The following is a 57,671-nucleotide window of genomic DNA, read 5'->3' on the forward strand; positions in this document are numbered from 1 at the left end:
AAGCTCAAGCTCGTGAAGCGGCAAATGTACGGGCGCGCCAAGCTTGATCTTCTTGAGGCCCGCTTGCTAGGCGCCGCCTGATCGTCATCGAAAGTGCGTCAGACCCAAAATTGCACGCCGAATGACATCGAACGCACGACGCGCTTCACAATGCTGCTGCATCTGCCGCGACTCGAAGGGCATGGCAACGGACCGTGAACCAAGAACGGACCGGCGCTTGCGGGGCATGGCGCAGAGGCTGTTCGCGACGCGATCACCCGCACCATCGTGACCTTGCCTCAGGAGCTGCGCCGTTCGTTGACCTGGGACTAGGGCGCCGAAATGGCCCAGCACGCCGCCCTCAAGATCGATACGGGCATCGAGGTCTACTTCCGCGATCCGCAGAGCCCCTGGCAGCGCGGCACCAACGAGAACACCAACGGAATGCTCCGCCAGTACTTCCCAAAAGGCACTGACCTCAGCGCCCATTCCGCGGAGACGATTGCCGCCGTGGCCGCCACCCTCAACGCCAGGCCGCGAAGAACTCTTGGCTGGAAAACCCCGGCCGAAACCCTTGATCAATGGCTGATGAAGCAAGAAATAGCTCGTGTTGCGTCGACCGCTTGAATCTACCCAATTTACGTCAGTGGCCATTGGCCTCAGATGCAAGGAAGCCGGCGTGCGCCCGTCGATGGGCTCGGTGGGCGACGCCTACGACAACGCCATGTGCGAGAGCTTCTTTGCCACGCTGGAATGCGAGTTGCTCGATCAGCGCAAATTCCAGACCATGGCCCAGGCTCGCATGGCCGTCTCTCTGTTCATCGAGGGCTGGTACAACCCCGCCAGGCGCCATTCCGCCCTCGGCTACCAGTCACCCATCAACTACGAAAGGAGCGCCAAAGCCAGCCTCGGTAACGCAAGCCCTTAACTGTCCACGAAACCGGGGGAACGCCAGCTATGAACTGGATTAAGCAGGATCTGCTCTAGATCAAAGCGTCAGTCCATCTGCGTTCCGATATCGCAAGGTCCTACTGTAAGCGTCTCCACTGCAAAGGCTAGGACGCGACCATCTTCATCATTTGGAACGTGTGGATTGGAGAAGCTGAGTACGATTTCTGTCAGTCCTTCTGCCCCGCCCAAGGGTACCATGAGCTTTCCCCGACCATCCAAAGTCCTGTCGGACATAACCTTTCCGCCGACTGAAACTGTGACGGTCTGCAGCCCAAGGGTGAAACCATCGATTTCCAGGCAACGATCAACCGCAGCTGGCGGCAGCTGCAGTTTGAGCCGGCTTTCGGTTCCATCGCTCCAGCGATGTGCCGCTTCGGCGACTGACCAATCGATGTAGCGGACTGCTTCGTCTTTCGTATCGTGCTGGAAGATGGTTCTCGGCGACATCGGCTTCTGGGGAGCAATATCTCCAGGAACTATCTGCAGATAGCTGGGCTGGTTTATTTCAACGGTCTTCGCCGAGACCCACGGCTCGATCTGTGAAGCGGTAAATGCGCAAGCAGCAGGAACTGTTACAAATATTCTGCCCGGATCTTCAGGATAAACAAGTACCTTCTTACAATCAGGGCCGACCGTGGCTCTCACGGGCTGCTCTCCAAGGCCTGAGTATCTCTCCGCAAATATCTCTGGTGGTGGATCGTACAGAGCCGGCACATAGGTCTGCAATAACCGAGACATATACGACGGGGATACGTAGCTCTCGTTGACAATATAAATCATCCTGCCCAACCCTGATGCTGTCATAGCAATCGTTAAAAGCATGACAGGCCAACGAGCGCTGAGGGGGAACCTTGAAGTCGCGTCTATAGCTGTCAAAGCGAACGGATAGATAAGCGGAATGTACCAGAGCGCATAGCGTGATAGGCCAGGCGTTGCGCCCGAGTTTAGATTTTCTGTCGATGCGTGGCTGTAGAGCGCCGCCACGAGAAAGACACCGCAGACAAACCATAAAGAATTTTCGTTCGTGACAAGAGAGGACCGGCCCCGATGCCAGAAGACGATGCCGCCGACGAGAATCACAAGTCCGAAAATCCAGTTGGGGAATAGGCCTACATCGGGGTCGATCAGCCAGATATACGCGATCGATATACCGGCCCCAGGGCTAGCGCCTCCTGACAAAAGTTGAGGAGTTATTACGCCGTGACGAAAGAAATAGTAAGCTGGGTGCAGCGCGAGGATTAGGACCGTCAGACAGGCGGCCATGATCTCCCAACGCGAGTAGGGTGCACTCCAACCCTTAAGCCCTCGAAGCCCAAGCATGGCAGCCGCTACAATCGACAAGCCTGGGTTCTGCGTCGCAGCGAACGCCATCAACAGGGCGCCGACGACTAGCAGATTCCTTGTTGTTAGGATAACTGCAGCCAGGGTGAAGCAGTAGGTGAAGAACTCGGAATGTACCTTGTTTCCATACCAGAAAATCGGAGAACTTGCAGTTAGTACCGTAACTGCCACGAACCCTCTCCAGCCAGCAAAGCAAGAGGCCAAACCCATTACGCTTGCAAATAGAAGGGCGTGCAGGACGAGGAAGCTCATATGCGCGCTGAGATGCAACCCCATCCAAGAGATTGAAGCCTGCACGAGCGCGGCTAGAGAGCTATAGAGCCAGAAATGATTGAAGTCTGCCGTGTCCCCGACCCGAAGCTTTGGGAAAAGATCCCGCAGCCATTCGCTCGGTAGGGTGCCGGTAACTGAACCACTCTCATGAAGATGCTGATACGCAGCGAAGCTTGCATCACTCATCCACGGACGGAGTGTCTCTGCCCACGCGTAGAATAGAGCATAGTACTCCATTCCGTCTCCGACCCTTAGGACGGGAAGGGTGAACGCAACTAGAAATGCCAGCGCCAGCATCAGCGTCGTCGCTGCAAGCCACCAAAATATCGAGAACGGCGGAATCCCCCAGTGCGCTATTCCCCTGAGAAGCGCATAGAGTAAGTTTGTACTGTTGCTCCGTTGCTGCGTATTTGCGGCCGCACTAGCAACGTTGACGTCGGAACTGGTTTTCACTGGTGGGACTGCCTCTGCTTCGCATATCAGGTCGCCTGCTGTCCTCAACAGCGGCATGAGGATTATATCGGACGGCGATGATCGAGGGATATTGTGAAGCCTGCGGCGATCGTGTCGGCGACCTGGTTGCCTTCGCGGATCGCGTAATTGGTGCCGCGATCTTCTGGATAGACCTGAGCCATTGTCGAGATCATGACGTTCTCGAACGGCGTGTCGCGACCCGGAACGTAGGTGGAATAGCCGCGCTCGGTCACCGGCTGGGCATATTCAGACCGCCACATGCGGTATTCCTGCACCCAGGAACGATCGAGTTCCGGGAACATCCGCTTCAGGTGCTCGAGCGCGAAATCGGCGTATTCGTCCTCGCTGTAGTTCCAGATCGGATCCTCAACCGGCAGGTATTTCGACAGGAAGGCGATGTGCGAGCCCTTGTAGTTCTCGGGCGAGTCGAAATTCGTGTGCTCGATGATGCCGACGAAGGGAAAGCCCGGATCGTTGACGTTGAGCCAGTAGGTCTCCGACAGGCTTCGGTTCAGCCGCAGCACCAGGCACATGTTGCCGAGATAGCGGACACGGCGCATGCGCTGCAGCCACTCGTCCTCGCCGGTGCCCTCGAACATATCGGCGATGATCGGGAACGCCGGGGTGAAGAGATAGCGGTCGGCGTACGCCTTGCCGGTCGGCGTGGTCAGCGCTGTGACGCGCTTGCTGTCCCGCTCGACGCCGATCACCGGCGTGCCGAAGCTGACCGTGCCGCCCTTGGCGCGGATCGCCGCGACCATGATGTCGGCGAGTCGGCCGAAGCCGCCCTTGAAATAGGCCAGCTGCTCGCCGCCGGTCTTGTCGCGCGTGCTCCCGCGCAGCACCAGCTTCTTCCAGAACCACACCGCGCTGATCTTCTCGGCGTGCACGGAGAATTTCGACTGGATCAGCGGCTCCCACACGACCTTGTAGACGTTGCGCCCGACGATCGGCTCCAGCCATTCGCGCACCGACAGGTTTTCGATCTCCTTCCAGTCCTTGATGCGGCGGACCTGGAAAACCATCAGGCCGAGCCGGATGCGGTCCCAGAAGGGCAGGGCGGTGAACTTCAAGAGGTCGAGCGGCGTCGTCAGGTTCCACAGCCGACCGTTGAAATACATGCCGTTGCGCGACGGCATCACCATGATGTCGTCCTGGTGGCCGAGCTCGGCGACCAGTTCCGGCACGTAGACGTCGTTGTTGAACCAGTGGTGGTAGAATTTCTCGATGCGGGTACCGTCGGCGAACTCGAACGTTCCGGCAAGGCCGCCCGCGTCGTCGGCGGCTTCCACCACGTGGACCTTCAGCCCCTTCTTGGCGAGGCGATAGGCAGCGGCAAGCCCGGTGAAGCCCGCGCCGACGACGGCGACGTCGTATTCGTTCTGTGTCATGGGATCACTCGTCATCATCAGGTGGCGGTTGCGCCGCTTTGCGCCACGGCGCCACGGAAAATTTCAGGGCTGAGCAGCATGGCGAGGCCGCCGGCTAGTGTCGTCGGCACCCATACCATCAAATGGGCGAGCACGGCGTAGCTCGTGGCGATCTCTTCCGTCCCGCCGAGCAGTGTGATCGCCGCGAAGGCCGCTAGATGGAACGGCCCGACATAGCCCGGCGAGGACGGAACCAGCGTCGAAAGCGTGACGAAGGCCATCACCATGACGGCAGCTAGCAGAGGCGCCTCGAGCCCGAAGCCCACCAACAGCGCCCAGTAGACGCCGGCCTCGCCGAGCCAGGCCAGCATTGACAGGCCGAAGACCAGCACCAGGATCCGGGCACCCGACATCTGCCGGAACCCAACCAGCAACTGGGCGAGGGCAACGAGGACGCGGGTCGCGAGAGCCGTCCGCGGTCGCGTTGCGGCGATGCGCGCCAGCAGCTGCGCCAGCGTGCCGCTGAACAGGAGGATCGCGAACATCACACCGATGCCGCCGACGGCGAGGAGGATCGCCCCGTTCGCCAGCCAGTCGGGCAGGCGGTCTGCACCGAGCCAGACGGCGCCGATCGCCAGGCACAGGAGCAGCGTCAGGAGGTCGACGAGCCGTTCTATCACGATGGAGCCGATGGCGGCCGCGCGCGGTACTCCGATGGCGCCGGGAAAGATCGTCGCCCGCACTATGTCGCCGGCCCGAAGGGGGAGGACGTTGTTGAGCGCGATCGAGCCGAGGAAGGGCGCCGCGCACTGGCGGACCGTCACCGGCGTTCCCGTGGCCCGGAGCATGATCGCCCAGCGGGCGATGCGCATCGTATAGCCGGCGGCCAGCGAGACCAGGGCGATCAGAAGAAACGGCCATTCGAACGAACCGAGCGCTTCCAGCACGCCGTCGAAGTCGACATTGTAGGCAATGATGGCGATGCAGGCGATCGAGATAATCCAGCCGATAGCCGCCCGCACCCGGGACGTGCGTCGCGTCGGCAAGGGCGGGCCGGCTGTGTCGATCTCGTCATTCACCGTCGTCACGCCCAGACGCGCCATGGGGCGCCGGCGGCCCAGAGCTTCTCAAGCTCGCGCTTATCGCGCAGCGTGTCGCAGGGCTGCCAAAAACCGGTGTGCTCGAAGGCAGAGAGCTGCCCGTCGCTGGCCAAGGTCTTCAGAGGCTCCTGCTCGAAGAAGGTCGCGTCTCCGGCAATATAGTCGAGAACCTTCGGCTCAAGGACGAAGAAGCCGCCATTGATCCAGCCGATCTCGTCGCTGGGCTTCTCCTGGAACGAGGCGACGTGGCCGGAATCGTCGACTGCCAGCACGCCGAACCTGCCGGGCGGCTGGACGGCGGCCACGGTCGCGAGCTTGCCGTGGCTGCGATGGAAGGCGAGCTCAGCCGTGACGTCCAGGTCGGCCAGCCCGTCGCCATAGGTCATGCAGAACGTGCCGTCGCCGACATAGGGCGCGACGCGCTTCAGCCGCCCGCCGGTCATGGTATTCTCGCCGGTATCGATCAGCGTCACCTTCCAGTCCTCGGCCTGGCTCTGCAGGACGCGGTGGCTGCCGTCCTTCAGGTTGATCTCGACATCGGAAAGATGCCGCTGGTAGTTCATGAAGAACTCCTTGATCACGTAGCCCTTGTAGCCAAGGCAGATCACGAATTCGGTGATCCCGTGATGGGCGTAGCTCTTCATGATGTGCCAGAGCAGCGGACGCCCCCCGACTTCCACCATCGGTTTCGGCTTGGTCTCCGATTCCTCGGCGATGCGGGTGCCGAGGCCTCCGGCAAGGATGACAAGCTTCATGGATCGTCCGTCAGAGTTTGAGATCGGGCTCGCCGATGTTGATGGTCTGGTCGATGATCGCCAGCGGCTCGGCCCGCAGCATCACGTAGATGCGCAGGATGTACTCGCCGATCATACCGAGGAGCAGCGACTGCAGGCCGATGCCGAATAGCACGAGGACGTGGATACTCGCCACACCTCGCGGCAGGTCCGACTCGATCAGACGCAGGATAACGAAGTAGATCGCGCCGAGCACGCTCACCCCGATCATCGCGATGCCGAGGATCGTCGCCATCCTGAGCGGCACGGTGGAATGGTTGAACACCGCCGTCACGCCCAGTCTGATCAGCCGCGTCATGCCGAACTTGCTCTCGCCGGCGGCGCGGGCGTCGCGGTTGTAGACGACGCCCGTCTGGCGGAAACCAATGCCGGAAATCATCCCGCGCAGATATGGGTTGTGCGTCCGGAACTTGGCGAGGGCGTTGACGACCTTGCGGTCCAGCAGTCGGAAGTCGCCGACGTTCTGCGGGATCGGATGCTCGCTGATGGCATTGATCGTCCAGTAGCCGAAGCGGCGAAACCAATTGAGCAGCGGCGATTCCTTGCGCTTGCGCCGAAGCCCGTAGACCACCTGATAGCCCTCTCGCCACAGGTCAAAGAACGTCTCCAGCATCTCCGGAGGATCCTGCAGGTCGGCATCGAGCTGCATGACCGCGTCGCCGCGCGCATGCAGATAGTTGGCGAGGATCGAGCGCTGGAAACCGATATTCTTGGAGAATCGGATCGCCCGGATACGATCGTCTCTGGCAGCCAGCTCCTCCAGCTTCTCCCAGGTTCGGTCCGAGGACTGGTTGTCGGAGAAGACGAACTCCAGGTGGCACCGCTCGCGCATCGTCACACCGAGGGCGTAGAGCCGCTCGTAGAGCCGATCGAGATTATCGTACTCGTTGAGAACGGGGATGCAGAGGGAGATCAGCGGCAGGCCACCCTGCCGCGTCGCGGCGTCATCAGGCATCGACATGGTGCGCCCGCTCTAGGTTGAGTTGGTCGATGGCGACGGTCAGCGCGGTTCGCAGGTCGGTCTGCTGGGCGGGGCCGATCGCCGCGTCAAGCAGGTCGGTCGCGCCGACGACGGTCGGGATCTCGTCGGGCCGCATCGGCAGGACGCCATACCGCAGCAGGGCAGGGTCGGCCGCCATGATCTCGGCAAGCGTGGAGACGAAGGCCGCGACCGTCAGCGGAACACCGCTCGCCAGATTGTAGATGCCGGGCCGAGCATCGGCAGCAAGCAGCGCCGCCGCCATGCGGCGGATGGCGGCGCAGGCATCCTCGACAGACAGGAAATCGCGGATCTGCGTCCCCGCGGAAAGATCCACCGGCTCGCCGTGGGCCAGTTTTGCGACGACGGCCGGGAACAGCCGGTGCGGCTTCTCGCCGGCGCCAAACATGTTAAACGCCCGCAGGACCGCGGTCGGCAAGAAGCTGGCTTCGCCGACCGAGTGGGCGAGGAGCGTGCCGGCCGCCTTGGTCGAGCCGTAGAGACGCTCGGATTCGATGGGAGCCGCTTCGTCCAGCCGCTCGCCCTCCGGGCCCGGCGCGTACTCCGCGCTGGAACCGAGATGGACGAATGCCTTTGCGCCGGCTGCGGCTGCGGCACGCGCCAGTCTGGCGGGAAACAGCGCATTGGCGGCGATGAGCCGCTCGGGGTCCCGATCCGCCGGATCGACTCCCGCCGCCAGGAGGTTGACGACGACCTCGGCGCGGAAATCCCGTGCGGCATCGCCGCACGCCGTTGCATCGAGCGGGTCCTCGGCAACCGTGACCGGGCAACCAAGCCCATGGTCGGCACGGCGCACCACCGCATGAACGTCGTCACCAGTGGCTAGCAGGAAGCCAACTAGGCGGCGACCGACGAACCCTGTCGCTCCTGTCACCATCACCCGCATCTCAAGAGCTCTGAGCCCGTATCAGCCCTTGGCGCCAGGTATCTATTTGAGCATGGGTTACGTCGCGCATGGAAACGGGACCGGTCACGGACGTCCCCGCTGCCCGTTCATAATAGGCGCGGTACCACGATGCGGTCTGGCGGATCATTTCTTCGACGCTCCACGGCGCCTGCCAGCCAAGTCGGTCGTGGGCGAGGCGGCTGTCGAGGGCCAGCGCGCCGGCCTCCGGTAGCGGGTCGTCGAGATAGACGAGGTCCGGCCGTTGCCACTGCGTCGCCAGAATTTCCATCACCCGCCGTACCGGATACTGCTGCAGCTCGCGCGGCCCGAGATTCCAGGCGCGGGCATAGCGCTTGGGCTCGTCCGACAGCAGGCCTGCTGCCAGCATGCAATATCCCTGCACAAGAGCCAGAACATGCTGCCAAGGGCGCGTGGCCTCAGGGAAGCGCAGCGTGAGCTGCTCGCCCGATATGACGGCGCGAACGAAGTCCGGCACCAGTCTGTCCTCGGACCAGTCGCCGCCGCCGATTATGTTCCCGCCACGAGCTGTGGCAATCGCCGGGCCAGCATCGCCCGAAAACGAACTGGCATAGCCTTTGATCACCATCTCGGCTGCGGCCTTCGACGCGCTGTAGGGGTCCTTGCCGCCGATCGGGTCGTTCTCGCGATAGGCCCAATCCCATTCACGGTTCTCGTAGACCTTGTCGGTGGTAATGCAGACGACGCCGCGTACGCTTGGCGTGTGGCGTGCTGCTTCAAGCACATGCGCGGTGCCGAGCGCGTTGACCGCGAAGGTACGCAGCGGCTCGCGATAAGACCGCCGGACGAGCGGCTGCGCCGCCAGATGGATGATCACGTCGGGCTGAAACTGCGCGACCGCGGCATCCAGACGGTCGGAGTCCATGATGTCGGCGGTCTCCGACGGCACCATGTCCGCAACGTCCAGCAGATCGGCCAAAGCCGGCGTCTGGTCGGGCGCAAGCGAGTAACCGTACTGCTCGACGCCGATATGATCTAACCAAGTCGACAGCCAGCTTCCCGTGAAGCCGCTATGGCCGGTGACGAAGACCTTCTTCGCCCGAAGCGCGGTTTCAAACGGTAGCATGTCCGTCATGAGCCGATGGAATCCTCTTACCTACATCTATCGTCAATATGCCCGCTCACGATGATCCACAAGCAGGTGAAGTTGGTTGTCTCCTAGATACACAGCCGGACATTGGATAGGGGCTTCTCCCAAAACGCTCACGACTGTTGCATGGCCGCCGCAAATTAGCCGAGGGAAGGGGCATCACGGAGCGCACCCCGTTTTGAGCGGTCAGGTGGCATAGCCGATAAGGCATAGCCATCCGCCTATGAGTACGACTATGTCGAAAGCTCCTGATGGCCCGTTTTCTCGGGTTTGAAGCCATCGCTTCCGTGCAGCGCCGGCGGCGACGGTCGACGGCGAAGAGGGTCCGCCTCGTCCGGGACGCGATGCAGCTGGGAATGAGCGTGTCCTTTGTAGCGCGACAGGCAGGCGTCCCGCTATCGCAGCTCTTTGCCGGGAAGCGCCGGATGCTGGAGGGCGGACATGCCGCCGTTCAGGCCAACGAAGGCGTCGCCGGCACGTCGAGGGTCCGCGGTCTGGAAAAGCGGGTCCGGGACCTCGAGTGCCTGCTCGGTCGCAAGACGATGGAGAACGAGATCCTGAAAGAGACACTCGAGGTCGCTCGTCCCCAGATCAACGAGCCACGCGGCAGGACGGTGAAGCCGAGGGGGCCGTATCGCAAGGCCGATGATGCCAAGTTCCGGGCGCCCATCCGTGCCATCGTTGACGCTCGGCCGGCCTAGGCTACAGGCGTGTGACGGCGCTCTTGAACCGTCGCATGCAGGCGGAATGCCGCCCGGCGGTCAAGGCCAAGCGGGTGCTGAGGACCATGCAGCATCATGGCCTGACGCTGGAGCGCCATACCGCCCGGCGGCCTGGCCGAACGCATGACGGCGTCGTTATTGCCCTGCGCTCGAACGTGCGTTCGCCAGCGGGCTCGAACCGGGGGCGCCTCGCTGGATCACTGCTCAGACCATCTGGAGATCCATGCCAGGAACCGCGAAGTCGTGCGCATACTCTTCGTCCTCGATTCCTGCGACCGCGAGATCATCGCTTGGTCGGCCGTGGCGCAGGCCGGCATCTCCGGCGAGATGGCGCGCGACCTCGTGGTCACCGCCGTCGAGCGCCGCTTCGGCACGACCAAGGTGCAACAACCCGTCGAATGGCTGTCGGACAACGGCGGCGCCTACATTGCCAAGGACACCGCCGACACTTCCGGGCCCTCGGCCTGACGCTGCTCTTCACGCGCGTCCGCAGCCCGGAGTCGAACGGCATGCCGGAAGCCTTCATTGAAACGCTGAAGCGCGACTATGCCAGCATCACCGTCCTGTCCGACGTCGCCGCCGTTCTCGCCTTGCTCCCCAACGGGATCGAGGAATACGCGAGGTCTATCCGCACTCAGGCTTGAAGTTCCAATCGCCGCGAGAGTTCATCAGGCTCAATGCCTAAACCCAACCGCCGCATGTCCGGCGAAACGGGGTGCACTCCACATCAGCCCCATAGATCAAGTCACTCCACCTCACTGCCCAATGACCAAGACGCCTCCACATTAGAAGCGAAACGTGTGCGTCCAGCACGTTTCAATCGCTCGGCGACTGCGATAAGAGTTCACATGGAAGGACGATACGGATGACGCTGTTCCAGGGTAGAGAGACGCTCATGAAATATTTCGATCACGCCTGATGCGCGTCCTACATTTTTTTAAGACTTACTGGCCCGATTCGTTCGGCGGAGTTGAGCGTACAATCGATGCGATTGCTCGTTCGACGGCGAGTATTGGAGTGGAGACGACTGTTCTATCCCTAAGCCGCGAGCCGCGAGAGCGCAGTGTGGTGTTCCACGGCCATCGAGCTCTTAAAGCCCGACTCGATCTAGAGGTCTCCTCGACTGGCATGTCTCTAAGTGCTTTGGGGCAGTTCGCCCAAGAGGCTGCAAAGACAGACATCGTCCACTATCACTTCCCCTGGCCGTACATGGACGCAGCGCATTTCCTCGTGCGACACGGCAAACCAAGCATTGTTACCTATCATTCGGACATCATCAAGCAGCGAGCGCTTAAGCATCTTTATACGCCGCTCATGCACCAGTTTATGCGCAGCGTTGATTGCTTGGTGGCCACGTCACCGAACTATGCGGCGTCGAGTCCTATTTTAGCACGTTACCGCGATAAGGTTGAGATCATTCCAATTGGACTGCAAGACGCGGTCGACGCCGAGGAGGCACTGCCGGTACACTTGGAGACGGAGCGGCCATTCTTTCTATTCGCCGGTGTGCTCCGTTACTACAAGGGTCTGGACGTGCTTTTAGACGCCGCTTCACTTGTCGCCGCCGATATCATCATTCTCGGCTCAGGACCTTTGGATGAACACCTCCGCGGACGTGCTCAGGCAGAGAAACTGACCAATGTCCGGTTCGTCGGCGCCCTGCCCGACGAGGAGAAGGTTGCGCTGATGCGCCGGTGCTGGGCTTTCGTATTTCCATCCAACGAGCGATCGGAAGCGTTCGGACTATCGCTCGTGGAGGCTGCGATGTTCGCGAGGCCAATGATCTCAACCGAGATTAGTACGGGTACGAGCTACGTTAATCGGCACGGTGAGACGGGACTGGTGGTGCCGCCGGATGACGCGCAGGCGCTCGCAGCAGCCATGAACGAGATCCTTCGGCTGCCGCTGCGCGCGGAACAGTGGGGCAAAGCCGGCCGGAGGCGTTATCTCGATCTGTTTACGGCAGATGCCATGGGCGGACGCTATCAGGCACTTTACGCGCGCCTTCTGACCCCTAGCAGTGAATGATGCGGCCCGTTCCATTCACTTCGGCTCAGATCATACTCTTTACGACCGGCTTCAGCAACTGACTCGCCTCCGCCGAAGCCCGCTTCAGCGCGTCAATGGATCTGTTTTCTCACTTTTCTAACCAGATTCACCTATCGTTGCAGAGCATGACGAGCAAGGGATATGGAGTTGGACTTGCCCGGGAAAAGTGGAGAGCACCAACTGAGGAACCAGGAGGTGTTCTATGGGAAACGGGAACAGGCCGACGCCGGAGTTCCGGCGTGAAGCGGTGCGGCTGGCACTGACCAGCGGCCGGACGCGGCGGGAGATCGCGGAGGATCTGGGCATTGGCTTATCGACGCTGACGCGTTGGCTAAGCCATGAGCGCGATGCCAGTGAGCCAAGCGAGGCGCCGGTCGATCTGCATGCGAGCTGAAGCGGCTGCGGCGGGAGAATGCGGTCCTGAAGCAGGAGCGCGACATCTTAAAAAACGATCAAGGGCCTTGGCCCGCCTGTGCGCGGTAGAAACGGGGCATGCTACGGTGGTCGGCGGAGGGGAGTTGCCGGCTGCTTATTGGAGGCTCTCGACCCCGTTAAAAAACGTGGCACATGGGCTGTTGCGCACTTGAGAGTGGTGACGTCATCGCGATGGCGATCCCGGTTAGGAAAATGACGAACTTGCGCGGCTCAGCCCCTCCATCACCATGGAGGAGAAGCTGTGCCCAAGTCAAAATCTACAAGTCCCCAGAACCTGACACGCACCAATCCGGGGGCAGCGGCAATCGACATCGGATCCAGGACGCATATGGCTGCCGTGAGCCCGGAAAGCGATGAGACACCAATACGCGCTTTCGGCACGTTCACCCACGATCTGCATGATCTCGCCGACTGGTTCAAAGCCTGCGGCGTCACCAGCGTGGCTATGGAGTCGACCGGCGTCTATTGGATTCCCGCCTTTGAGATCCTCGAGCGGCACGGGTTCGAGGTCATTCTGGTGAATGCGCGATATGCTAAGAATGTCCCCGGGCGCAAAACCGATGTCAGCGATGCCGCTTGGCTTCGCCAATTACATTCCTATGGCTTGCTGCGCGGAAGCTTCCGCCCCAATGCCCAGGTCACAACGCTTCGTGCCTATCTGCGGCAGCGCGAGCGGCTGGTCGAATATGCTGCCGCTCACATTCAGCACATGCAGAAGGCGTTGATGGAGATGAACCTGCAACTACACCATGTCGTGTCGGACATCACGGGAGCGACCGGCATGAAAATCATACGGGCGATTGTCTCGGGCGAGCGGGATCCAGACGTCTTGGCCTCCATGCGCGATATGCGTTGCCATTCTTCGACTGCGACGATACGAGCCGCCCTAATTGGCAACGACCGAGAGGAGCATGCTTTTGCACTCTCCCAGTCTTTGGAACTCTACGACTTTTACCAGCAGAAGATACTCGAGTGCGATCGGCGCCTCGAGGCCGCAATTGCCATGATGGCCGTCGAGTAGGAAGCCCCGCTCGCGCCCCTGCCAAAGATCCGGACCAGGACGAAGCAGGTGAATGCACCATCCTTCGACGTGCGCGCAGCACTATATGGCCTTGTCGGCACCGACCTGACGCAGATCCATGGCCTTGGCCCATCTCTGGCTCTCAAGCTGGTCGGCGAGTGCGGTACGGACCTGCGGGCCTGGCCGACTGCCAAGCACTTTACGTCGTGGCTGTGCTTGGCTCCTGGCAACAAGATCTCCGGCGGCAAGCTGCTCTCGTCGCGTGGTCGGCCCCCATCGGGTGGTCCAGGGCAAATCTTAGTTCATGAGCGGCCTTTGCGCCAAGGCTGGCGTGGCCGGCGAAGCTGGTCCGGGTGGCGAAGACGGCCATTGCAGAACCTGCGGTGCCGGCGAGCGGTAGCCCAAAGACGAGTGCGGACGTGCCGTGTTGTAGTGGCGACGCCAGCTTTCGATCACGACCTTCGCCTCGTCCAGCGAGTAGAAGATCTCGCCGTTGAGGAGCTCGTCCCGCAGTCGGCGTTGAAGCTTTCACAGTAGCCGTTCTCCCATGGGCTGCCCGGCTCGATGAACGCCGTTTTGGCACCCACGGCGACGATCCATTCCCGCACTGCCTTGGCGATAAATTCCGGCCCATTGTCCGAGCGTATATGGTCGGGCACGCCGCGCAGGATGAACAGGTCGGTCAAGGCGTCGACGACGCTGGTCGAGTTCAGCTTTCGATCGATCCGGATCGCCAGGCATTCCCGGGTGAACTCGTCGATGATGTTCAGCATGCGGAACTTGCGCCCATCGTGGGGTCGGCTCTCGACGAAGTCGTAGGACCAGACATGGTCGCGATGCTCCGGCCGTAGACGGACGCAGGATCCATCGTTCAGCCAGAGCCGACCCTTCTTCGGCTGCTTGTGCGGCACTTTCAGCCCTCCCGTCGCCAGATGCGCTCGACCCGTTTGACGTTCACCGTCCACCCGGCCGCATGCAGCAACGCCGTGATCCGGCGATATCCATAGCGGCCGTACTGGGTGGCGAGCGCGATGATATCGGCGGTCAACGCCGCTTCATCCGCTCGACCGGTCGGCGTCTTGCGTTGCGTCGAGCGATGCTGACCGAGCACGCGGCAGGCAAAAAAAGCGTTCGGACACCTTGAACATCGTCCGGACATGCTCGATGCAACGCCGACGGCGGGAGGGGCTCAGAAGTTTCCCGATGCGGCCTCTCGAAGGATCAGCTTCTCCAGGGTCAGGTCGGAGACCGCCTTTCGAAGGCGCTCGTTCTCCTTCTCAAGGTCCTTCAGGCGCTTGACCTGGTTGCCCTTCAGGCCGCCGTATTCCTTGCGCCAACGATAATAGGTGAACTGCGTCACGCTGATCGCGCGCACGGCTTCAGCAACCGATCGCCCCTGCGATACCAGGACATCGACCTGCCGCAGCTTCGCGACGATCTCTTCAGGCTTGTGCTTCTTCTGCGGCATGCTCTCGTCCTCCAATGGCTCGAAAACCATACTTCAGGGAGGACCACTTCAGAGGGGGCAGACCACTCTGTCGACTATCAGGCGCTGCTCCGAAGGCGCGGCATCCTGATCTCGATGAGCGGGCGCGGGGACTGCTACGACTGTGAGACTATGCGGGCAGCCTGAAGGATCTGGCCCGTGTTACGATTGACCTTGTGTCATGGCGTTGATCTGCCGGCCCTCCAGGCTGCGCCCGGCGGCGTTTCGATGTTTGACTTCATAGGAAGCTTGAGGGACCGCCATCCCATCACAGTCCTGTCCCACCGGAACGCGGCGTCGGGTTCTCTCACCTGGAGGACCATGATGCATGATACCATATCGGACACCGTCATTGTCGGTGTCGATACCCACAAAGACCTTCATGTCGCCGTCGCAATTACAGGTCTTGGGGCGCCTCTCGGGACCTTTACGGTGCCGGTGACGGCCGCAGGTTATCGACAACTGCTACAATGGGCGGAAGCCTTCGGACCCGTTCAGGCATTCGGTATCGAAGGCACCGGCTCCTACGGTGCAGGCTTGAGCCGGGCACTCCGGTCGAAAGGATATCGCGTCATCGAGGTTGACCGCCCGAACCGTCGGCTGCGTCGTCAGCGCGGCAAAAGCGATGCGATCGACGCCGAGGCCGCCGCTCGCGCGGTTCTTTCTGGCGAAGCGCGCACCTGCGCCAAGTCGGGCGACGGTGCTGTCGAGATGATCCGGCATCTCAAGATCGTCCGTGACACCGCGATGAAGTCCCGTACACAGGCGATGATTACGCTGAAGACCCTCATCGTGAACGCGCCTCAAGATCTGCGCGAGCGATTCATCACCATCACCATCACCATCACCGGCAGAATCGCATTGGTCCGGGCGTTGGCTGCCTTGCGTCCAGGCTCGATCAATTCGACGACGGCCTCGGCCAAGACGGCACTTCGCATGCTGGCTCGTCGCTGGCTGTCACTGAATGCGGAGATTCGCGAACTCGTCGACGCGCTCGAAGTCTTGGTTCTCCAGAAGGCACCATCGTTGATGTTTTCGCCAGGCATCGCGACCGGCACGATCGCGGAGATGCTCATCGTTCTCGGCGACAATCCAGAGCGCATCCGATCGGATGCAGCCCTCTCCAAGCTCTGCGGCGTCTGTCCCATCCCGGCATCTTCCGGCAATACCACCCGTCACCGTCTCAACAGGGGAGGAAACAGGAAAGCCAACGCCGCGCTGCACCGCGTAGCCGTTGTCCGCATGCGCTGTCATCCCGCAACAAAAGCTTACATCGAACGCCGGACAGGTGAAGGAAAGTCATTGCGGGACATCCGACGCTGCCTCAAGCGGTACATAGCGAGGGAAATCTTCAACAGCCTTTGTCGACCGAATTTGGGGAACGGCCAAGCCACAAATGCCGCTTGACCGACATAGGAGCATCAACTCGATGGCGGAAACGTTCTTCAAGACCATCAAGTCGGAGCTGATCTGGCAGGTCGCATGGCAATCCCGCAAGCAGGCCGAAAACGCCGTCGCCCAATACATCGACGGGTTCTATAACCCTGTCAGGCGCCATTCATCGCTCGGCTTCCAGAGCCCCATCGCCTTCGAGCGAAACGCCTGAGAAATGAGCTAAACGCTCTCCACAAAAGCCGGGCAAGTCCAGAGAGGCTGGCCGTATAAACTGAAAACGCTCTCCAATTGTCGGAGCAAGTCCGATTGTGGCTTGTGTCTTGTTGAGGGACGGTCTTGCTAATACGCATCATCGGCGCGTCTGTTTGCGTCTTTCGAACCGAACTGTTTCTCCTCGATAGTGAGTTGCAGACGGTAGAAGCAGCAGAAGCCGAAGCCGGCGGCGACCAGCATGAAGGATTCGCCGATCGCCAGCCGATTGTTGGAATTGGTCAACAGGGTCAGGGCGAAGAATGCGGTCGCCGTCACGTAGAGCACCAGTGCGGATGACGGGATCAGGCCACGGGCGCGGCAGGCAAAAGCCTGCCGGAGGCTCCAGACCATGAGAACGGCATAGAAGCCGAGCCCGACGAGGCCGTAGCGCACGGCCACCTCCAGATATCCATTGTGCATGAGGTGGTAGCCGACGCCCGCATAGCTAGTCGTCTCCCAGAGCGCCTCCCAAGCGATCCCTGTTCCCAGGACGAGGTTCGTGCGCCAGATCTCCCAGCCATTCATCCAGATCATCAGCCGTTCGTTAAGACTGTGCGGGACATTGCCCGAGGCGATCAGCGCATCCACTGAGGCTAGCGGGGCGCCGCTGCTGGTCGCCCCGGTGGCGAACGCGATGGTGGTGGCGATATTCGGCGCCATCAGGGCCGAGATCTCCGGATAGAACAGCACCGACGGGATCGCCGCGGCGACCATGACCGCGGCCAGGAGCAGCCAGTGCCGCAATTGCGTGCGCTCGGTAAAGACCATGATGAACAGAACCGGCAGGGCACCCAGCAGCGCCAGCCAGACGCCCTTGGAGAACGCGCCGGCAATGCCAAGGAAGCACAGCCCGGGGACGATGACGCAAAGAGCGGTGCCACCGTTCCGCAGACCCCGGTGGTGCGGCCCCGCCCGCGCGAGATAGAGGCCAAAGCAAATGGCCGCCAGCGCGATCAGGCCGGCACCGACCGAGGCATGGATGGGATTGCGGTGGAAGAGCAGGGGCGCGCGATCGCCGGAGAGCATCGTCTGCGGCTCGAGGCTCGCCAGAAGGGCGATCAGGCTGATTCCCAGGAACGCCCAGGCTATCGCCGGCATTCGCTGCCAGTTCAGGAAGAAGGCGTAGCCGAGCGTCGGGTAGACCAGCGGGAAGAGATAGATCCCCTCGGCCGAGCCTCCCGCCATGTCGGGTGTCAGCACAAAGACGGCGGCATTGCGCAGGAGGATGTAGACCACCCAGGCGATGCACAGCCAGCCCATGATCCCGATTGACGGCCGCTCGTCGGTTCTGACGAAGGTGACAAGGGCCTGGAGCAGGAGAAGCGGCGCGCAATAGCGATAGAGGTCGCTTTCTGCCCAAGCAGCCGAGACCAAGCCGAGCGTCAGAATGATGTTGAGGACCGGGATCGCCTGCGCTCCTAATTCTCGAGCAGGGCTCCTTTCAACCGTCGCGCCGCGCTGCGGCAAAACCTTCATCGGGTACTCCTCAATCAGGTGGGGAACTCGGTATCCCGCCAATTTTGTCTATACGGCATTGGGTAGCGCTGGAAATCCAGCGTCAAGCAGCTGAGCTGATTTCAGGGCGTCTGGCGCACCTACTACGATCACCCTAGAACCGCCACTGCCAAGCTCGCACGGAAAACCTCGAGATCGATCTTGAAAGAGAGCTTTATATGAGGGATTGCCTAAGGCGAAGTCACGCCTCCTCTCAACACCACGGCCAACCTAGTTCGCCATTATACAACTCCCAAAGGCGGGGGGGGCAATAACCGCCTAACCCCGAATGCGCTTCGAGTTAGAGAATTAGCGGGGGGGGGTAGAAAAGTATCAATACGGGTATAGCAGCGATGCACCCGCACAGATTAACGAAGCGCTCTTAACAGGCCGCGGAGGCGATCGCAAAAAATGTATCACACTCGATCTTTGTCGATTGATGTTGATACTTTAGATGAATAGCTAAGTGGAGCGAATATAGTGGATAGTCAGATTAATAATGATACCTATGAATCTGCGATCGAAACGGAAACACGCCGTGTCTCTAGCGCGATATCATGGTTCATGCTCGGTGGCTTGATCGGTTCTATGATCGGATTTGTGGCTGGGGCATTTATATCTAGATTTTTATTCTGAGGTGTGGGGGTATATGACGGTAAAGATGTTAAAATTGTTCTGAGTTATATGTGAGCTACTCAGCAAGGCCTCGTGTCGGCGGGTCTTTCCACGAAACGGCCTTCTCGTGCTATCGCCGCTGGGCGGCAGGATGTGCGGGCCGGAGCCGCGGGTCTCGCCCTTAGATCAGAGCGGCGGTCCGGGCAAACGCCGGCTGTCGTGGCACAGGCTGCGGGCGCGATCGAACGCGGTGGGGCCGGCGCGGAAAAGGCCCTGCGCGATGGCGCTGCGATCCAGTCTTTCCGGCTGGCAGCGCGGGACGGACAAGCGGGAGACGCGGATGGATTCGCTGAAATTCGGAACGAGCGGGCTGCGCGGCCTGGTGAGCGACCTCGTCGGCTGGCCGAGCTTTGGCTACACGCTGGCCTTCCTGCGCCATGTGCGGGCGGGCGATCCGGCGGGCGCCGAGCAGATGGTGTTTTTCGGCCGCGATCTGCGGGCGAGCAGCCCCCAGATCCTCGAGGCCTGCATCGCGGCGGCCCATGCCGCCGGTTTCCGGGCGGTGGATTGCGGCGCGGTGCCGACGCCGGCGCTGGCGCTGGCGGCATTGCACCAGGGCTGCCCGGCGGTGATGATCACCGGCAGCCATATTCCCGACGACCGCAACGGGCTGAAATTCTACGGCCGCGGCGGCGAGATCACCAAGGCCGACGAGACCGGCATCGCGGCCGAGTTCGCCGCCATTGCCGGGGCCGATCCGCGACCCGGGCCGGAGGCCGGCGGACAGGCGGCGGAACGCGACGCGCTTGCGGTGTTCGCCCGGCGCTATACGGACTTCTTCGCGCCCGATGCGCTGGCGGGGCTGACCATCGGCGTGTTCCAGCACAGCTCGGTGGCGCGCGACCTGCTGGCGGATCTCGTGGCGGCCCTCGGCGGCACGGCGGTGGCGCTCGGGCGCTCCGACGCCTTCGTGCCGGTGGACACGGAAGCGCACCGGCCGGAAGACGTGAAGCAGATCCGCGACTGGGCGGCGGCGGGCCGCTTCGATGCGATCGTCTCCACCGACGGCGATGGCGACAGGCCGCTGGTCGCCGACGCCAAGGGCACGATCCTGCGCGGCGACGTGCTGGGGCTCCTGACCAGCCGGGCGCTGGGGCTGACGACGATCGTCACCCCGGTGACATCGAGCTCGGCGGTGGAGACGTCCGGCATTGCCGGCAGGGTGGTGCGCACGAAGGTCGGCTCGCCCTTCGTCATTGCCGGCATGGCCGAGGCGGCGCAGGCGGGCGCCGAGGGCATTGTCGGCTTCGAGGCGAATGGCGGCCTGCTGCTGGGCTCGGCGGTGACCCGCGACGGCCGCAGCCTGCCGGCGCTGCCGACCCGCGACAGCGTGCTGCCGATCCTCGCCACGCTGGCGATGGCCAAGCGTCGCGGCATGGATCTGGCGGCCTTGGTGGCGGAGCTCGATGCCGGCCATGCGGCGGCGCACCGGCTGCAGGACGTGCCGCAGGCGGCGAGCGGCGCGTTCCTGACGCGGCTGGCCGAGGACGCGCAGTTTCGCGACGGCTTCTTTGCGCCGGCGGGCCGGGTTGCGTCGGTCGACGCACTGGACGGCGTGCGGGTGATCCTCGACGCCGGGCCGGTGGTGCATTTCCGCGCCTCTGGCAACGCGCCGGAGCTGCGCTGCTATGTCGAGGCGGGGTCGGAAGCGAAGGCGGCGGAGCTGCTCGCCTGGGGACTGGCGGCGGCGGAGGCCGAGGTCCGGGGCTGACGGCGCCTGGCCGCATCGCGGCGCGACGGTCTGCGGCATCGGGACGTCGCTGAACCGGTGTGCCTGACGGGCCCACCCGACGGGTGGCCGGAGCTGCCGGTGACCCGTTCGGGTGCCGAGGGGGTGGGAGGTTCCGCCCGTTGCTCAGCCGCAGGCGTAGCCGACGGCGGACCGGCCGAACCGGTGGCCAGCACACCGCCGAGATGTATGATCTCAATGACCGTCTAGTCGAAGGACAGGGGGTGTGCAGTGGTAACAGCCTCGGCTCTGAAACGGATGAAGTCGAGATCTGTGACGACAGCGCCCAGCCTTCCGCCGTACGCAGAATATTGTGGGCATACACGCGCCACTCGCCAAGTGACGTAGCAGCGGAACGCCAAATTGCCGCAGTGACGTGGTTGGACTTTCCCGCAAATATGTTGAGGACCCCTGACCTGCCACTGAACTTTCATCCAGCAGCGATTAGAGCCGGGTCCGTTTTGCTACGCCGATTGGCGCGGTGGGAGCAAGCGGCGCAGGCACGGAGCGTTTCTATTGCGTAGTGCCGGAGTCGGTTGAGGTGATGGTCTTGGAGAAGACCGCAGGGGCCATGTAGCCAAGCGGGGAGTGAGGGCGCTCGGTGTTGAAGTCCTCGACCGAGGCCGTAATCATGCTGCGGGCGTGGTCGATACCGAGGAACAGACTTTCATTCAGCAGTTCGGCGCGCATGCGGCCATTGAAACTCTCGACGAAGCCGTTCTGCATCGGCTTGCCCGGCGCGAAGTAGTGCCTCTCGATTTCGTGATCTTTCGACCAGGCGAGATGGCGTTCGAGGTGAACTCGGTGCCGTTATCTGAAACAATCCTGCCGGGCTTGCCGCGGATGGCTATAAGGCTGGTCAACTCACAGGCAACACGGCGACCGGAGATCGATGTGTCCGCGATCGCTGCCAGACATTCGCGCGTCACGTCGTCGACGACCTTCAGGATGCGAAAGCGCCTCCCGCAGGCAAACTGGTCATGGACGCAATTCAGCGATCAGCGGGCGTTCGGCTTCGCCTCGACAAGGATCGGCACCCTCGTGCCAACGGCGCGGCGCCGTACACTGCGCTTGCGCACTGTCAGTCTCTCTTCGCGATAGAGACGATAGATCCGGTCGACCCCGACGTCTCTCCGTTCCGCCGCAGAAGGAAAAACAGCCGGCGATACCCGAAGCGTCGCCGCTCAGCGCCGCCACGTCGAGCATCTGCTCGGCCAAAAGCCTCTTCAGCTTTGCATTCTCACTCTCGAGAGCTTTCAGGCGCTTGACGTCGGAGACGTCCATGCCGCCATACTTGGCCTTCCAGTTGTAGCGCGTCGCCTCGGAAATTCCGTGCTGGATTGCCAGATCGGCGCCCTTTGCGCCCGCCTCCTGGGTCGTGTCCCCATCCGTGGTGTAGCTCGGCGGTAGCGTCGTCGATCTCGTCCGCGCCTTTCATCGCGCTGTAGGACGGATCGGCGGCGCGGTGGTCACCAGCGGTTTCCGGTTAGGCATGGGTTGGGACATCCAACCCGGACCGGAGATCCCCAGATGACCGACGACATGATGAGCCTGCGCAGCCTTCTGGAGAAGCCCCCTGATGCCGATCTGCTGCGCGAGATGATCGGCTTTGCCGCCCAGCGGCTGATGGAACTGGAGGTCGGTGCTGCGACCGGCGCCAGCTATGGCGAGAAGTGTGCCGAGCGCCTCGCCCAGCGCAATGGCTACTGCGACAGGGATTGGCAGACGAGAGCCGGCACAGTCGAGTTGCGCATTCCGAAGCTGCGCAGGGGCAGCTACTTTCCCGGCTTTCTGGAGCCAAGGCGCATGGCCGAGAAGGCCCTGACGGCTGTCATTCAAGAGGCCTATGTCCAGGGCATCTCGACGCGCTTGGTCGACGATCTGGTCAAGGCGATGGGCATGACCGGCATCTCCAAGAGCCAGGTGTCGAGGCTGTGTGAAGAGATCGACGGCAAGGTAAGAGCCTTTCTAGAGCGGCCGATCGAAGGCGACTGGCCCTATCTCTGGATCGACGCGACCTACCTGAAGGTACACCGCGGCGGCCGCATCGTCTCGGTTGCCGTGATCATCGCCGTCGGCATCAACGCCGATGGCCGGCGTGAAGTTCTCGGCATGGAGATCGGCACCTCGGAAGCCGAGCCGATCTGGACCGAGTTCCTGCGAAAGCTGACCCGACGCGGCCTGCGCGGCGTAAAGCTCGTCGTGTCCGACGCACACAAGGGCATCAAAGCCGCGGTCACCAAGCTGCTAACGGCGACATAGCAGCGCTGCTGCGTGGGGCTGTTGAAGAAGTCCGCGGATCCCGATTCACTGCTGCTATTGGGCGTGCAGGTCAGTGGGCAACGAAATGCTCGGCCGCAAGGAACGCGATCAACTCGAACTTGATATGTGCGGCTCGCTTCGGCAGTTAATTCCGGACGACCACTTGCTGGTCAGGGTCGACCAGGTTCTCGATCTCGCTTGGCTGCATGGAGAGTGGCTGAGCTTTATGCCGAGGGCGTCGGCCGTCCCGGCATGATCCGGAAGTGGCGGTCAGGCTGATGCTGGCGGGCTTTCTGCTCGGAATTGTTCATGACCGTCGTCTAATGCGTGAGGCGCAAGTCAATATTGCGATCCGCTGGTTTGTTGGCTTTGGCCTTCACGAGGCGCTTCCCGATCATTCGTCGCTGACCCGCATCCGCCAGCGTTGGGGCGCCGAACGCTTTCGCAAGATCTTTGAGCGGACGGTTACGGCCTGCGTGGCGGCCAAGATCGCCAAGGGCGAGATCGTCCACATCGACGCTTCGTGGATCCGTGCCGATGTGAGCTGGGAGAGCCTCGCCGTCCGCCATGTCGATGCTCTCGTCGACGCCAACGACGCGGATGCGGACCGCGTCAGCCGCAAGACCGGTAAATACAAGAAAGCTTGTGTCCCCGATCCGGATGCATCCATGGCCACGAACGGGCGCAACCGGCGGCTCGAGCCTGCCTACAAGCAACATGCGGTGGTGGACGATGAGCGCGGGGTGGTTCTGGACGTGGAGGTCACAACCGGAGAAACCAACGAGGGAAAGGTCAACATCGAGCGCATCGACGCGGCGGCCGAGATCAGGGGAGCAGCAATCAAGATCGCCACGGCGGATGCCGGTTATCCCTATGCCAAGGTCTTCGCAGGTTTGGAGCAGCGTCACATCGAGGCGGTGATCCCAACCAAAGCAGAGCCGATCCGCAGGCCTGTGCCGATGCGCCGCCTCTGTTAAGACGCGAAGCACGATCGCCTCAAATGCCCTCGCGGTAAGATCCTAAAGTCAGGGCAAGCTATCAAACACGGCCGCTTCTTCACGTCCCGGGCAGCCGATTGCAGACAACGTGACCTTGCGCGTCTCTGCCTCTCGAAGGGGCGAGTGAACAAGGCTGTCGTCGTCGGTGTTGAATATCCTGCGCTTCTGCGGGCTCGCCGTCGCCGGGAACGGTGGTCAAACGAGGATCGCCGCCTCTACCAACGTCACCGCTGGCGCTCCGAAGGCTACCATGGGGAGGCCAAGACGTGGCACGGCCTGTCTCGGGCCGTTAGGCGCGGGCTGAGCAACACGAGGATCCAAGCCTACCTCACCACCGCTGCCATCAACCTGAAGCGCCTCGCAGCCGCACTTCTCGCCATTTTGCTGTTCGCAGGACGCCGAGAGCCATCCCTCGCATGGGCTCTCTCTCTGGATTGCAAAGCGATCGGCCGATCCGGCCGATAACGCTCGGGCAAACGGACGTCGGAAACTTCAATTCCTCAACAGCCCCCGCGTCCACGGGATGCGCAACGCCCTGTCCTATGTCCCGAAGGCGCAGCAGAGCATGGCGGCGGCTGCCATGCCCCAGGCTTTCACCCAGCCCGATCGCGCCGCTGCCAGTCAAGCTCTGCGCCATGTCGCCGATCAGCTCCGGAACAAGAGCTCCAAGCTGTGCAGCTTCATCGACGACAGCGAGACCGACGTGCTGACGCATCTGGACTTTCCCAGCCAGCATCGGACCCGGATCCATTCAACGAATTCGCTGGAGCGCCTGAACAAGGAGGTGAAGCGGCGCGCCGATGTCGTCGGCATCTTCCCGAACAAAGGCTCGATCATCCGCCCCATCGGCGCGGTCCTTCTTAAGGTCAACGACGAATGGCAGACGCAAAATCGCTACATGCAGACTGAGCCTATGGCCGAACTCATAGCCACAGGCAGCAAGCCAGAAACCATACGAATTTCCACCGCAGCCGCCTGAAACGACCTCAGCAACGGCACACTGATCAGCCCGGCCTTGCCGGAAAGCGTCGTGCGAAGCCGTGAGCTACACCATGCCGTGGGACACGATCGCCTCCTGCTCCTTCAGCACGCCAATAATCTGCTCTTCCGTGAACCGTTTTACGCTTCATGCTGTCCGTCCTCTAAGGAAGGTGGGCTCTAATCTGCCGTGGAGGCAAAACTCAGTGGTAGGTCACCCCTGCGCTCGCATTGAAAGGTTCAATTTCGTACCGAGACTGGAGTTGGACGAAGCCGTAGCAAGTCTCGTTTACGTAGATTCCCTTAGGAGCAAACCGAATTCAGAGCCGGTCCTGCCGCCGCTACAACAGATCATCGACTTGGACGGCATCAGGAGGTTCCCATTACGACGGTTCTGGCAATGCGAAGCGAGCGGGACTCCACGGCAGGACATCTAGCGGCGCAGGCCCTTCGTGCCGGTCCGCAGGCGGCCCCGCGGCCCGAGACCGGCAGCGTGACGATCGCCGGGCAGGTCCTGAACTTTGCCCAGGACAGCGAAATCTACGCCGAATGCAGCGAGGTCCGCTCCTTCTACGAGGTCGTCGGCGGCGTCGTGCGCACCTGCAAGTTCCTGAGCGACGGGCGGCGCCAGATCGAGGGCTTCCATTCGGCCGGCGACATCTTCGGCCTGGAACTCGGCGATAGCCATGGAATGTCGGCTGAGGCAGTCTCGGACTGCACGATCGTCGCCTATCGCTGGCGTGGCCTGACCGCGGCGGCGGCCCGGAACGACCAGATGGCGCCGCAGATCTTCCACTTCGCCATGCAGTGCTTGCAACGCGCCCAGCAGCATGCGCTGCTGCTGGGTCGGCGCAGCGCCGCCCAGCGCGTCGCCGCCTTTCTGGTCGAGATGGCCGACGACGAGGAGCCGGCAACGGTGCATCTCGCCATGACCCGCCAAGACATTGCCGACTATCTCGGCCTGACCATCGAGACGGTGTCGCGGACCCTGTCGCAGTTCGAACGCGACCATCTGATCACCCTGCCGTCCACCCGCCATGTCGTCCTCGAGGACCGGGATGCCCTGATGGCGCTCAACGACTGAGCCGCCGACGCGCGCCGGGCCCGGAGCCGCAGAAGGGCCCGGAGCCGAAGGGGGGCAAGCGCCGGCGAGGGCGGGGCGGAGGCATCGCGAGGCAGCGCGGGGCGTCTGCCCACGTGCTAAACCTGGCTTTGCCATGCGACCGCACACAATCTTTACGATCTCTTCACCACATCCGCAGCTTGCCCTTGATTTTCGGTCGGCGAAGACCGGAAATTCACCGGGCCGAAACTCGTCTGCGCCACAACCGACCTCCAGCTTCGCGATCTCCCGGCAGAGGAGACGGCAGGAGGAGCCAAGCGTTGGACGCCAGATCTCCGCAGACCGAGACGACGATCTTCGTCGATCTCGACGGCACGCTGATCCACAGCGATCTTCTCTGGGAAACCCTGTTCCTGGCGGCGCGCCAGAAGCCCCAGGTCATGCTGCAGGTGCCCGGCTGGATCGCCGCCGGCAAAGCGCGCCTGAAGGCCGAACTCGCCCACGCCGTCGATTTCGATCCGGCGTTGCTGCCCTATCGCGAGGAGGTCGTTGAACGGCTGCGGCGCGCGCGGGCCGATGGCCGCCGCATCGTGCTGGCCACCGGCGCCAACGAGAAACTTGCCCACGCTGTGGCCGATCATCTCGGACTGTTCGATGCGGTCATGTGCTCCTGTGACACGGTCAATCTAACCGCGCATCGCAAGCTCGACCGCATCCTCGACGAATGCGGCGAGGATGGCTTCGACTATGTCGGCAATTCCCACGAGGACATCTGCCTTCTGGACAAGGCGGCAGAGGCCTTGGTCGTGGCGCCGGACCGGGCCGCGGCGCGATGGCAGAAGCGCTCCGGCGCCGAACGGATCGACGATGCCGGCGGCCGGCTGCGCCCGGCGTTGAAGGCGATGCGGCCCCATCAATGGCTGAAGAACGTCCTGATCTTCGTGCCGATGGTCCTGACCCACGAATTCTTCAATATCGAGATGCTGGCCGGCGCCATGCTCGCCTTCATCAGCTTCTCCTTCGCCGCGTCGGCCGTCTACATCCTCAACGATCTCCTTGATCTGACCGCCGACCGCCGGCATCGCTCCAAGCGCAACCGGCCCTTTGCCAGCGGCGCGCTGGCGATCCCCACCGGCATCACGCTCGCGGCCGCCCTTCTCGGCACTTCGCTGGCTATCGGCTTGTTCCTGCCCGACTATTATCTGGTCGTGCTGGGGCTCTACCTTGTGACTACGACGGCCTATTCCGTCGCCCTGAAGCGCATGTTGCTGATCGACGTCCTGACGCTCGCCGGCCTCTACACCACACGCATCGTCGCAGGATCAGAAGCCTCTGGCGTAGAGACCTCGTTCTGGCTGCTCGCCTTCTCGCTGTTCTTCTTCCTGTCGCTGGCGCTGGTGAAGCGCTTCACCGAGCTGCAGGATTTCGGCATCGGCGCCGGGCGCGCGACGACCGGGCGCGGCTATGTCGACGCCGATCTGGAAACGCTCGGCCAGGCCGGCATGGCCTCGGGCTTCGCCTCGGTGCTGGTCCTCGCCCTCTATATCGACAGCATGGAGGGCGCCGAGCAATATACCGAGCCCTTCCTCGTCTGGCCGCTGTGCCCGCTGGTTCTCTACATCATCGTGCGGATCTGGATTCTCGCCCGCCGCAACCAGATGCACGAGGACCCGGTCGTCTTCATCATGAGCGACTGGCGCAGCCAGATGATGATCGCCGGCGGCGGCCTCCTGTTCCTGCTGGCCGCCATTGTCTGAGCCCCGCTACGAGAGCTGGGGACGGCCGGCCCACACGCCGCGCCGGGCGATCGCCGGTTGCGACCTGCCGCGATTGTCGCCTGCCGAGGCGCAAGGGCGGGCAGGGGGCGGCGACGGCACCTTCCTGCCCTTCGGCAATGGTCGCTCCTATGGCGACAGCTGCCATGACGATGCCGGCACGCTGATCGACAGCCGGCCGGGCGCCCGTATTCACGCCTTCGATCCACAGACCGGTCTCCTCACCGCCGATGCCGGCGTGCTGTTCAGCCAGATCACCCGTCATGTCGCGCAGGCCGGCTGGTTCCTGCCCGTGACGCCCGGCACCCAGTTCGTCACGCTGGGCGGCGCCATCGCCAACGACATCCACGGCAAGAACCACCATCGCCGCGGCACATTCGGCGCCTGGGTGGAATCGATCGTCCTCGACCGCTCCGACGCGGGGCGCCTGCACTGCAGCCGCGAAACCCATCCCGAACTCTTCGCCGCGACGATTTCCGGCATGGGTCTGACCGGGCTGATCCGCGAGGCGACGATCCGGCTTCTCAAGGTGCCGTCGCTGACGATCGCCGAAACGACGACCCGCTTCGACAGCCTGGCCGACTATTTCGAACTGGCCGAGGCGGCGGACGAGCGCCATGAATATGCCGTCGCCTGGATCGACTCGCTGGCCACAGGCCGGGCGCTGGGCCGCGGCCATCTGATCGCCGGCGACCATGCCCGCGATGGCGAGCGGACCGGCATGGCCCGCGCGCCGCTCGCGGCGGTGCCCATTACCCCGCCGATCAGCCCGCTGCGCGGCCTTGCGCTGCGCGCCTTCAACGAGGCCTATTATCGCAAGGCCCGCCCCGGCACGACGCAAAGATTGGTCTCCTTCGACCAGTTCTTCTATCCGCTGGACCGGGTGGGCAGGTGGAACCGGCTCTATGGCCCGCGCGGTCTGCACCAGCACCAGAGCGTCGTGCCGACGACCACGGGCCCGGATGCCGTGCGCGCTCTCATCGAATGCGCCCGCAGCCACAAGCAGGGCTCGTTCCTGACGGTGCTGAAACGGTTCGGCGACAGGCCGAGCCCCGGCCTCACCAGCTTTCCGCGGCCGGGCTACACGCTGACCCTCGACTTTCCCCATCGCGGCGAGATCACCCTGAGACTGCTCGCCGAGCTCGACCGGATCACCGTCGCAGCCGGCGGTGCAGTCAATCCCTACAAGGATGCCCGCATGTCGCCGGACACCTTCGCAGCAGGCTTTCCACGCTGGCGCGAACTGGAAGCGTTGCGCGACCCGGCCATCGTTTCCGATTTCTGGAAGCGGACGGCGCTGCGGCTCGACACGACATCAACGAAGACGCCCAAGCAACTGTAAAGCCGTCAGGTTGCGGCAAAGGGTTTGTTTACCGTGACATGAACCGTCGGTGGTCCGGCGGCGCGAATACGCCGATCTTAAAACATATCACACGGGTTTCCCTTAGATCAGCTTCAGCAGATCCGGCCGGTCCGGACGTTGGAACGAGGCAGTGCCGATGGCGAAATTCCTTCCCTTCATCCTGTTCACGGTGTTCACCAACGCCGCGGCGCAGGTGATGCTGAAATACGGCATGATGCAGCTCGGGCCGCTGAGCTTTGCCGGCGTCAACCCGATCCTGAAGATCCTGCAGATCGTGTTTAGCCCCTGGGTGTTCCTCGGGCTCTGCACCTTCGTGATCTCCATGGCCTCGCATCTCTACGTCCTGTCCAAGGTCGAACTGTCCTTCGCCTATCCCTTCCTGTCGTTGGCCTATGTGGCGGTGGCGGTCTTCGCCTATTTCGTCTTCCGCGAGGACCTCAACGCCCTGCGCATCGCCGGCATCGGCCTGATCTGCGTCGGCACGATCCTGATCGCCCAGGGCGGCACCACGATTCACGGCGAGGAGCCCGCGCTCGACATCGCCCAGGCTCCTGCAAACGAGGTTTCCCGATGAAGCACGTTCTCTTCGGCGGCGACGGTTTCGTCGGCCGCCACCTGGCCCAGAAGCTCGTCGCCGACGGCGAAAGCGTCCTCGTCGCCGACATCGTCAAGAGCGACCTGCCGCATTACGCCCAGTGCGAGTTCCTGCACACCGACGTCACCGATCCGGCCGCCGTGCGCGCCGTGCCGATCGCGGCGGACGACATGGTCTACAATCTGTCGGCCAAGATGCTGTCGCCGATCATGCCGCGGGCCAAGCGCCACGATTTCTTCTATCCAGTGAACTACCACGGCACCAAGCACATCATGGAAGCGGTGGGCGAGGCGGGCGCGACGAAGCTCGTCCACTTCACCACCGACATGATCTACGGTCACACCAAGGTCTATCCGATGACCGAGGAGCACCCGGTCTCGCCGCTCGGCGAATACGGCCAGTCCAAGCTCGACACCGAGCATCTGGCGGCTGAATGGCGCGAGCGCGGCATGGACATCACCCTGTTCCGGCCCCGGCTGATCATCGGGCCCGGCCGTCTCGGCATCCTTGAGAAGCTGTTCAAGCTGATCGACGCCAATCTGCCGGTGCCGATGATCGGCTCGGGCCGCAACCCGTATCAGTTCATCTCGGTCTTCGACTGCGCCGAGGCGGCGCGGCTGGCCTGGAAGGCGGGCGTGCCCAACGAGGCCTACAATCTCGGCTCCTTGAACCCGCCGCCGGTGAAGAAGCTGCTCGGCGACCTGGTGAAGCATGCCGGCTCGAAGTCGCTGCTGATCCCGACACCGGGCTGGGCCGTCAAGCGCACGCTCGACTTCCTTGATCTGATCAACATGCCGCTGATGGATCCCGAGCAGTATCTCATCGCCGACGAGATGTGCGTGCTGGACGTCGGCAAGGGCGAGCGCGATCTCGGCTGGGTGCCCCAGTACCGTGACGGAGACATGCTGATCGCCGCCTATTCCGAATATCGGGCCAAGCGCGAGGGCCAGGCCCCCGCCGCCGGTTCGTACCCGCAGCCGGCCGAGTGAGCCGACCCCTAGCGAGGAGAGACACGATGCTCGACCGTCCCATGGCTGCGAACCCCGACCTCGCCCCGACCCATCGTCGCGGACCGGCCAAGCCGAACCTCCTGACCGTCGAGGACGCCAAGGCGCTCGACGTCAAGACGATGGCGGACCTCTTCAAGGACTACATCAATCCCGGCCAGTTTCATTTCATGAAGCTGCTCGGCTTTCACAAGGTGAAGGTCGAACGCGCCGAGGGGATGTATTACATCGACCAGAACGGCCGGAAGATCCTCGATTTCTTCGGCGGTTTCGGCTCGCTGGCCTTCGGCCACAACCATCCGCGCATCATCGAGGCGCGTCAGCGCTTCCAGGACGAGCGCCGGCACGAGATCGCCATCGCCTTCCTGTCGCAATACGCCTCGGCGCTGGCCAAAAACCTGGCGGCCTGTTCGCCCGGCGATCTCGACATGGTCTTCCTCGGCTCCTCCGGGTCCGAAGCCATGGAAGCGGCGATCAAGGTCGCCGAGCGCGCCTCGGGCCGCAAGAACTGCAAGATCGTCCATGCCGAGAACTCCTTCCACGGCAAGACCAAGGGCGTCCTGTCGCTGACGGATTCGCCGCTCTATCAGGGTGAGTTCAAGCTCGTCGGCAACACCTGCAAGGTGCCCTTCGGCGATCTTGAGGCGCTCACCAACGCCATCCGCAGCGATCCGGAGATCGGCGTCGTGGTGCTGGAGACGGTGCAGGGCGGCGGCGGCATCATCACCGCCTCGACGGATTACTGGCAGGGCGTGCGCGCGCTTTGCGACAAGCACAACGTCCTGTGGGTGGCCGACGAGGTGCAGTGCGGCTACGGGCGCACCGGCCGCTTCTACGCCTTCGAGCATCATGGCGTGGTGCCGGACGTCACCGCGCTGGCCAAATCGCTGGGCGCCGGCAAGGCCGCCGTCGGGGCGATGATCGCCCGGCGCGAGGTCTACATGAAGGCCTATGGCACGCCGAAGACGGCGATGATCCATGCCCAGGCGACCTTCGGCGGCATTGGCGAGGCCTGCGTCAGCGCCATCGAGGGGCTCAATGTCCTCTATGACGACGATCTGATCGGCAATTCCGCCGAGGTCGGGGCGTATCTATTGGAGCGCCTGCAGGCGATCCAGGCGAAATACCCGTCCATCGTCAAGGACGTGCGCGGGCAGGGGCTGATGGTCGGTCTCGAGTTCCACGACTTCTCGCGGACCCTGCCGATGGCGCTGCGTCCGATGGTGGCGATCCTCGACGACAAGCTGAAGGGCTCGCTGTCGGGCTTCGTCGGCGCGCTCCTGCTGCGCGATCACGACGTGCTGGTGGCGTTTACCGAGTACAATCGCAACGTCATCCGGCTGGAGCCGCCGCTGATCTGCGACGAGGGCCATGTCGACCAGTTCTGCGACGCGCTCGACACGCTGCTGGGCCGCGGCATCGTCTCCATCGTCAAGGACTTCATCCGCTCCCAGATGAGCTGACCGCCGGGCAACCCGGGCGACAGACACGGCAAGGCCGGGCCCCCGCCCGGCCTTTTTGCGTTGTGGCGGCTGCACGTGTCGATGCGGGTTCAGGGTGCAAGGCCACCGACGGGCGCTATCGTCCCCTGGAGGCACCGCTCTCTCCCCGGATGGCTTCGCGCAACCTGATCCTAGCGCCTCTTGTTGCGCCTTCCGCCTGTGCCGCCGGCCCAAGGGGTCTTGGCGAGGTCGCTCTCGGCGTTCTCGTCCTGCAGCTTGCGCCAGCGCTCGAGCCGTTCTCGATCGATGGCTCCTGCGGCCACCGCCGCCTGGACGGCGCATCCCGGCTCATGCGCGTGCGTACAGTCGCGAAATCGGCACTGCGCCGCCTGTTCCGTGATCTCGGCGAACAAGATGTCGAGGCCGTCGGCGACGTCGCTGACCTGCAATGTCCGGATCCCCGGCGTGTCGATCACCCAGCCGCCGCCTGCAATCGGGTGAAGGGAGCGGGCCGTCGTGGTGTGACGTCCTTTCGCGTCGTCTTCCCGAATGGAGCCGGTCTCCTGCTGCGGTTCCTCGGTCACGCCGACAAGCGTGTTCACCAGGGTCGATTTGCCGACGCCGGACGAGCCGACCAGCGCGACCGTTTGCCCAGGCTTGCACCATTGCGCCAAGGAGGCTGTCGCATCGCTCGACTTTGGATTGACGATCACCACCTCGAGCCCGCGCTGCAGCGCGCGGGCCTGATGCTCGTATGAGTCGAGATCGTCTGTGAGATCGGCCTTCGTCAACAAGATGACCGGCTCCATTCCTGCCTGATTGGCCCAGGCAAGATAGCGTTCAAGCCGGGCTGGGCTGAAATCCATGTTGCAGGATGTCACGATGAACAGCGTGTCGATGTTGGCCCCGGCAAGCTGCGGAACCGTGCCGCCGGAAACGCGACGCTGGATGACGGAGCGTCGCTCGAGGCGGCGCTGGAGAAGGAGGGTGGCGGGGTGGATGAGAACGAAGTCGCCGACGGCGAAATCGCTCGTCGTGACGTCGGACGTCAGGACCGGTTCGACCGGCCCCTGTGGCGACAGGGCCGTGAGCCGCGAGCGGTGGACCCTCGCGATACGAACTGGCTCTAAACCCGCATCGTCCGGCGTGATCTGTTCGGCAAAGAACGAACTCCAGCCCAGGGCGGAAAGCAGCTCATGCTCTGCGGTTTCAGCTCGCGTGCTCAATGGGGCGTCCGATGAGAAAGGGCTGTCGCCATCTGCTCTCCAATATCGAGGCGGGGCTTCCCTGCCATCATGTCCTGTTCCTCAACGCTTGAAAGCGGCAGATCCGGAAGTCTTATCGAAACCCGTTCGGTCTCGATACAAGATCCCGTTCAACGCGCGATCGGGTGTGCTGCAGAACCACGTCCAGATCGCGGGCGGCGACCGCCGCGGCACTCCTGCCGCTACTGCGGTGGCAGCAGATCGTTGCGGACATAGGCGTCCCAGCAGGGCGAGAGCTGGATGCGGCTGTGGCCGGCCAGGCCCGGCGCGTAGAGGTCGCGCAGCAGGCGATTGGCCACGGTGACCGGGCAGAGCGGGTAGAGCAGCAGGTCCGTTTCCTTCACCGAGGCGAGCACCGCCGGGTCCGGGTCCGGCACTGCGCGGAACGGATCGGCGCCGATGGCGATGCCGCGCGGCGCCTGCCGGTCGAGAAGCCAGGGGAAGGGATTGACGAAATTCAGGTTCATGATCGTCTCGAAGCGCACGCCGCGTGCCGCTTCCAGCGCCTCGATCGCCTCGACCGCCTCCTCGACCCCCATGAGCCAGGTCAGGTGGAAATCCGGCTCGTTGTAGAGGGTGAAGCTTGGCAGCTGCTCCTCGTCCGCCAGATGGTCGAAGGCCTCGGGAAAGCGCTGGTAGGTGTCCAGCATCACCGTGGCGCGCCGGATCAGCTCCGGCCGCTGCGAGACGGCGGCGAGGGTGCCGAGGCGGGGCGCGTCGAGATCGACATAGGCGATCTGCCCGACAAGGGCGCGGGCACCGCGATGGATCACCTGCACGAAGGTCGGCAGGGCACTGGCGGCGACGAGGCTGAGGACCAGCGCCAGCCGCCATGTCGGCGCGCCGCCGGCCCGCACCAGAATGCGCAAGAGCACTGGCCAGACGAAGATGAAGGCAAGACCGCCGGTGTTCTGGGTTTCCACGAACAGCGCCGCGAAGCTCACCACGCCGAGCCAGAAGACGTCGCGGTCGATGAGCGCCGCCAGAGCGGCGACGCGCCGCGAGCGGACAAGCGTGGTCGTTGCTTGCAGAATGTCGGGCAGCCCGATCAGAGCGAGCGCGGCGATCAGGATCGCCAGCGGGCCGAAGGCCATGAAATGGATCGAGGCCGCCTGCAGGAAGCGCGGCAGGATGCTGCCTTCGTTGAGCGCCACCAGCGCGGCGATATCGCCGACATAGGCGCTGACGACGCCGGTCGTCAGTTCCAGGAGCGCCAGCGCGGCGAGGAAGCCGACAAGCGCCCCGATCGCCGTGCGCAGGGACACGCGTCCGGCGGCGAAGGCGAAGGCGCAGATCAGCGCGCCGCCGGCAAAACCGGTGATCTTGACGAGAAACAGCGCCAGCATCGTGCCGGCGATCGTCGCCAGCACCGTTATGCGGCCCCGGGCGAAGACCAGCCCGGCCGTCAGCACGTAGAGCAGCAGGCACATCTGCCGGTTGTAAATGCCGAAGCCGTCCACACCGGGAAAGCTGTAATAGGTCTCGACATTGATCGGCAGGATCTGGAAGACCAGGAACGGCGCAAGGAGCGCCAGCGCGACGAGCCGCGAACGGCGGTCGATATCGACCAGCACCAGCGCCAGCAGCGGCGCGGTGACCGCCATGAGCGACCATTGCGCGATCAGCAGCGGCTGGCCGTCGGGAAACAGCCCCACGAACAGGGCGAAGAGCCAGTAGCCCAGCGGCCCGACCGGCGTAAAGAAGTCGACGCCGGGAAGCTGGCCGCTCCAGATGCGGTTCGCCGCGTCGAAATAGATGAACAGGTCCCAGTAGAAGGCGCCGATCGGCAGCGTCAGCTTCAGGGTGAGAAGCGCGGCGAGGACGGCGCAGACCAGCGCGAGCAGAAGAAGCGGCGAGGTGAGGGCGGATTTCACCGTTCCGGCATCCTGTCGGTCAACGGAGGAAATGAGCGTCACGGATCCGTCCCATCGCGATCTGTCTCGGAACGGCATCCTCCCCGAACATGGTTAACAAAACCCTCCCGGCAGGTTGGTCCGGTGGCGGTCCCGGTCGGCCGGCAGCCAGGCTGCGCCGTTCGCCCGACAGCCGATGTCGCAAAGAGACTGCGTGTGCGCCAACCGCTCCACTAGGCTCGACACGCCGCTACGGCAGTCTGGCAGACGAGGGGTGGTCATGCAGGATCGGGCGCGGGCAGTGGTCATCGGCGGCGGCGTGGTCGGCGTGTCGACGCTCTATCATCTGGCCCGCAAGGGCTGGACCGACAGCGTCCTGATCGAGCGTCGCGAACTGACTTCCGGCTCCACCTGGCACGCCGCCGGCCTGCTGCCGCTGTTCAACATGAGCTATGCCGTCGGCCAGCTGCACCGCTATTCCGTGCGCTTCTATCGCAAGCTGCAGGAAGAAACCGGCATGAATGTCGGCTTCTCGAACGTCACCAATATCCGGCTGGCGCGCACCAGGGACCGCTGGGACGAGTACATGTACTATGCCGGCGTCGCCGAGACGATCGGTGTGCCGGTCAGGCTGCTGACGCCCGCAGAGCTGAAGGAGATCTGGCCGCTCTGCGAGACCGACGGCATTCTCGGCGCGATCCAGCATCCCGAGGACGGCTATATTCAGCCCGCCGACCTGACCCAGGCGCTGGCCCGCGGCGCCCGCGACCGCGGCGCCACCATCCACCGCAACACCACCGTCAGCGCCATCGAGCAGCTCGCCTCCGGCGAGTGGAAGATCGTCACCGACAAGGGCGAGATCGTCTGCGACCACGTCATCTCGGCCAGCGGCAATTTCGCCCGGCGGACGGGGCGCATGGTCGGGCTGGACGTGCCGGTGATCCCGGTCGAGCACCAGTACATCGTCACCGAACCGCATCCGGCGATCGTCGAGCGCCGCCGCCAGGGCCTGCCGGAAATGGGAGTGCTGCGGGAAAGCGATTCCTCCTGGTACATGCGCGAGGAGAATGGCGGCCTGCTGCTCGGCCCCTACGAGATCGGCGCGCCCTGCTGCTATCTCGACGGGCCGGACGCCGACAGCGAATACGAGCTCTTCCAGGAGGATCTCGACCGGCTGATGCCGCATATCGAGGCCGCCATCGCCCGCGTGCCGGCCTTTGGTGAGGTCGGCATCAAGAAGGTCTATAACGGCGCCATCGCCTATACGCCCGATGGCTCGCCCATTGTCGGTCCGGCGCCGAACCGCACCAATTTCTGGCTCAACGAGGGCCATTCCTTCGGCATCACCGCGGCCGGCGGGGCGGGCTGGCAGCTCGCCGAATGGATCGTCGACGGCGAACCCACCGTGGATTTGGCCGGCGTCGATCCGCGCCGCTTCGGCCCCTATGCCGGCGAAGGCTATCTGCGCGCCAAGAACGAGGAGGCCTATGCCAACGTCTTCTCGGTGCATTATCCCGACGAGGAACGCGCCGCCGCCCGGCCGCTGAAAACCTCGCCGTCCTATGAGCGGCAGAAGGTGCTCGGTGCCGTTTTCGGCTCCGTCTATGGCTGGGAACGGGCCAACTGGTTCGCCCCCGACGGCTATGCGGTGCCCGAGGCAGAGCTCGATGTCGGCGCCGACGTCCTGATGAAGCACAATCATGCGCCGGCCGATCACACCGGCCGCATCCGCGAGCGCTGGTCCTTCCGCCGCTCCAACTATTTCGAGCATGTTGGCGCCGAGGTGCGGGCGGTCCACGAGGCTGTCGGCCTCCTCGACATGACGCCCTTCGCCAAGGCCTATGTCAGCGGGCCGGGCGCCGCCGCCTGGCTCGACGGGCTCCTTGCCAACCGCATTCCGAAAACGCCGGGCCGCGTGGCGCTCTGCCATCTCCTGACCCCGGCAGGCGGCGTGCGCTCGGAGTTCACCGTCTACAAGGCCGGCGCGGAGAGCTACTATCTGGTCTCCGGCGGCGCCTATGAGGGCATCGACCATGACATCCTGCAGAAGGCGCTGCCGGGCGACGTCAGCGTGGCGATGCATCCAGTGACCCATGCGCTCGGCGTCCTCGTGGTCGTCGGCCCGAAATCACGCGAGGTGCTGGCGAAGCTCACCCGCACGGACCTCTCCAACGCGGCGTTTCCCTGGCTGACCGGACAGCGCCTGTCGGTCGGTCCGGTGGCCTGCACCGCCCTGCGGGTCAATTTCGTCGGCGAACTCGGCTGGGAGCTGCATCACCCGATCGAGATGCAGAACGCGCTCTACGACCTCTTGATGGAGGCCGGGGCCGAATTCGGCATCCGCCCCTTCGGTATTCGCGCCATGGGGGCGATGGCGCTGGAGAAGTCCTACCGCCAGATCCCGCGCGAACTGTCGATCGAATACAATGCCTTCGAGTCGGGCCTTGAGAGGTTCGTTCATCCCAGCAAGGGCGATTTCATTGGCCGGGACGCCGTGGTGGCGGCCCGCGAGAACGGCCTGCGCTGGCAGTTCGCGACCCTCGAGGTGCACGGCGTGACCGACGCCGACGCCCGCGGCTCCGAACCGGTCTATGCCGACGGCGTGTTGGTCGGCCGCGCCACCAATGGCGGCTTCGGCTGGCGGGTCGGCAAGAGCCTTGCCCTGGCGATGCTCGATCCGGCCCATGCCGGCGAGGGGACGCGGCTGACGATCCGCATCCTCGGCACGCTCCACGACGCTACGGTGATCGGCGAAAGTCCCTTCGACCCGGAGAATGTCCGTCTGCGCGGCTGACATGGAACGGGCCGTCCGGCCGCCCGTTGCTGGCGCAGCTTCCGCCGCCCGCGCAATGCCGCCGGCGGCGTTTTTCATCATCGAAAGGACGATTCCATGCCCCATACGACGCCCATGCCCGGCGACAAGGCACCGGCCCTCAAGGTCGCAACGAGCGACGGCGGCCAGCTCGATCTGGCAAACGACAATCCCGAGAACTTCTCGCTGGTCTTCTTCTATCGCGGCGTTCACTGCCCGATCTGCAAGAAGCAGATCGGCGAGTTGGCGAAGCGTCGCGAGGAATTCCGCGCCAAGGGCTTCAACGTCCATGCCGTCTCGATGGATGACGAGACCCGCATGCAGCGCCAGCAGGCCGAATGGGACCTCGACGGCATGCCGGTGGGCTACGGCCTCAGCGAGGAGAGCGCCCGCGAATGGGGCCTCTACATCTCCTCCAAGGCGCAGGATTCCGAGCCGGCGCGCTTTGCCGAGCCGGGTCTCGTAGCGGTTCGCCCGGATGGCACGATCTACGCCATATGGCTGCAGACGGTGCCCTTCACGCGGCCGAGCCTCGACGATCTCCTCGGCGGGCTGAGCTTCGTCGTCGACAAGGGCTACCCGACCCGCGGTGAACTCGCGGCCTGATTGGCCTCGCTGGAAGGCGAGGGCCGAGGTGACGCCTTTGTGAATTGCGCGGCCGGCCATCCGGCGTGACGCTTCCATAATGGGACATCGCACCCTGATCCTTGCCTTCCTGTCGGCGGCGCTGGCGCTTCTGCCGGCGCTGACCGGACATGCGGCGGCCGGCGCACAGCAGCGCGGCCTGCGCGATCTCGGTTCCGACCTCGGAGCCAACCCCGACGACGGCATCAGGGTCGACGCCGAGCTGGTTCTCGCCGTCGACGTCTCCTGGTCGATGGATCGCGGCGAACAGGAGATCCAGCGGGCCGGCTATGCCGCCGCCTTTCGCAGCGAGGACGTGCAGAAGGCGATCCTCGGCGGGCCGCATGGCCGCGTCGCCGTCGCCTATATCGAATGGGCCGGCACCCTGTCGCAGGCGGTCGTGGTGTCCTGGACGCTGATCGATTCCCGCGAGGCGGCTGACGGCTTCGCCTATCGCCTGCAGACGGAGGAGCCGGATCGCGAACGGCGCACCTCGATCTCCTCGGCCATCGACTATGCCGCAACCCTCTTCGACGACAATGGCTATGCCGGCCTGCGGCGGGTCATCGACATTTCCGGCGACGGGCCGAACAACCAGGGCCGCATGGTCACTGAAGCGCGCGACGCGGCGGTCGCCCGCGGCATCGTCATCAACGGGCTGCCGCTGATGACCACCGGCGGCTTCAGTTCATGGGGCTCGATCCCCGATCTCGACCGCTACTACGCCGATTGCGTCATCGGCGGCCCCGGCGCGTTCATGATTCCGGTCAACGAATGGGACCAGTTTCCCGCCGCGGTCCGCCGCAAGCTGGTGATGGAACTGGCCGATGCCTGGCCCGATCCGGCCCCGCAGGCGCCTGCCGTGGTGCCGGTGCAGGAGACGGCCAGCAGCGACTGCCTGATCGGCGAGCGTCAGTGGCAGGAGCGGCAGCGCCGCTGGATGGAGGATTTCTAGCTTCGCGCTTCCGAGAGGCCCGCGACACGCCGCCCGTCAGGCCGGGGCGAGGACCGAACGCGTGGCGCGCTCCTGCTGGGGCGAGCGCGAATAGAGTTCGCGGTAGCATTTGGAAAAATGCGAGGCCGAGACGAAGCCGCTGGCGACCGCGATCTCGACGATCGGCAATTGCGACTGCAGCAGCAGGTGCCGCGCCCGGTCGAGCCGGATCTCCAGATAGTAGCGCGCCGGCGAGCGGCCCATCTCCCGGTGGAACAGCCGCTCCACCTGGCGGCGCGACAGGCCGACATCCTCGGCGATCTCGACCAGCGATAGCGGGTCGGCGAGATTGGCCTCCATGATCTCGATCACCCGCAGCACTTTGGAGTGCTGCACGCCGAGCCGGGCGCGCAGCGGCAGGCGCTGGCGATCCTGTGAACTGCGGACCCGGTCGGTCAAAGCCTGCTCGCAGACCCGGTTCACCACGTCCTCGCCGAGATCCTCGCCGATCAGCGTCAGCATCATGTCGAGGGCGGCGGTGCCGCCGGCGCAGGTGTAGATGTTGTGGTCGATCTCGTAGAGATCGGCATAGGCGTCGACCCGCGGGAAGGCCTCGGAGAAGCCGGGCAGGTTTTCCCAATGGATGGCGCAGCGCCGGTCCGCCAGAAGCCCGGCGCGGGCGAGAATCCACGCCCCGGTGCACAGGCCGCCGACGCTGATGCCGCGCTGGTGGCTCTCGCGCAGATAGGAGAAGCTGGTCTTGTCGGTGAAATCCTCGACGAAGACGCCGGAACAGGCAAAGACCATCGAGGGCCGGTGCTCGGACGGCAGCGCCTTGCGCTCGGCTTCCACCGAACTGGTGACGGCCACTTCGACGCCGTTGGAGGCGCGGACCGGCTGGCCGTTCGGCGAGGCGAGGCGCCAGCGATAGATTTCGCGGCCGACGACGCGATTGGCGATCCGCAACGGCTCGATGGCGGTCGCGAAGGCGATCATCGAGAAATTCGGAACGAGCAGGAAGACGATGGTCCGCTTCGGGCCGGAGCCCGGGCCCTCGCTCGCGCCGGGCCGGGGCTTCTCGATCAGGCCACCCGCATTTCCTGGACCCATACCGCCCGCTCCGCATCAAGGGCCATTCACGCATCGCGTGCGCGGCCCAAGGTGGAGTGGAATGACGGGTTTCGCAAGCCGGGAACGGCCGCCGATGTCAGACAGTCGGCGGCAATCGGCGGGTGCGAATTACTTCTTGCCCTTGCGCGCCTTGCGGGCGGCGTAGCGGGCGTCGCGCTCGGCCTTCTTGGCGGCCTCGTCGGCGACCATCTGCGCCAGCGGCCGGTTCTTCTCGGCCTTGCGGGCCTCTTCCTCGGCGAGCCGCTCGGCTTCCGCCTCGGCGTCGCGCTCGGCTTTCTCGCGGGCCTTCACCTCGTCCTCGGCGCGCTTCTTGGCGAGGCGCTCCTCACGGGCCGCTGCGATCTCCGCGCGTTCCTGCCGGGCCTTTTCGGCCTCGGGGCTGTCCAGCCGCTCCTTGGCCTTCTGCAGCAGCGCCATCTTGGCGTCGCGGGCCGCATTACGGCGTTCGGCGAAATCGGTATCCTTGGGCTTCAAATCATCACCAGTGGTCGTCGGTACGGCGCCGCGCAATGCCTGCGCGGATTTCGGGGTCGCCTGTCATCGCTATGGATGCTGTTGGATAGGCCTCCGAGCGTCCCGGCGCAACGGTTGGCGGGCAAAACTTCGGTCGTTTCTCGCCGATGCGGCGGAAATTCGCGGCCTGACGGGCCGAATCTGCAGCCGGTGTTGCAAAGCACCGCCGCGTTCGCGCTCACGCCTGGCGTTCGCGCGCCCGCGATCCGGCCCGGCGCCGGCGCCCGTCGCCGACGGGAGTACCGCCAGTGTCTGGGCGATTTGCAACGACACTGCCGTCCGCGCTGCGATTGGGCAGCGGCTGCACCCGGCAGAGCTCGGGATAGGCGTCGAGCTTGTTGGGAAACGCCATGGCGGCGACGAAATGGCGCTGGAAATCGGGCTCCAGCGCGGTCTCGATCTTGGCGATGCGGGTGACCGTCGCCTCGATCTCGCGGCGATAGGCCCGGTTGAGCAGCGCCATGCGGGCGCCGGCGCCCGCCGCGTTGCCGATGGAGCCGCATTTGGCCAGGTCGCAATCGGGCACGAGGCCCAGGATCATCGCATAGCGCGGCTCGATGAAGGAGCCGAAGGCGCCGGCCAGCGCGATCCGGTCGATGCGGATCGGCGCCGTCGTCGCGGATGTCTCGGGCACGGGGAGGGGCGGCGGCAGCGGGACGGCCGGTTCGGTGGCCCGGCCGGCCTGCGTGGCAAACAGCGCGTCGGCGAGGGCCGGGGCCTCGGCCGGGTCGAGGTCGAGCGGCAGATCGTCCGGCACTGCGGCGGGTGCGGGGGGCGGGGCCGGGACGGCCGGTGCAGGCGGAACCGCGAACCGGTCCATCAGCAGCTTGATGCCGGCATAGAGGGCCGCCTTGCCGAGCTGGATGGCGCGGATGTCTGTCTGCAGGACGCGGATTGTCTGGACCGCCGTCTCGTGCAGCACATAGGCGAAGGTGCGGCCTTCCTGCACGATCCGCGGCGACCGCGCGGCGGCCGCGCCGTCGATGACGCCGTCTTCGGTAACGATCCCGGCAAGGAACATCTCGGCGATGACCTCGATGATACCCGATCCGCAAATGCCGGTGACGCCCACGGCTCGCGCGGCCTCGGCGAAGCCCGCCTCGTGCGACCATGTTTCGACGCCGATCACCTTGAAGCGCGGCTCCAGCGTCTCGGGATCGATCCGCACGCGCTCGATCGCGCCGGGTGCCGCGCGCTGGCCGCTGGAGATCTCGGCCCCCTCGAAGGCCGGGCCGGTGGGCGAGGAGGCGGCAAGCAGCCGGCTGCGGTTGCCTAGGACGATCTCGGCATTGGTGCCCACATCGACGATCAGCATGGTCTCGTCCTGGCGGTGCGGCCCTTCCGACAGGGTCACGGCGGCCGCATCGGCGCCGACATGGCCGGCGATGCAGGGGAGCAGATAGGCGCGCGCCGCCGGATGCAGGGTCAGGTCGAGATCGCTGGCCGGCACGGCGACGGCGCCCGAGACCGCCAGCGCGAAGGGCGCCTGGCCGAGCTCGGTCGGGTCGATGCCGAGAAACAGATGATGCATGATCGGATTGCCGACGAAGACGCAGTCCATGATGTCGGCGGTGGCGATGCGTGCCTCCGCCGCGACCTCTTCGATCAGCGCCTGGATCGCGGCGCGGACTGCCACGGTCATCTGCGGCCGGCCCTGCGGGTTCATCATCACGTAGGACACCCGGCTCATCAGGTCCTCGCCGAAGCGGATCTGCGGATTGGGCGCCCCGGCCGAGGCGATGGTCGCGCCGGACAGCAGCGAGGAGAGATGCAGCGCGATGGTCGTCGAGCCGATGTCGACCGCGATGCCATAGGCCTCGTTCTTCAGGCCCGGATAGAGTCCCATGAGGCGCGGACGCTCGTCGTCCCGGTCCAGCGCGATGGCGCAGGTCACCTTCCAGCCGCCGCGGCGCAGGATCGCCTGCACCTCGGGCAGGATCGCCGGATCGACGATCGGCGCCGCCACGTCCCAGTCCCGTTCCAGCGCCGCGAAGATCCGGTCGAGATCGCCGAGCGGCGCATGCATGTCGGGCTCGGCCACCTCGACATAGAGCAGGCGAATGGCCGGATCGCGGGCAATGTCGCGGGTGTCGACCGCCTTGCGCACGACGGCGGAATTGATCGCCATACCGGTGGGCAGGTCGACGACGAGGTCGCCCTCGATGGTCGCCGAGCAGGACAGGCGCCGGCCCGCCGGGAAGGGCCGCTTGGCGGCGTAGCGCGCTTCCTTGGCCGACCAGGCGGAGAGATGGTCGGCGGCCGAGACGATCTTGTGCTTGGCGAAGACGCCTTCGGCGATCTCGATCTGGCAGCGCCCGCAGATGCCGCGTCCGCCGCAGACGCTTTCCACATAGACCCCGAGCGTTCGCGCCGCCTCGATGACGGGCGTGCCGCGGGGAAAGCGGCCGCGCCGGCCGGACGGCATGAACAGGACGAGGGGATCGGCGCCGGTGGTCATCGGCGCGCCGTGTTCCGGCTGAGGCTTACTGGGCGAGACGCTTGCGGTTGGCGCGCACGCGCTGGGAATAGGGCTTCAGCCCGGCTGACAGGATCGTGTCGCCGTGGTTGCCGCCGCGGCCGGAGCCGGTCACCGTTGCCATGGCGAGAGAGGTCATCGCCTCGATGGTGGCGAGGTTCATCGCCACGATGGATTCGCCGGCCGCCTGCATCTTTTCGCTCAGCATGCGGGAGACTTCGTCTCGATCCTTGGCCTGCGGCGACGCGGCGGCCATCGAGAACTGGGTCAGGCGCGTGCCGATGACAAAGGGCGCCATCAGCATCAGCGTCGTGAGTTCCGCCGCCGTCTTGGGTGCGTGGAAGAAGGACGCGGGGTTCGGGTTGCGGCTCATGCGGGGTGTTCCTTGTTCGGTAGTTGCTACCAAACGCGCCAGATGGCGAAATGGTCTCCCGATCCGTAGCTTTATTTCGCACCTGCAAAAAGCGCCGCAACGACACGATCCGCAGTTTAAACGGCCGGCCGGTCACGACGCCGCCCTCCGGCCTTCGCGCCCGCCACGCCGCCGCCCGCCTGCTCCGGTGGTAGGAGCGGCGACGGTCGCTGCAGACGCCCCCCCCGCCGGCGCTACGTCGCGATAGTGGCGGATCCACTCGCCGCAGGAGGGATCGTTGCCCATCAGCACGTTAGCGGCGCGCACCGCCTCCATCTCCTGCGGCCGGCAGGGATTCATGATGGCCGAGGTCATGCCGGCCGCAATGGCCATCGGCAGGAAGGCGGCGTTGACGGCGTGGCGGTGGGGCAGGCCGAAGGAGATGTTCGAGGCGCCGCAGGTGGTGTTCACCCCGAGTTCCTCGCGCAGCCGGCGCACCAGCGCGAAGACCTGCCGGCCGGCGGTGCCCATCGCGCCGATCGGCATGACCAGCGGATCGACGACGATGTCGGCGGCGCTGATGCCGTAATCGGCGGCATGGCGGACGATGCGCCTCGCCACCTCGAAGCGCACGTCCGGGTCTTCGGAGATGCCGGTCTCGTCGTTGGAGATGGCAACGACGGGCACGTCGTATTTCTTTACCAGCGGCAGGATCGCCTCGAGCTTTTCCACCTCGCCGGTGACCGAATTGACCAGCGGCCGTCCCTTGGCCACGGCCAGCGCGGCGCTCAGCGCCGGGGAGACGGAGGAATCGATCGAGATCGGCAGGTCGGTGAGGCTCTGGACGAGGCGGATGGTCTCGACCAGCAGCGGCGGTTCGGAGACGTTCGGGTCGACGGCGGTGACGCCGGCATTGACGTCGAGCATGGTGGCGCCGGCGGCGACCTGGGCGAGGACATCGCGCGTGACCGTTTCGAAATTGCCCGCGACCATCTCGGCGGCGAGGATCTTGCGACCGGTCGGATTGATGCGTTCGCCGATGACGCAGAAGGGCTGGTCGAAGCCGATCACGACCTCGCGGCTGGCGGATGCGACGATGGTGCGGGTCATGGCCGAAGCTCCGGTCGGTGAAGGCGTCGCGCGGTAAGCGGCGTCAGGCGTGCTGGCGGTCGCCCGCCGCGGTCTGGATCGCCGTCGCGTCCATCCAGGAGCCGCGGCCGTAGAGCCATTGCGCCGAGGCAGCGAGCCCGCCGAAGGGAAAGACGTGAAGCTGCCTGACCGGGGTATCTGTCGTCTCGGCCCAGTGCCGCTCGATCGGCCCGGCGACGGATTCGGGCGAATGGGACGTGGCAAGCGCGGTGAGGGCGCTCGGCCGCTTCTTCAGGACGGATACCGAATTGCCGATGCCGCACAGCGCAGCGAAGCGGATCAGCGTCGCGATCTTGGCCGGGCCGGCGACACCGAGATGGATCGGCAGGTCGATGCCCGCCGCGCGGACGGACTCCGCCCAGTGCAGATAGACCGCCGCGTCGAAGCCGAACTGCGTGACGATCCGCAGCCTTGCATCGCTGCGCCGGGCGAAATCGCGTTTCAGCCGCAGCGCTTCCGAGGCGGTGGCGGCGGAGCAGTCCGGCGTCCCCTCCGGGTGGCCGGCGACGCCGATGTCGCGAAAGCTGTGGCGGTCGAGGATGCCCGTCGAGAGGACCTCCATGGTCGAGCTGTAGGGCCCGGCCGGTCGCGTCAGCCCGCCGCCGACCACCAGCACGTCGCTGGCGCCGCCTTCTTCGGCATAGGCCTGGACGCGATCGCGCAATTCGGCATGGCTGCGCATCCGGCGCGCCGGAATATGCGGCACCGGTTCGTAGCCGAGGTCGCGGACCCGCCGGACGGCACGGACGAAATCCTTCACCGCGTCGACGCCGACGTCGCAGAGATAGGTCTTCGTGCCGGGCGGAAAGAGCCCCGGCAGATCGCGCGATTCCAGCGCCTGGCGCGGGGCGATCTCGATGGAGGCGGGCATGGCCGTGCGGCCGGCATGCATGTCGTATCCGATCGGCTTCATGGTTCGCGCCCCTCGTTCGCGACGAGCGCCTTGAGACGATCGTCGTCGTAGCTCTGTTCGATATCGCGGGTCAGCCGTTCGGCTTCGGCTTCGAGGTCGCTCACCTCGGCCGGCGACGAGCCTCGTCGCCATTCGGCCAGATAGGCGTCGCTGTCCTTCGCACCGACGCGCATGGCGCAGCGGTCGATGGCCTCGATGAAGCGGGAAGGAAGTTCGCGGCGGGCGGATTTGCGACCCTGCCGCACCACGATCTGGGCGGGAATGTCACGCCAGTAGACGATCTGCAGTTCTGCCATCCGCCACCTCCGATGACCCCACTGTGGTCCGGCGGAAACGGTGCGGATATGCCGGGCGCGACGGGCCGCGATGCCGTTTGCGACATCGGGCGCGCGGGGCGCGGGGACAGGCGTCCTGATGCGGTCCGGCCACGGCGGCCGGTGTGGCGTGGGGCGGCTAGAACAGCCCCATTACGGCCAGGGCCGCGGCGCCGTAGACGCTGAGAAGGAAGATCGTCGAGGCGATGCCGACGAGGATCGAGGCGATCAGCCAGAGGCCGTCGCGCGCCGTGATGGCGATGCCGGCAATGGCGACGGAGACGCCCGGGAACATGTTGGTCAGCGGAAACGGAATGGCGATCAGGATCGACATGACGAAGCAGAACCAGCCGATGCCCGAAAGCAGCAGCCATTCGGGCTCGGGCCAGTAGCGGTGCCGGGCGAGCCGCTCGATCCGGCGCAGCATCGGTCCGATGCGGGTGACCACGCGTCCTAGCATCTCGGAGGTGATCCGGATCTTGCGGATGCGCTCGGGCAGCCACAGCCGATGCCGGCCGACCGCCAGCTGCAGCGTGAACAGCACCAGCGGCAGGCCGAGAAAGATCGACGCGCCGGGCGGCAACGGCACCAGGTTCAGGCCGCCGAACAGGATGAAGAAGGCGCCGAAGGAGCGGGTGTCGAAGGCCTGGGAGAGCTCGCCGATCGTCGCGCCGGCACGGTTGCGGTGAGACAGGCCGCGCAGGATCGCCGAAATCCGCTTCTGCCGCTTGGCACCACGCCGCCGGAGCGATTGTCGGAGGCTGGAGAAGACGGCAGGTGACACGGAGGACGCTCTGGGAACGGGGACTTCGGAAAAGCTCATGATGCGGCCTGTTCCGTCGCGTGTGAGGAACGGTCCGCGAACGACGCTGCCGCCTGACCGGGCTTCGTCGATCCACTGTGCCCTTGAAAGCGTTAAATCGGGGTTTTCCCTGTAAAGATCAAGACGTGATCCCCGCGGGCCCTGCGAAGGTCGCAGGGGCCATGATCGTGCCGCCCGCCGTCCACGGGTGCGAACCGCGCAAACGGGCCGGCAGCAGGGGAACTCAGGCGGGCGCGTGCTCCGGCACGGGCGCGGCGGCAGCGACGATGGCGTCGCTCAGGTCGCCGTAGCCGACGAAGCGGCGCTCGTAGCCAAGCCCCAGTTTCGCCGCGATCTCCCGGCCGCGCCGGTCGAGATCCGGGGCGTCGGTCTGGGCGAGATAGACCACGCGTTCGTAGTGACCGAAGAGCATGCCGATCAGTTCGGGATGGCGGTCGAGCTTCATCGGCCGGGTGACGAAGGCATCGAACTGGCGGGCGAGAAAGTCGGTCAGCCAGAAGGTCGTCATCTGCGCCTCCGCATCGGCGGCGAAGCGATCGTTGCCGGCAAAGAACGCGTAGCAGTGCGGCCCGGCGATGCGTTCGACGTCGTGGCGCGCACAGACCGTGTCGAGGAGGCCGCCGGTGCCGCAATCGGCATAGGCGATGAAGATCCGCCCGGCGCCGTCTGCGCGGGCCGCCATGATGGCGGCCTCGACCGCAGGCGCGATCTTCTGCGGCGCGTTGTGCAGGTCGGCCGGCAGGCAGGTGACCGTGACATGCACCAGCCCGTTGGCCGACAGGACGGCCAGAACCTCGCGGGCGACGGCGCCACAGGCGATGACCGTCAGCGTTTCGGGGGCGGGCGTGGCCGACATCTGCGCGCTGTCATGCGGCAGGGGATTCATTGCCCGGTCACCTGACATTCACCACGCCTGTCAAAAACCGGAGCATGGTGGGAACCAGCGGGGCACTGCACCGTTTTTCGGTCACATTTGCCAACCGGAGACCCCACAATGACCAAGCGCATCGCCATCGTGTCCACTCTTCTCGCCGGAGCCCTGGCGCTTTCGGCCTGCGCCAACACCGTGCGCGGCGTCGGCCGCGACGTGGGCAACACGGTGGATGCCACCGGCGCCGCCGTGAACGACGTCGCCCGGTAAACGCGCCCGTCAGCAGTTCGAGAAGGCGTGGTGACCAACGGTCGCCGCGCCTTTTGCGTATCCGGGGTCCGGCGCGCAGCCGGACGAGCGGGCAGGGCCGGCGTCACAGCTGGTTGTGCCGCCGTTCCATCAGGTTCCGGGCTGTCTCCACCGTGACCGCCGCGTCGCGGCAATAGGCGTCGGCGCCGACCTGGTTGGCAAAATCCTCGTTCAGCGGCGCGCCGCCGACCAGCACGATGACATCGTCGCGAATGCCCTTCTGGACGAGCGTGTCGATGACGACCTTCATGTAGGGCATGGTCGTCGTCAGCAGCGCCGACATGCCGAGGAATTCCGGCTGGTGGTCCTCGATCGCCGCGAGATATTTGTCGACGTCGATATTGATGCCGAGATCGACGATCTCGAAGCCGGCGCCTTCCATCATCATGCCGACGAGATTCTTGCCGATGTCGTGGATGTCGCCCTTCACCGTGCCGATGACCATCTTGCCCTGCTTCGGCGCGCCGGTCTCGGCGAGCAGCGGCCGCAGGATGGCCATGCCGGCCTTCATCGCATTGGCCGATAGCAACACCTCGGGCACGAACAGGATGCCGTCGCGAAAATCCTCGCCGACGATCTGCATGCCGCCGACTAGCGCCTTGGTCAGGACGTCGTAGGGCGTCCATCCGCGTTCGAGGAGGATCTGCGTTCCCTCCTCGATCTCCTCGCGCAGGCCGTCATAGAGGTCGTCCTTCATCTGGGCGACAAGATCGTCGTCCGACAGTTCGGCCAGAATGATGTCGTCGGCATCGGCCATGGCGCATTCCTTGTGGCGGGACGAACCCGGAACTGCCCCGAACGCGACTTTCAGCGACTGCGCCGCCTCGTCCGTCCGCAGCCCTCACTCTAGGGCAGCCGCAGCCGCGCAATCTCTTTGCTGCGACATCCGCCATTGCGAAAGCGACGTGCGCGACGCGGTCTGACACGGCGCGCAGGCGCCCGCCAGGGTCCGGCCGATGCGGACCCGCGCCGTCATTGTTCTCGGCGCGTCACCGGCCTTCGCAGGTAAGACGGCAACGGCCGGTGCTGCTCCTAGTATCGGTGACAGATCGAACGCCCGTGCGTGGCTGGAGCCGGCACGGGCCGCCGCTTTGGCCGGAGACCTGACGATGAGCGACGAAACCGGACATCTGAGCGAGATGCCGCGCACCGAAGGCGGCCGCCGCGGCCGCGGCACCGGCGGCGGGGCGACGGCCCGGCGCGCCGCCCGGGTCCAGAGCGCGTCCGGAACGAAGCTGAGCTACATCCGCCGCAACGTGCCGGAATACGAGCTCCTCGACGAGGCCGGCCTCGCGATCATCGAGGCGAATGCCGACACCATCCTCGAAGAGATCGGCATCGAGTTCCGCGACGACGCCGAGGCGCTGGAGATGTGGAAGGCGGCGGGGGCCGAGGTCTCGGGCGAGCGCGTCCGGTTTCCCAAAGGCCTGTGCCGCGAGCTTCTGAAGACGGCGCCGCGGACCTTCGTCCAGCATGCGCGCAATCCGGAGAACTCGGTCGAGATCGGCGGCAAGGCGACGGTCTTCGCCCCGGTCTACGGCCCGCCCTTCGTCCGCGATCTCGACGGCGTGCGGCGCTATGCGACCATCGAGGATTTCCGCAATATCGTGAAGCTCGCCTATCTGGCGCCGTCGCTGCATCATTCCGGCGGCACCGTCTGCGAGCCCGTCGACATCCCGGTCAACAAGCGGCATCTCGACATGCTGCTGGCCCACATGACTCTGTCGGACAAGCCGTTCATGGGCTCGGTGACGGCGCCGGAACGCGCCCGCGACACGGTGGAGATGTGCCGCATCCTGTTCGGCGAAAAGTTCGTCGACGAGAACTGCGTGGTCATCAACCTGATCAACGCCAATTCGCCGATGACCTTCGACGGCACCATGCTCGGCGCGCTGAAGGTCTATGCCCGCGCCAACCAGGCCTGCATCGTCACCCCCTTCATCCTCGCCGGCGCAATGAGCCCGGTCACGGTCGCCGGCACGCTGGCGCAGGTTTTGGCCGAAGCGCTGGCCGGCGCCGCCTTCACCCAGCTCTGCCGGCCGGGGGCCCCGGTAGTCTTCGGCACCTTCGCTTCGTCGATCTCCATGCAGTCCGGGGCGCCGACCTTCGGCACGCCGGAGCCTGCGCTGGTGTCCTACGGCGCGGCCCAGTTGGCGCGCCGGCTCGGCCTGCCGTTCCGCACCGGCGGGTCGCTCTGCGCCTCCAAGGTGCCCGACGCCCAGGCTGCCTATGAGAGCGCCAACACGCTGAACTCCACCATGCTGGCGGGTACCAATTTCGTCCTGCATGCGGCCGGCTGGCTGGAGGGCGGACTGGCTGTCTGCTTCGAGAAATTCGTGATGGATTGCGACCAGCTCGGCATGATGCAAGCCTTCTCGCGCGGCGTCGATCTGTCGGAGAACGGGCAGGCGATGTCGGCGATCCGCGAGGTCGGTCCGGGCAGCCACTTCCTCGGCTGTCAGCACACCCAGGACAATTTCCAGACGGCATTCTACCGCTCGGCCATCGCCGACAACAATTCCTTTGAGCAATGGTCGGCGGAAGGCGCGTTGCGCGCCGAGAACCGCGCAGGTCAGCTTTGCCGGCGCTGGCTGGATTCCTACGAGGCGCCGGCGCTCGATCCCGCCATCTCTGAAGCGCTGACGGCGTTCGTGGCAAAGCGCAAGGCAGCCGAGGCAGACGCCTTCGCCTGAAAGGGAGAGGCGGACCCGACCGCCCAGCCCGAAACGACTTCGGCGGCGCGGATCGCCCGGACGATCCATCGCGCGGTCTGGCGCGGCGACGAGGGCTGACGAGGGATCTGCGCGAGCCGGGTCGGCCGGCCGGACTCTGGCTGGATGGTCGCGATCATCTCGCCGGAGATGCCGACCTGCGCCACGGCCGACCAGGCAATGATCTCGCGGTCGCTGGCATCGAGGACGAAGAGTATGCGCACGACTTCGCGGGTCCTGGCATGGATCTCCAGGTGGTCGGAGCAGTGAGCCAGCGACGCGCCACCGGGTCGAGCCTGCTGGCGAACGCACGTTCGCGCCCAGCGCAATGACGACGCCGTCATGCGTTCGGCCAGGCCGTCGGGCGGTATGGTGCTTCAACGTCAGGCCATGATGCTGCATGATCCTCGGCACCCGCTTGGCATTGACCGCCGGGCGGCATTCCGCCTGCATGCGACGGTTCAAGAGCGCCGTCACACGCCTGTAGCCTAGGCCGGCCGAGCGTCAACGATGGCACGGATGGGCGCCCGGAACTTGGCATCATCGGCCTTGCGATACGGCCCCCTCGGCTTCACCGTCCTGCCGCGTGGCTCGTTGATCTGGGGACGAGCGACCTCGAGTGTCTCTTTCAGGATCTCGTTCTCCATCGTCTTGCGACCGAGCAGGCACTCGAGGTCCCGGACCCGCTTTTCCAGACCGCGGACCCTCGACGTGCCGGCGACGCTTTCGTTGGCCTGGACGGCGGCATGTCCGCCCTCCAGCATCCGGCGCTTCCCGGCAAAGAGCTGCGATAGCGGGACGCCTGCCTGTCGCGCTACAAAGGACACGCTCATCCCCAGCTGCATCGCGTCCCGGACGAGGCGGACTCTCTTCGCCGTCGACCGTCGCCGCCGGCGCCGCACGGAAGTGATGGCTTCAAACCCGAGAAAACGGGCCATCTGGAGCTATCGACATAGTCGTACTCATAGGCGGATGGCTATGCCTTATCGGCTATGCCACCTGGCCGCTCAAAACGGGGTGACTCCGATACACTACCGACAGGCCCGCGGAATCCCATTTTCGTGGGCCGCCTATGGTCAGGCAGATATCGAAATCGAGCGATGACGCTCTCTTGCGGTAACGGAATGCAGTTTCGCCTTGGCCCCCTGGCGACGCCGTCAGCGCACTCTTCATGGCCGCCGCGCCCAATATGCGCCTCGTTCTCACCGTCTTGGCGCTATGGCTCGTCTGGTTCCTGTAAGCACGCCAGCCGAAAACGGCAAACCGGATACGTCCAAATGCCTTCCCGGTTGTGTCGCCCCAATGACTTAGCCATTGTTCAGGGCTGAGCATTCCACAGCGATACTCTCGGTAAGCCAACCTTAACGTTGCGAAATGGCCCTATACTCGTCAGTTTTCTGCCTCTACCATGACGTATTGATCACTCAAAAGCCCCGATATCGTTAGGCAAAACTTGCGAAATGGACGCTGACGCAAGAAGGCGCCCCGTCTAACGTATCTTTGGGGGATGTTTATTGATCAGATGGCACAAGAGCGACTGGGGCACCGTCGTCGCGCATTGGCTTGGTGTGGCGCTCGTTGTATTCTTGACGGCAACAGGTCTAAAACTCCTTGCGGACGAGCCTGATTATCGATGGTTATCTGGTATAGCGGAGTATGCGCCTGGAGGTGATCCGTGGTATCGGCACATAGTCTCTGGCTATGCCTTTGCGGCGGTTGCGGTCTTCTACATTGCTTACATCGCTAAAGCTGGGCTATCGTCGCGGATCGTTCTGGACAGCGCGCGATTGAAAGGGCTTCTACACGGAGGAAAACCATTCTGGTCGTCGCTCAACCTCATAGCCACCTGGATTTTCTTTTTCGCGGCGCTGGTCTGCATAATAACCGGTTTCTTTTTGTCGGCCGGTTTCGACGCTGAGCTTCTGTTCTGGCATGTCGTGGGCTTCTGGATCGTCGTTGCGTTTCCTATCGTCCATGTGCTTCTGCATCTGCGGATCGGCGGTGTCGGTCAAATTGCTCGGATCTTTCGTCCAACTCGCCTCATGCGGAGCCCGCCAGCGATTGCCCTTGAGGAGATTATCCAACGGCTCCTATCGGAGCGTAGTGGTATCGCCCATACGGTTTCCAATGAGCCCCGGCTAGCCGCGAAGGTGCGAACGTCGCGATGGAGACATCCTGCGACGATTGGTATGATCGCTCTGATCCTCGTGTTGAGCGCGAGCTTAGGATTTGACCAGCTACTTGGTCGACCACTCGTCGCGGCTGCCATCGAAAATGGCGAAGCACCAGTGCTTGATGGAGATCTGGCCGAAGCGGTCTGGTCCAACGCAGAACCAATAGTTTTCAAGGCTGGGCACGGCGGCGATTTTGGTGGTACCGGCGAGACTACCTTCGAGGTTCGCGCCGTCCACGACCGCAGAAACATCTATTTCGCCGTCAAGTGGTCAGATCCGACCCGATCGTTGCAAGCTACGCCAATGCGCAAGGAACATGGGCGTTGGAAGATCGTCGGCGACCCGTCGAACCAGACTGATGGCGAGTACCTCGCGGGCGATAGGCTGGCGATGATGGCTGCATCACCGGGACGTGCATTGATCGGCGGGGCGATCCACCTAGGCCGCACCCCGATCGAAGGGGGGCCGCAGCCGGCATCGGGTCGCGGCCTGCACTACATGAAGAACAATCGCGGCATTGTCGACGTCTGGCAATGGTCCCCAGCCGCCGATGCCGCTGCAGGCTTTGCAGACGATGGTTACATTGGTGAGCCGTTACCCTACGACGAGGCCCAAGTTTCAGGCCTGAAGCCCTATCGCGGCGGTTTTTCTCAGGATCGCCTCCCAGGCGTGTCGGAGCCCAATATTCTGACGGATAATCCAACAAGCGAGCACGTCGTCCCAAAGCGACTTCCAGATCACCCCTCAGTTGGTACATCGCTTGCCAAGCGCCTAAAACTTGACCCAACCCACAGCGGGTCGATCGACGAGACCGATAACTGGGGAATGAGCGAAAGCCGCTCTAGGCCCTATTCCAAGTCCATCGACCGCTCAATACCGAACGGCGCCGTACTTCCCGGGGTCGTCGTCAATGATCTGACCGCAACAGGCCAGTCGGAGGTTGCGACCGCTGGCAAATGGGCAGGCGGTGCCTGGGTCGTTGAAATCCGCCGGCCACTAGCCACCGAAGATACGAACGATGTCGCCATCCGCTCCGGCGTCCTCCTGTGGTTTGCGGCATTCGACCAGTCGCCGACGCGGCACAGCTACCACCTTCGTCCCTTAATCATGGAACTTGACTGACATGGCTCCAAATCTGAGCATATCTCTCAACGGTCGACACAGTTTCGGCGGCAAGTGCGGTGACCTAATTCTAGATGCCGCCCTCCGCAGCGGTGTCGATTTGCCGCACGATTGCCGCTCAGGCTACTGCGGCAGTTGTACCATTTCTCTCGAAAAAGGATTGATCTTTGGCGGTGAAACAGCCTCTGCCGGTCAGGTTAGAGCCTGCCAGGCCCGTCTGTTTTCCGACCTCGCAATTCGCGTTGATCCGACTCCACCCACCGTAGTCGTAAGTGGCAACATCTCCACAATCGAGACAATCGCTAAAAATACGGTTGCTGTAAGCATTCTCACCAAGAGCGCTATGGAGATTCTCCCGGGGCAATATTGTAAGGTGAAATTTAAGGGGTTTCCCGAACGTTGCTTCAGCCCCACTGCCGATATGCAGACCGGCGGCTTTTCTAGGCATCTTCTCTACTTTCATATCAAGCAGACGCAAGACGGACGCGTTACGCCGGAAATCGGAACGCGGATCAACGTCGGACACAAGGTTCGCGTGACTGGTCCACTTGGGCACGCCTACCACCGGCGCGGTCGGGACAATCGGCTCGTGCTGGTGGGCACAGGCACCGGCTTTGCGCCGATCTGGGCAGTGGCTGCCGCGGCGCTTGAAGAGAACCCTGACCGGGAGATCGCGCTGATTGCTGGAACGCGCCGAGCATCGTCCTTTTACATGGGGTCCGCGCTGCGCCATGCGGCGCGGTATTCCAACGTGAAGATTTTGCCGTTCGTCGATGATATGCCAAGCCATGTACCGTTGATTTATCGTGGCGGGCTGAAGGAGCGGCTGCCGAAGATTACGCCCGACGACATTGTCTTCGCCGCTGGAGCACCAGTCATCGTCGAAGACGTCAAGCGATACGCCGAGCGAGCAGGTGCAACCTTCTACAGTGATCCCTTTCACCCAACCCATTAGGCAGGCTGTTGAAAAAGCCAGTCGCCGCTGGGCTTTAAGGGTGATTCCAGAGACCGAGCTGCGTGGTCGGCTACGTGAGCTGCCAATGAGCGCCGGCGGTTCGGCTATCGACGCCTGTTCGTCCTACTGCGCGGGAGGGTGAGCATTCGGGGATCAAAGCATCTATCGGCTACCGGCAGGAAGGGCTGACGGTGCGCAAGCGCCGGCCCCAGCAACGCGCGGTGGGACGCGGGCGCCGATCCTGGTCGAAGCAAGACCGTACGCATGCTGGTCTATCGACTTTGTGCACGACCAGTTCGCCTGCGGGCGGCGCTTTCGCGTACTCAACATCGTTAACGACGGCATGCGCGAGTGCGCGCATGCCGATAGGAACTGCAACAAACACTCCGCTTCCCGTTTTCCGACGTCGCCCGAGAGGCGGCCTCGAGGGTGCTTGACCACTACCCCGTGTGATTTCCGACGTCAGCCGTCCGACGCTGACGGTTTTGAGAATGGTCTGAACGGTATTGGTGCCAGAGCGCCGCCTCGCGGTATCGACGATGGTGCGGATGTCGGCTTCGCCCTCGGCCGCGCGCATGGCGCGGTAGCCATTCGTCACTCTGCGTTGGATAACGGCGGGGCCGAGCGCCTATTCGCAGCTGCTGTTGGCGGCTCCACCAGTCCGAGATCGGCGGAGAAGGTCAGGAGCCGTTCGCGGACGCGCGGGAATTTCATTTGGAGATCACAAGCCAGATCGCCTGCGCGTCGACGCGAAAGGATGCCGGCGAGACTTTGCTCCAGGCCCGGCGCCTGGCGGCGATTGTCGAGCCCACAAAGGTTTCGATCCCATCGGCCCGGACAAGAGCTCGTTTTGGCCTGAGCCAGAGTCGCGACGCTAGCATGTTGTCAATCGTCTGGTCGGCATTGTGCAGGGCGGTGAAGCCGCATCCGGCGGCCGGGCGCATGACCGCGGTCGGAGCCCAGCTCTCTCGAAACGCGAAGGGTTTCCCGCCCATCGGGACCGGGTGACGGAGGCCACGCCGCGCGCTGCGACCTTCGGCGGCGACACGCATGGCGCGAAAAGCGTTTGCCATCACCGAAATTGAACCTACCATAATCAATATTGATGGTTTGGCTCAGATCGTCTTGCTGCCCGACCGACCGATAGAGGGGTGATCGCCCATGGCGACCGAGATCTTTGTCGTTGCCTATGACGGGCATGATCGCAGCGTCGTCGACTACGCAGTGGTGCGGGCCAAGGCGAGCGGGGCGGCCCTCCACATCGTCCATGTCCTGCAATGGTCGCCCTACAGCTTCCTGACCGCCGAGGAACTCGACGAGCGCAAGATGCGCCGGCGCCAGGAGCTCGAACGCGCCAGGACCACGCTGCTCGATCCGCTCGTCTCCGAGATTTCCGCCGAAGGGGTCACCGTCGATTGCGAGATCCGCTTCGGCGCACCGACCGAGATCATCCTCGCGGTCGCCGAGCATCAGAAGGCGGCGATGATCTTCGTCGGGCGCACGGGCAGGGGCCCGGTCCAGAACAAGATCTTCGGCAGCGTCACCCTGGGACTGGCACAGGTCGCCCGCATCCCGACCGTGATCGTGCCATGAGCCGCCCTGCATCCGCCGCACGGAATTTCGATCCAGACAGAGGTTGCGTCATGCCGAAGACCGCCGCTCTCCTGCCGCTGGCGGGCGCCAGCCTTCTCCTGACCGGGCCCGCCGCAGCGCAGGACGCCGAGCCGGGCTTTTCCATCGACGCGACCCTTTCGGCGATCATGGAGCCGGTGACGACCCCCTTCGTCAGCTTCATCTTCGCGCCGCTGCCAGGCACCGAACTGCCCTGGATCGTCCTGTGGCTGATCACGGCGGCGGCGATCTTCACGGTCTATTTCGGCTTCGTGCAGTTCCGTCTGGTCGGCCATGCCATCCAGCTCGTGCGGGGCCAGTACACCTCGCCGGATGCGGCGGGTGAGGTCACCCATTTCCAGGCGCTGGCGACGGCGGTCTCGGGCACGGTCGGCCTCGGCAATATCGCCGGTGTCGCCGTCGCGGTGTCGATCGGCGGTCCGGGCGCGACCTTCTGGATGATCCTTGCCGGCCTTCTCGGCATGGCCTCGAAATTCACCGAATGCACCCTCGGCGTGAAATACCGCGAGGAATTTCCCGACGGGCGCGTCTCCGGCGGACCGATGCACTATCTGCGCAAGGGCATGGCGGAACTCGGCTACGCCAAGCTCGGCCGGTTCCTCGCCGTGCTCTTCGCGATCTTCTGCGTCTTCGCCTCTTGGGGTGGCGGCAACATGTTCCAGGCCAACCAGGCCCATGCGCAGCTGGTCGTCATCACCGG

Annotated in this window: 39 protein-coding genes and 13 pseudogenes (1 of these 52 running past the window's edge); 28 read left to right on the forward strand and 24 right to left on the reverse strand. The window is 64.3% G+C overall.

Annotated features, from left to right (window positions below):
* Positions 1-126 precede the first annotated feature (126 nt).
* Positions 127-606: pseudogene (locus tag J3367_RS20100) on the forward strand (IS30 family transposase); the annotation flags it as partial.
* Positions 605-907, forward strand: a pseudogene (locus tag J3367_RS20105) (transposase); the annotation flags it as partial. The pseudogenes J3367_RS20100 and J3367_RS20105, both read left to right, overlap by 2 nt.
* 68 nt (positions 908-975) lie before the next feature.
* Here the strand turns inward: J3367_RS20105 and J3367_RS20110 are convergent.
* From J3367_RS20110 to rfbG, 7 genes are read right to left on the reverse strand one after another with little or no spacing between them, the layout of a single operon-like run.
* The gene (locus tag J3367_RS20110; RefSeq protein WP_421462418.1) at positions 976-3,054 is read right to left on the reverse strand and encodes a hypothetical protein; all 2,079 of its coding nucleotides are present in this window, start codon (positions 3,052-3,054) and stop codon (positions 976-978) included.
* A gap of 5 nt (positions 3,055-3,059) precedes the next feature.
* On the reverse strand, positions 3,060-4,409 hold the full coding sequence (locus tag J3367_RS20115) for an NAD(P)/FAD-dependent oxidoreductase (RefSeq protein WP_421462420.1): 1,350 nt from the start codon (positions 4,407-4,409) through the stop codon (positions 3,060-3,062).
* A 17-nt stretch (positions 4,410-4,426) separates the two neighbouring features.
* Positions 4,427-5,476 (reverse strand): lysylphosphatidylglycerol synthase transmembrane domain-containing protein, encoded by a 1,050-nt coding sequence (locus J3367_RS20120; RefSeq protein WP_421462422.1) that lies wholly within the window; start codon positions 5,474-5,476, stop codon positions 4,427-4,429.
* Positions 5,473-6,243, reverse strand: coding sequence for a glucose-1-phosphate cytidylyltransferase (gene rfbF / locus J3367_RS20125; RefSeq protein WP_421462424.1), 771 nt, complete (start codon positions 6,241-6,243; stop codon positions 5,473-5,475). Before rfbF ends, J3367_RS20120 begins: the two co-directional genes overlap by 4 nt.
* A 10-nt stretch (positions 6,244-6,253) precedes the next feature.
* The gene (locus tag J3367_RS20130; protein ID WP_421462425.1) at positions 6,254-7,243 is read right to left on the reverse strand and encodes a glycosyltransferase family 2 protein; all 990 of its coding nucleotides are present in this window, start codon (positions 7,241-7,243) and stop codon (positions 6,254-6,256) included.
* Positions 7,230-8,168 carry an NAD-dependent epimerase/dehydratase family protein gene (locus J3367_RS20135; protein ID WP_421462427.1) on the reverse strand — a complete coding sequence of 313 codons (939 nt, stop codon included), beginning with the start codon at positions 8,166-8,168 and terminating at the stop codon, positions 7,230-7,232. Before J3367_RS20135 ends, J3367_RS20130 begins: the two co-directional genes overlap by 14 nt.
* Position 8,169: 1 nt before the next feature.
* Entirely contained in the window at positions 8,170-9,282 is a 1,113-nt protein-coding gene (gene rfbG, locus J3367_RS20140; protein WP_421462429.1) for a CDP-glucose 4,6-dehydratase, read from the reverse strand.
* 266 nt (positions 9,283-9,548) lie between these two features.
* Here rfbG and J3367_RS20145 point away from each other — a divergent pair.
* The 4 genes and pseudogenes from J3367_RS20145 to J3367_RS20160 form a co-directional block, all read left to right on the forward strand.
* A pseudogene (locus tag J3367_RS20145) lies at positions 9,549-10,704 on the forward strand (DDE-type integrase/transposase/recombinase).
* 233 nt (positions 10,705-10,937) lie between these two features.
* On the forward strand, positions 10,938-12,047 hold the full coding sequence (locus tag J3367_RS20150) for a glycosyltransferase (RefSeq protein WP_421462430.1): 1,110 nt from the start codon (positions 10,938-10,940) through the stop codon (positions 12,045-12,047).
* 223 nt (positions 12,048-12,270) lie between these two features.
* Positions 12,271-12,515: pseudogene (locus tag J3367_RS20155) on the forward strand (transposase); the annotation flags it as partial.
* Between the two features lie 316 nt (positions 12,516-12,831).
* A pseudogene (locus tag J3367_RS20160) lies at positions 12,832-13,803 on the forward strand (IS110 family transposase); the annotation flags it as partial.
* A gap of 18 nt (positions 13,804-13,821) precedes the next feature.
* On the opposite strand, the pseudogene J3367_RS20165 reads toward J3367_RS20160, so the two are convergent.
* A pseudogene (locus J3367_RS20165) lies at positions 13,822-14,992 on the reverse strand (IS3 family transposase).
* A gap of 342 nt (positions 14,993-15,334) precedes the next feature.
* Between J3367_RS20165 and J3367_RS20170 the strand changes: the two are divergent.
* Together J3367_RS20170 and J3367_RS20175 are read left to right on the forward strand one after the other, a co-directional pair.
* Positions 15,335-16,417, forward strand: a complete 1,083-nt coding sequence (locus tag J3367_RS20170) for an IS110 family transposase (protein WP_421462432.1) — start codon at positions 15,335-15,337, stop codon at positions 16,415-16,417.
* 16 nt (positions 16,418-16,433) lie between these two features.
* Positions 16,434-16,616 (forward strand): annotated as a pseudogene (locus J3367_RS20175) (IS3 family transposase); the annotation flags it as partial.
* A gap of 128 nt (positions 16,617-16,744) precedes the next feature.
* Here J3367_RS20175 and J3367_RS20180 read toward each other — a convergent pair.
* On the reverse strand, positions 16,745-18,133 hold the full coding sequence (locus J3367_RS20180) for an O-antigen ligase family protein (RefSeq protein WP_421462434.1): 1,389 nt from the start codon (positions 18,131-18,133) through the stop codon (positions 16,745-16,747).
* A 973-nt stretch (positions 18,134-19,106) separates the two neighbouring features.
* Here J3367_RS20180 and J3367_RS20185 point away from each other — a divergent pair.
* Complete coding sequence (locus J3367_RS20185; RefSeq protein WP_421462435.1) at positions 19,107-20,537, forward strand: phosphomannomutase; 1,431 nt, start codon at positions 19,107-19,109, stop codon at positions 20,535-20,537.
* 448 nt (positions 20,538-20,985) lie between these two features.
* On the opposite strand, the pseudogene J3367_RS20190 reads toward J3367_RS20185, so the two are convergent.
* Positions 20,986-21,926 (reverse strand): annotated as a pseudogene (locus tag J3367_RS20190) (IS3 family transposase); the annotation flags it as partial.
* Positions 21,927-22,085: 159 nt separating this feature from the next.
* Here J3367_RS20190 and J3367_RS20195 point away from each other — a divergent pair.
* The 9 genes and pseudogenes from J3367_RS20195 to J3367_RS20235 form a co-directional block, all read left to right on the forward strand.
* Positions 22,086-22,814, forward strand: a pseudogene (locus J3367_RS20195) (IS256 family transposase); the annotation flags it as partial.
* Between the two features lie 88 nt (positions 22,815-22,902).
* Positions 22,903-24,280: pseudogene (locus tag J3367_RS20200) on the forward strand (transposase).
* A 46-nt stretch (positions 24,281-24,326) separates the two neighbouring features.
* Positions 24,327-24,819 (forward strand): annotated as a pseudogene (locus J3367_RS20205) (transposase); the annotation flags it as partial.
* A 467-nt stretch (positions 24,820-25,286) separates the two neighbouring features.
* Complete coding sequence (locus J3367_RS20210) at positions 25,287-25,877, forward strand: helix-turn-helix domain-containing protein (RefSeq protein ID WP_421462437.1); 591 nt, start codon at positions 25,287-25,289, stop codon at positions 25,875-25,877.
* 299 nt (positions 25,878-26,176) lie between these two features.
* Entirely contained in the window at positions 26,177-27,613 is a 1,437-nt protein-coding gene (locus J3367_RS20215; RefSeq protein ID WP_421462439.1) for a UbiA family prenyltransferase, read from the forward strand.
* Positions 27,606-28,973, forward strand: a complete 1,368-nt coding sequence (locus tag J3367_RS20220) for an FAD-binding oxidoreductase (RefSeq protein ID WP_421462441.1) — start codon at positions 27,606-27,608, stop codon at positions 28,971-28,973. Before J3367_RS20215 ends, J3367_RS20220 begins: the two co-directional genes overlap by 8 nt.
* A gap of 157 nt (positions 28,974-29,130) precedes the next feature.
* Positions 29,131-29,568, forward strand: coding sequence for an EamA family transporter (locus J3367_RS20225; protein ID WP_421462443.1), 438 nt, complete (start codon positions 29,131-29,133; stop codon positions 29,566-29,568).
* Complete coding sequence (locus tag J3367_RS20230) at positions 29,565-30,578, forward strand: NAD-dependent epimerase/dehydratase family protein (protein ID WP_024351379.1); 1,014 nt, start codon at positions 29,565-29,567, stop codon at positions 30,576-30,578. The genes J3367_RS20225 and J3367_RS20230 overlap by 4 nt, the downstream gene beginning before the upstream one ends.
* 41 nt (positions 30,579-30,619) lie before the next feature.
* The gene (locus J3367_RS20235; protein WP_421462481.1) at positions 30,620-32,059 is read left to right on the forward strand and encodes an aspartate aminotransferase family protein; all 1,440 of its coding nucleotides are present in this window, start codon (positions 30,620-30,622) and stop codon (positions 32,057-32,059) included.
* A gap of 170 nt (positions 32,060-32,229) precedes the next feature.
* Here the strand turns inward: J3367_RS20235 and rsgA are convergent, their stop codons facing one another.
* Together rsgA and J3367_RS20245 are read right to left on the reverse strand one after the other, a co-directional pair.
* Positions 32,230-33,264, reverse strand: a complete 1,035-nt coding sequence (rsgA, locus tag J3367_RS20240; protein WP_024351377.1) for a ribosome small subunit-dependent GTPase A — start codon at positions 33,262-33,264, stop codon at positions 32,230-32,232.
* A gap of 221 nt (positions 33,265-33,485) precedes the next feature.
* Positions 33,486-35,177 carry a hypothetical protein gene (locus J3367_RS20245; protein WP_421462445.1) on the reverse strand — a complete coding sequence of 564 codons (1,692 nt, stop codon included), beginning with the start codon at positions 35,175-35,177 and terminating at the stop codon, positions 33,486-33,488.
* A gap of 259 nt (positions 35,178-35,436) precedes the next feature.
* Here J3367_RS20245 and J3367_RS20250 point away from each other — a divergent pair, with 259 nt between their 5' ends.
* The 3 genes from J3367_RS20250 (at position 35,437) to J3367_RS20260 (ending at position 39,547) form a co-directional block, all read left to right on the forward strand.
* Complete coding sequence (locus J3367_RS20250) at positions 35,437-37,950, forward strand: GcvT family protein (RefSeq protein ID WP_024351375.1); 2,514 nt, start codon at positions 35,437-35,439, stop codon at positions 37,948-37,950.
* Positions 37,951-38,046: 96 nt separating this feature from the next.
* Positions 38,047-38,574: a peroxiredoxin-like family protein gene (locus tag J3367_RS20255; protein ID WP_277024410.1), complete on the forward strand. Its 528-nt coding sequence runs from the start codon at positions 38,047-38,049 to the stop codon at positions 38,572-38,574.
* 79 nt (positions 38,575-38,653) lie between these two features.
* Positions 38,654-39,547: a DUF1194 domain-containing protein gene (locus J3367_RS20260; RefSeq protein WP_421462447.1), complete on the forward strand. Its 894-nt coding sequence runs from the start codon at positions 38,654-38,656 to the stop codon at positions 39,545-39,547.
* A gap of 36 nt (positions 39,548-39,583) precedes the next feature.
* On the opposite strand, the gene J3367_RS20265 is transcribed toward J3367_RS20260, so the two are convergent.
* From J3367_RS20265 to J3367_RS20305, 9 genes are all read right to left on the reverse strand, one after another.
* A complete protein-coding gene (locus J3367_RS20265; protein ID WP_230785383.1) occupies positions 39,584-40,522 on the reverse strand; it encodes a GlxA family transcriptional regulator in 939 nt (312 codons plus the stop codon).
* Between the two features lie 243 nt (positions 40,523-40,765).
* On the reverse strand, positions 40,766-41,131 hold the full coding sequence (locus J3367_RS20270; RefSeq protein WP_228241586.1) for a DUF6481 family protein: 366 nt from the start codon (positions 41,129-41,131) through the stop codon (positions 40,766-40,768).
* A 217-nt stretch (positions 41,132-41,348) separates the two neighbouring features.
* Positions 41,349-43,628 carry an ASKHA domain-containing protein gene (locus tag J3367_RS20275; RefSeq protein WP_421462450.1) on the reverse strand — a complete coding sequence of 760 codons (2,280 nt, stop codon included), beginning with the start codon at positions 43,626-43,628 and terminating at the stop codon, positions 41,349-41,351.
* Between the two features lie 25 nt (positions 43,629-43,653).
* Positions 43,654-44,019 (reverse strand): hypothetical protein, encoded by a 366-nt coding sequence (locus tag J3367_RS20280; protein ID WP_421462452.1) that lies wholly within the window; start codon positions 44,017-44,019, stop codon positions 43,654-43,656.
* 132 nt (positions 44,020-44,151) lie between these two features.
* Positions 44,152-45,108 carry a methyltetrahydrofolate cobalamin methyltransferase gene (locus J3367_RS20285; RefSeq protein WP_421462453.1) on the reverse strand — a complete coding sequence of 319 codons (957 nt, stop codon included), beginning with the start codon at positions 45,106-45,108 and terminating at the stop codon, positions 44,152-44,154.
* A gap of 43 nt (positions 45,109-45,151) precedes the next feature.
* Positions 45,152-46,060, reverse strand: a complete 909-nt coding sequence (locus J3367_RS20290; RefSeq protein ID WP_421462455.1) for a methylenetetrahydrofolate reductase — start codon at positions 46,058-46,060, stop codon at positions 45,152-45,154.
* Positions 46,057-46,356, reverse strand: coding sequence for a virulence factor (locus J3367_RS20295; protein WP_421462457.1), 300 nt, complete (start codon positions 46,354-46,356; stop codon positions 46,057-46,059). The genes J3367_RS20290 and J3367_RS20295 overlap by 4 nt, the downstream gene beginning before the upstream one ends.
* 157 nt (positions 46,357-46,513) lie before the next feature.
* On the reverse strand, positions 46,514-47,158 hold the full coding sequence (locus J3367_RS20300) for an exopolysaccharide biosynthesis protein (protein ID WP_024351365.1): 645 nt from the start codon (positions 47,156-47,158) through the stop codon (positions 46,514-46,516).
* Positions 47,159-47,420: 262 nt separating this feature from the next.
* On the reverse strand, positions 47,421-48,053 hold the full coding sequence (locus J3367_RS20305) for a DUF1638 domain-containing protein (protein ID WP_421462459.1): 633 nt from the start codon (positions 48,051-48,053) through the stop codon (positions 47,421-47,423).
* Between the two features lie 138 nt (positions 48,054-48,191).
* On the opposite strand from J3367_RS20305, the gene J3367_RS20310 reads away from it, so the two are divergent.
* Positions 48,192-48,338, forward strand: a complete 147-nt coding sequence (locus J3367_RS20310; protein ID WP_169513634.1) for a hypothetical protein — start codon at positions 48,192-48,194, stop codon at positions 48,336-48,338.
* 103 nt (positions 48,339-48,441) lie between these two features.
* Here the strand turns inward: J3367_RS20310 and J3367_RS20315 are convergent, their stop codons facing one another.
* Positions 48,442-49,134: a corrinoid protein gene (locus J3367_RS20315; protein WP_187390596.1), complete on the reverse strand. Its 693-nt coding sequence runs from the start codon at positions 49,132-49,134 to the stop codon at positions 48,442-48,444.
* 352 nt (positions 49,135-49,486) lie between these two features.
* On the opposite strand from J3367_RS20315, the gene J3367_RS20320 reads away from it, so the two are divergent.
* Positions 49,487-51,070, forward strand: coding sequence for a trimethylamine methyltransferase family protein (locus J3367_RS20320; protein WP_421462461.1), 1,584 nt, complete (start codon positions 49,487-49,489; stop codon positions 51,068-51,070).
* Between the two features lie 143 nt (positions 51,071-51,213).
* Here J3367_RS20320 and J3367_RS20325 read toward each other — a convergent pair.
* Positions 51,214-52,026, reverse strand: a pseudogene (locus J3367_RS20325) (IS3 family transposase); the annotation flags it as partial.
* Positions 52,027-52,602: 576 nt separating this feature from the next.
* On the opposite strand from J3367_RS20325, the gene J3367_RS20330 reads away from it, so the two are divergent.
* The 3 genes and pseudogenes from J3367_RS20330 to J3367_RS20340 form a co-directional block, all read left to right on the forward strand.
* Positions 52,603-54,384: an ethylbenzene dehydrogenase-related protein gene (locus J3367_RS20330; protein WP_421462463.1), complete on the forward strand. Its 1,782-nt coding sequence runs from the start codon at positions 52,603-52,605 to the stop codon at positions 54,382-54,384.
* Position 54,385: 1 nt separating this feature from the next.
* Positions 54,386-55,339, forward strand: coding sequence for a 2Fe-2S iron-sulfur cluster binding domain-containing protein (locus tag J3367_RS20335; RefSeq protein ID WP_421462465.1), 954 nt, complete (start codon positions 54,386-54,388; stop codon positions 55,337-55,339).
* A gap of 43 nt (positions 55,340-55,382) precedes the next feature.
* Positions 55,383-55,703, forward strand: a pseudogene (locus J3367_RS20340) (IS3 family transposase); the annotation flags it as partial.
* A 346-nt stretch (positions 55,704-56,049) separates the two neighbouring features.
* On the opposite strand, the gene J3367_RS20345 reads toward J3367_RS20340, so the two are convergent.
* Positions 56,050-56,412 carry a hypothetical protein gene (locus J3367_RS20345; protein WP_421462483.1) on the reverse strand — a complete coding sequence of 121 codons (363 nt, stop codon included), beginning with the start codon at positions 56,410-56,412 and terminating at the stop codon, positions 56,050-56,052.
* An 88-nt stretch (positions 56,413-56,500) separates the two neighbouring features.
* On the opposite strand from J3367_RS20345, the gene J3367_RS20350 reads away from it, so the two are divergent.
* Both J3367_RS20350 and J3367_RS20355 read left to right on the forward strand, forming a co-directional pair.
* Positions 56,501-56,932, forward strand: a complete 432-nt coding sequence (locus J3367_RS20350; protein ID WP_421462466.1) for a universal stress protein — start codon at positions 56,501-56,503, stop codon at positions 56,930-56,932.
* 50 nt (positions 56,933-56,982) lie between these two features.
* Positions 56,983-57,671, forward strand: partial view of an alanine/glycine:cation symporter family protein gene (locus J3367_RS20355; protein ID WP_024351359.1) — the start only. 892 nt of this gene lie beyond the right edge of the window; the window shows 689 of its 1,581 coding nt (coding positions 1-689); the start codon lies at positions 56,983-56,985; its stop codon lies beyond the right edge, outside the window.

This window comes from Aurantimonas sp. NFXS3 (assembly GCF_049132005.1).
In the GTDB taxonomy this organism is placed as follows: Bacteria; Pseudomonadota; Alphaproteobacteria; order Rhizobiales; family Rhizobiaceae; genus Aurantimonas; species Aurantimonas coralicida.

Excerpts from the sequence above, each read along its gene's own strand:
- J3367_RS20110 (WP_421462418.1), bottom strand. The coding sequence starts at position 3,054 with ATGCCGCTGTTGAGGACAGCAGGCGACCTGATATGCGAAGCAGAGGCA.
- J3367_RS20115 (WP_421462420.1), bottom strand. The coding sequence starts at position 4,409 with ATGACACAGAACGAATACGACGTCGCCGTCGTCGGCGCGGGCTTCACC.
- rfbF (WP_421462424.1), bottom strand. The coding sequence starts at position 6,243 with ATGAAGCTTGTCATCCTTGCCGGAGGCCTCGGCACCCGCATCGCCGAG.
- J3367_RS20130 (WP_421462425.1), bottom strand. The coding sequence starts at position 7,243 with ATGTCGATGCCTGATGACGCCGCGACGCGGCAGGGTGGCCTGCCGCTG.
- J3367_RS20135 (WP_421462427.1), bottom strand. The coding sequence starts at position 8,168 with ATGCGGGTGATGGTGACAGGAGCGACAGGGTTCGTCGGTCGCCGCCTA.
- rfbG (WP_421462429.1), bottom strand. The coding sequence starts at position 9,282 with ATGACGGACATGCTACCGTTTGAAACCGCGCTTCGGGCGAAGAAGGTC.
- J3367_RS20150 (WP_421462430.1), top strand. The coding sequence starts at position 10,938 with ATGCGCGTCCTACATTTTTTTAAGACTTACTGGCCCGATTCGTTCGGC.
- J3367_RS20170 (WP_421462432.1), top strand. The coding sequence starts at position 15,335 with ATGCATGATACCATATCGGACACCGTCATTGTCGGTGTCGATACCCAC.
- J3367_RS20180 (WP_421462434.1), bottom strand. The coding sequence starts at position 18,133 with ATGAAGGTTTTGCCGCAGCGCGGCGCGACGGTTGAAAGGAGCCCTGCT.
- J3367_RS20185 (WP_421462435.1), top strand. The coding sequence starts at position 19,107 with ATGGATTCGCTGAAATTCGGAACGAGCGGGCTGCGCGGCCTGGTGAGC.
- J3367_RS20225 (WP_421462443.1), top strand. The coding sequence starts at position 29,131 with ATGGCGAAATTCCTTCCCTTCATCCTGTTCACGGTGTTCACCAACGCC.
- J3367_RS20230 (WP_024351379.1), top strand. The coding sequence starts at position 29,565 with ATGAAGCACGTTCTCTTCGGCGGCGACGGTTTCGTCGGCCGCCACCTG.
- J3367_RS20235 (WP_421462481.1), top strand. The coding sequence starts at position 30,620 with ATGGCTGCGAACCCCGACCTCGCCCCGACCCATCGTCGCGGACCGGCC.
- J3367_RS20250 (WP_024351375.1), top strand. The coding sequence starts at position 35,437 with ATGCAGGATCGGGCGCGGGCAGTGGTCATCGGCGGCGGCGTGGTCGGC.
- J3367_RS20255 (WP_277024410.1), top strand. The coding sequence starts at position 38,047 with ATGCCCCATACGACGCCCATGCCCGGCGACAAGGCACCGGCCCTCAAG.
- J3367_RS20260 (WP_421462447.1), top strand. The coding sequence starts at position 38,654 with ATGGGACATCGCACCCTGATCCTTGCCTTCCTGTCGGCGGCGCTGGCG.
- J3367_RS20265 (WP_230785383.1), bottom strand. The coding sequence starts at position 40,522 with ATGATCGCCTTCGCGACCGCCATCGAGCCGTTGCGGATCGCCAATCGC.
- J3367_RS20275 (WP_421462450.1), bottom strand. The coding sequence starts at position 43,628 with ATGACCACCGGCGCCGATCCCCTCGTCCTGTTCATGCCGTCCGGCCGG.
- J3367_RS20280 (WP_421462452.1), bottom strand. The coding sequence starts at position 44,019 with ATGAGCCGCAACCCGAACCCCGCGTCCTTCTTCCACGCACCCAAGACG.
- J3367_RS20285 (WP_421462453.1), bottom strand. The coding sequence starts at position 45,108 with ATGACCCGCACCATCGTCGCATCCGCCAGCCGCGAGGTCGTGATCGGC.
- J3367_RS20290 (WP_421462455.1), bottom strand. The coding sequence starts at position 46,060 with ATGAAGCCGATCGGATACGACATGCATGCCGGCCGCACGGCCATGCCC.
- J3367_RS20295 (WP_421462457.1), bottom strand. The coding sequence starts at position 46,356 with ATGGCAGAACTGCAGATCGTCTACTGGCGTGACATTCCCGCCCAGATC.
- J3367_RS20305 (WP_421462459.1), bottom strand. The coding sequence starts at position 48,053 with ATGTCGGCCACGCCCGCCCCCGAAACGCTGACGGTCATCGCCTGTGGC.
- J3367_RS20310 (WP_169513634.1), top strand. The coding sequence starts at position 48,192 with ATGACCAAGCGCATCGCCATCGTGTCCACTCTTCTCGCCGGAGCCCTG.
- J3367_RS20315 (WP_187390596.1), bottom strand. The coding sequence starts at position 49,134 with ATGGCCGATGCCGACGACATCATTCTGGCCGAACTGTCGGACGACGAT.
- J3367_RS20320 (WP_421462461.1), top strand. The coding sequence starts at position 49,487 with ATGAGCGACGAAACCGGACATCTGAGCGAGATGCCGCGCACCGAAGGC.
- J3367_RS20335 (WP_421462465.1), top strand. The coding sequence starts at position 54,386 with ATGGCTCCAAATCTGAGCATATCTCTCAACGGTCGACACAGTTTCGGC.
- J3367_RS20345 (WP_421462483.1), bottom strand. The coding sequence starts at position 56,412 with ATGGCAAACGCTTTTCGCGCCATGCGTGTCGCCGCCGAAGGTCGCAGC.
- J3367_RS20350 (WP_421462466.1), top strand. The coding sequence starts at position 56,501 with ATGGCGACCGAGATCTTTGTCGTTGCCTATGACGGGCATGATCGCAGC.